The 57,671-nt window shown below is 58.6% G+C and carries 51 protein-coding genes (1 of these 51 running past the window's edge); 27 read left to right on the top strand and 24 right to left on the bottom strand.

Annotation, left to right across the window (positions count from 1 at the left end; genetic code table 11):
- Positions 1–131 precede the first annotated feature (131 nt).
- The 7 genes from AXW11_RS09805 to AXW11_RS09835 all read left to right on the top strand — a co-directional run bounded on the left by AXW11_RS09805 (position 132) and on the right by AXW11_RS09835 (position 9,857).
- Complete coding sequence (locus tag AXW11_RS09805) at positions 132–1,487, top strand: CmpA/NrtA family ABC transporter substrate-binding protein (protein ID WP_036201974.1); 1,356 nt, start codon at positions 132–134, stop codon at positions 1,485–1,487.
- A 24-nt stretch (positions 1,488–1,511) separates the two neighbouring features.
- The gene (locus AXW11_RS09810) at positions 1,512–2,507 is read left to right on the top strand and encodes an ABC transporter permease (RefSeq protein ID WP_091642568.1); all 996 of its coding nucleotides are present in this window, start codon (positions 1,512–1,514) and stop codon (positions 2,505–2,507) included.
- A 180-nt stretch (positions 2,508–2,687) separates the two neighbouring features.
- Complete coding sequence (locus AXW11_RS09815) at positions 2,688–3,557, top strand: ABC transporter ATP-binding protein (RefSeq protein ID WP_227662383.1); 870 nt, start codon at positions 2,688–2,690, stop codon at positions 3,555–3,557.
- A 295-nt stretch (positions 3,558–3,852) separates the two neighbouring features.
- Positions 3,853–5,082 (top strand): NAD(P)/FAD-dependent oxidoreductase, encoded by a 1,230-nt coding sequence (locus tag AXW11_RS09820; protein WP_041336451.1) that lies wholly within the window; start codon positions 3,853–3,855, stop codon positions 5,080–5,082.
- A 29-nt stretch (positions 5,083–5,111) separates the two neighbouring features.
- Positions 5,112–7,625 (top strand): nitrite reductase large subunit NirB, encoded by a 2,514-nt coding sequence (nirB, locus tag AXW11_RS09825; RefSeq protein WP_091642570.1) that lies wholly within the window; start codon positions 5,112–5,114, stop codon positions 7,623–7,625.
- Positions 7,626–7,855: 230 nt separating this feature from the next.
- Complete coding sequence (gene nirD / locus AXW11_RS09830; protein WP_041336449.1) at positions 7,856–8,224, top strand: nitrite reductase small subunit NirD; 369 nt, start codon at positions 7,856–7,858, stop codon at positions 8,222–8,224.
- Between the two features lie 265 nt (positions 8,225–8,489).
- Positions 8,490–9,857, top strand: coding sequence for a WS/DGAT/MGAT family O-acyltransferase (locus AXW11_RS09835; RefSeq protein WP_091642573.1), 1,368 nt, complete (start codon positions 8,490–8,492; stop codon positions 9,855–9,857).
- A gap of 3 nt (positions 9,858–9,860) precedes the next feature.
- Here the strand turns inward: AXW11_RS09835 and AXW11_RS09840 are convergent, their stop codons facing one another.
- From AXW11_RS09840 to AXW11_RS09875, 8 genes are all read right to left on the bottom strand, one after another.
- Positions 9,861–10,268: an NINE protein gene (locus tag AXW11_RS09840; protein ID WP_041332848.1), complete on the bottom strand. Its 408-nt coding sequence runs from the start codon at positions 10,266–10,268 to the stop codon at positions 9,861–9,863.
- Positions 10,269–10,328: 60 nt separating this feature from the next.
- Positions 10,329–11,474 carry an iron-containing alcohol dehydrogenase gene (locus AXW11_RS09845; protein WP_091642575.1) on the bottom strand — a complete coding sequence of 382 codons (1,146 nt, stop codon included), beginning with the start codon at positions 11,472–11,474 and terminating at the stop codon, positions 10,329–10,331.
- Between the two features lie 45 nt (positions 11,475–11,519).
- On the bottom strand, positions 11,520–12,905 hold the full coding sequence (locus AXW11_RS09850; protein WP_041332845.1) for an aldehyde dehydrogenase family protein: 1,386 nt from the start codon (positions 12,903–12,905) through the stop codon (positions 11,520–11,522).
- A gap of 9 nt (positions 12,906–12,914) precedes the next feature.
- Positions 12,915–14,282 (bottom strand): glutamine synthetase family protein, encoded by a 1,368-nt coding sequence (locus tag AXW11_RS09855; protein WP_091642578.1) that lies wholly within the window; start codon positions 14,280–14,282, stop codon positions 12,915–12,917.
- Positions 14,283–14,384: 102 nt separating this feature from the next.
- Positions 14,385–15,431 (bottom strand): TRAP transporter substrate-binding protein, encoded by a 1,047-nt coding sequence (locus tag AXW11_RS09860; RefSeq protein ID WP_036201943.1) that lies wholly within the window; start codon positions 15,429–15,431, stop codon positions 14,385–14,387.
- Between the two features lie 90 nt (positions 15,432–15,521).
- The gene (locus tag AXW11_RS09865; protein ID WP_041332842.1) at positions 15,522–16,844 is read right to left on the bottom strand and encodes a TRAP transporter large permease; all 1,323 of its coding nucleotides are present in this window, start codon (positions 16,842–16,844) and stop codon (positions 15,522–15,524) included.
- Positions 16,844–17,350, bottom strand: a complete 507-nt coding sequence (locus AXW11_RS09870; RefSeq protein WP_041332840.1) for a TRAP transporter small permease subunit — start codon at positions 17,348–17,350, stop codon at positions 16,844–16,846. The genes AXW11_RS09865 and AXW11_RS09870 overlap by 1 nt, the downstream gene beginning before the upstream one ends.
- Before the next feature lie 129 nt (positions 17,351–17,479).
- Entirely contained in the window at positions 17,480–18,586 is a 1,107-nt protein-coding gene (locus AXW11_RS09875; protein ID WP_041332839.1) for a helix-turn-helix domain-containing protein, read from the bottom strand.
- A 244-nt stretch (positions 18,587–18,830) separates the two neighbouring features.
- On the opposite strand from AXW11_RS09875, the gene AXW11_RS09880 reads away from it, so the two are divergent.
- Positions 18,831–19,721, top strand: a complete 891-nt coding sequence (locus tag AXW11_RS09880) for a metal-dependent hydrolase (protein ID WP_041332837.1) — start codon at positions 18,831–18,833, stop codon at positions 19,719–19,721.
- A 29-nt stretch (positions 19,722–19,750) separates the two neighbouring features.
- Here the strand turns inward: AXW11_RS09880 and AXW11_RS09885 are convergent, their stop codons facing one another.
- On the bottom strand, positions 19,751–20,848 hold the full coding sequence (locus tag AXW11_RS09885) for a GGDEF domain-containing protein (protein WP_036201928.1): 1,098 nt from the start codon (positions 20,846–20,848) through the stop codon (positions 19,751–19,753).
- A 139-nt stretch (positions 20,849–20,987) separates the two neighbouring features.
- Positions 20,988–21,803 carry an SDR family NAD(P)-dependent oxidoreductase gene (locus AXW11_RS09890; RefSeq protein WP_041332835.1) on the bottom strand — a complete coding sequence of 272 codons (816 nt, stop codon included), beginning with the start codon at positions 21,801–21,803 and terminating at the stop codon, positions 20,988–20,990.
- Positions 21,804–22,041: 238 nt separating this feature from the next.
- On the opposite strand from AXW11_RS09890, the gene AXW11_RS09895 reads away from it, so the two are divergent.
- Positions 22,042–22,500, top strand: a complete 459-nt coding sequence (locus AXW11_RS09895) for an NfeD family protein (RefSeq protein WP_041332833.1) — start codon at positions 22,042–22,044, stop codon at positions 22,498–22,500.
- 2 nt (positions 22,501–22,502) lie between these two features.
- Entirely contained in the window at positions 22,503–23,537 is a 1,035-nt protein-coding gene (locus tag AXW11_RS09900; RefSeq protein WP_091642581.1) for an SPFH domain-containing protein, read from the top strand.
- A gap of 32 nt (positions 23,538–23,569) precedes the next feature.
- On the opposite strand, the gene yfbR is transcribed toward AXW11_RS09900, so the two are convergent.
- A complete protein-coding gene (gene yfbR / locus AXW11_RS09905; protein ID WP_041332831.1) occupies positions 23,570–24,163 on the bottom strand; it encodes a 5'-deoxynucleotidase in 594 nt (197 codons plus the stop codon).
- Between the two features lie 110 nt (positions 24,164–24,273).
- On the opposite strand from yfbR, the gene AXW11_RS09910 reads away from it, so the two are divergent.
- A complete protein-coding gene (locus AXW11_RS09910) occupies positions 24,274–25,113 on the top strand; it encodes a transporter substrate-binding domain-containing protein (protein WP_228301411.1) in 840 nt (279 codons plus the stop codon).
- A 12-nt stretch (positions 25,114–25,125) separates the two neighbouring features.
- On the opposite strand, the gene AXW11_RS09915 is transcribed toward AXW11_RS09910, so the two are convergent.
- Complete coding sequence (locus AXW11_RS09915) at positions 25,126–28,038, bottom strand: DUF748 domain-containing protein (protein ID WP_258955199.1); 2,913 nt, start codon at positions 28,036–28,038, stop codon at positions 25,126–25,128.
- Positions 28,039–28,262: 224 nt separating this feature from the next.
- On the opposite strand from AXW11_RS09915, the gene pdxH reads away from it, so the two are divergent.
- The 3 genes from pdxH to AXW11_RS09930 all read left to right on the top strand — a co-directional run bounded on the left by pdxH (position 28,263) and on the right by AXW11_RS09930 (position 30,198).
- Positions 28,263–28,898, top strand: coding sequence for a pyridoxamine 5'-phosphate oxidase (pdxH, locus tag AXW11_RS09920; protein WP_091642588.1), 636 nt, complete (start codon positions 28,263–28,265; stop codon positions 28,896–28,898).
- A gap of 40 nt (positions 28,899–28,938) precedes the next feature.
- A complete protein-coding gene (locus AXW11_RS09925) occupies positions 28,939–29,526 on the top strand; it encodes a DNA-3-methyladenine glycosylase I (protein WP_085678077.1) in 588 nt (195 codons plus the stop codon).
- 219 nt (positions 29,527–29,745) lie between these two features.
- Positions 29,746–30,198 (top strand): DUF3429 domain-containing protein, encoded by a 453-nt coding sequence (locus AXW11_RS09930; protein ID WP_041332826.1) that lies wholly within the window; start codon positions 29,746–29,748, stop codon positions 30,196–30,198.
- 24 nt (positions 30,199–30,222) lie between these two features.
- Here the strand turns inward: AXW11_RS09930 and AXW11_RS09935 are convergent, their stop codons facing one another.
- From AXW11_RS09935 to AXW11_RS09970, 8 genes are all read right to left on the bottom strand, one after another.
- On the bottom strand, positions 30,223–31,221 hold the full coding sequence (locus tag AXW11_RS09935) for a sigma-70 family RNA polymerase sigma factor (protein ID WP_091642590.1): 999 nt from the start codon (positions 31,219–31,221) through the stop codon (positions 30,223–30,225).
- A 119-nt stretch (positions 31,222–31,340) separates the two neighbouring features.
- The gene (locus tag AXW11_RS09940) at positions 31,341–32,783 is read right to left on the bottom strand and encodes an aspartate kinase (RefSeq protein WP_075196330.1); all 1,443 of its coding nucleotides are present in this window, start codon (positions 32,781–32,783) and stop codon (positions 31,341–31,343) included.
- Between the two features lie 51 nt (positions 32,784–32,834).
- A complete protein-coding gene (gene ectB / locus AXW11_RS09945) occupies positions 32,835–34,103 on the bottom strand; it encodes a diaminobutyrate--2-oxoglutarate transaminase (protein WP_041332825.1) in 1,269 nt (422 codons plus the stop codon).
- 131 nt (positions 34,104–34,234) lie between these two features.
- The gene (ectA, locus tag AXW11_RS09950; RefSeq protein WP_036201897.1) at positions 34,235–34,750 is read right to left on the bottom strand and encodes a diaminobutyrate acetyltransferase; all 516 of its coding nucleotides are present in this window, start codon (positions 34,748–34,750) and stop codon (positions 34,235–34,237) included.
- A gap of 149 nt (positions 34,751–34,899) precedes the next feature.
- Positions 34,900–35,862, bottom strand: coding sequence for a metallophosphoesterase family protein (locus AXW11_RS09955; protein WP_041332823.1), 963 nt, complete (start codon positions 35,860–35,862; stop codon positions 34,900–34,902).
- An 11-nt stretch (positions 35,863–35,873) separates the two neighbouring features.
- Entirely contained in the window at positions 35,874–37,277 is a 1,404-nt protein-coding gene (locus tag AXW11_RS09960; protein WP_007154860.1) for a sodium:solute symporter family transporter, read from the bottom strand.
- A 186-nt stretch (positions 37,278–37,463) separates the two neighbouring features.
- The gene (locus AXW11_RS09965; RefSeq protein WP_041332820.1) at positions 37,464–38,426 is read right to left on the bottom strand and encodes a radical SAM protein; all 963 of its coding nucleotides are present in this window, start codon (positions 38,424–38,426) and stop codon (positions 37,464–37,466) included.
- Positions 38,427–38,502: 76 nt separating this feature from the next.
- Positions 38,503–40,692 (bottom strand): dihydrolipoyl dehydrogenase family protein, encoded by a 2,190-nt coding sequence (locus tag AXW11_RS09970; protein ID WP_091642593.1) that lies wholly within the window; start codon positions 40,690–40,692, stop codon positions 38,503–38,505.
- Between the two features lie 219 nt (positions 40,693–40,911).
- On the opposite strand from AXW11_RS09970, the gene AXW11_RS09975 reads away from it, so the two are divergent.
- The 9 genes from AXW11_RS09975 to AXW11_RS10015 all read left to right on the top strand — a co-directional run bounded on the left by AXW11_RS09975 (position 40,912) and on the right by AXW11_RS10015 (position 47,461).
- On the top strand, positions 40,912–41,532 hold the full coding sequence (locus AXW11_RS09975; protein ID WP_007154863.1) for an RNA polymerase sigma factor: 621 nt from the start codon (positions 40,912–40,914) through the stop codon (positions 41,530–41,532).
- A complete protein-coding gene (locus tag AXW11_RS09980) occupies positions 41,526–41,789 on the top strand; it encodes a zf-HC2 domain-containing protein (protein WP_041332818.1) in 264 nt (87 codons plus the stop codon). Before AXW11_RS09975 ends, AXW11_RS09980 begins: the two co-directional genes overlap by 7 nt.
- 147 nt (positions 41,790–41,936) lie before the next feature.
- Positions 41,937–42,347 carry a hypothetical protein gene (locus AXW11_RS09985; RefSeq protein WP_041332816.1) on the top strand — a complete coding sequence of 137 codons (411 nt, stop codon included), beginning with the start codon at positions 41,937–41,939 and terminating at the stop codon, positions 42,345–42,347.
- Between the two features lie 81 nt (positions 42,348–42,428).
- Entirely contained in the window at positions 42,429–43,181 is a 753-nt protein-coding gene (locus AXW11_RS09990) for a YiiX/YebB-like N1pC/P60 family cysteine hydrolase (RefSeq protein ID WP_041332814.1), read from the top strand.
- Complete coding sequence (locus tag AXW11_RS09995; protein WP_041332810.1) at positions 43,178–43,849, top strand: TVP38/TMEM64 family protein; 672 nt, start codon at positions 43,178–43,180, stop codon at positions 43,847–43,849. The genes AXW11_RS09990 and AXW11_RS09995 overlap by 4 nt, the downstream gene beginning before the upstream one ends.
- Positions 43,850–43,867: 18 nt before the next feature.
- On the top strand, positions 43,868–45,202 hold the full coding sequence (locus tag AXW11_RS10000; RefSeq protein WP_041332809.1) for a DsbA family protein: 1,335 nt from the start codon (positions 43,868–43,870) through the stop codon (positions 45,200–45,202).
- A 59-nt stretch (positions 45,203–45,261) separates the two neighbouring features.
- Positions 45,262–46,017, top strand: coding sequence for an amino acid ABC transporter substrate-binding protein (locus AXW11_RS10005; RefSeq protein ID WP_041332806.1), 756 nt, complete (start codon positions 45,262–45,264; stop codon positions 46,015–46,017).
- Positions 46,018–46,043: 26 nt separating this feature from the next.
- Positions 46,044–46,718 carry an amino acid ABC transporter permease gene (locus AXW11_RS10010; protein WP_091642596.1) on the top strand — a complete coding sequence of 225 codons (675 nt, stop codon included), beginning with the start codon at positions 46,044–46,046 and terminating at the stop codon, positions 46,716–46,718.
- Complete coding sequence (locus AXW11_RS10015) at positions 46,715–47,461, top strand: amino acid ABC transporter ATP-binding protein (RefSeq protein ID WP_036201846.1); 747 nt, start codon at positions 46,715–46,717, stop codon at positions 47,459–47,461. The genes AXW11_RS10010 and AXW11_RS10015 overlap by 4 nt, the downstream gene beginning before the upstream one ends.
- A gap of 29 nt (positions 47,462–47,490) precedes the next feature.
- Here AXW11_RS10015 and AXW11_RS10020 read toward each other — a convergent pair whose 3' ends face one another.
- The gene (locus AXW11_RS10020; protein WP_258955200.1) at positions 47,491–48,333 is read right to left on the bottom strand and encodes a DUF547 domain-containing protein; all 843 of its coding nucleotides are present in this window, start codon (positions 48,331–48,333) and stop codon (positions 47,491–47,493) included.
- A 170-nt stretch (positions 48,334–48,503) separates the two neighbouring features.
- On the opposite strand from AXW11_RS10020, the gene AXW11_RS10025 reads away from it, so the two are divergent.
- Entirely contained in the window at positions 48,504–50,591 is a 2,088-nt protein-coding gene (locus AXW11_RS10025; protein WP_091642599.1) for a TonB-dependent receptor, read from the top strand.
- A 34-nt stretch (positions 50,592–50,625) separates the two neighbouring features.
- Here the strand turns inward: AXW11_RS10025 and AXW11_RS10030 are convergent, their stop codons facing one another.
- A complete protein-coding gene (locus tag AXW11_RS10030; protein WP_091642602.1) occupies positions 50,626–51,543 on the bottom strand; it encodes a ferredoxin family protein in 918 nt (305 codons plus the stop codon).
- Positions 51,540–52,406 carry an ABC transporter ATP-binding protein gene (locus AXW11_RS10035; protein WP_091642605.1) on the bottom strand — a complete coding sequence of 289 codons (867 nt, stop codon included), beginning with the start codon at positions 52,404–52,406 and terminating at the stop codon, positions 51,540–51,542. Before AXW11_RS10035 ends, AXW11_RS10030 begins: the two co-directional genes overlap by 4 nt.
- Positions 52,407–52,517: 111 nt before the next feature.
- Here AXW11_RS10035 and AXW11_RS10040 point away from each other — a divergent pair, with 111 nt between their 5' ends.
- From AXW11_RS10040 to AXW11_RS10050, 3 genes are read left to right on the top strand one after another with little or no spacing between them, the layout of a single operon-like run.
- Entirely contained in the window at positions 52,518–53,474 is a 957-nt protein-coding gene (locus tag AXW11_RS10040; protein WP_041332803.1) for an ABC transporter substrate-binding protein, read from the top strand.
- On the top strand, positions 53,468–54,472 hold the full coding sequence (locus tag AXW11_RS10045; RefSeq protein WP_091642608.1) for a FecCD family ABC transporter permease: 1,005 nt from the start codon (positions 53,468–53,470) through the stop codon (positions 54,470–54,472). Before AXW11_RS10040 ends, AXW11_RS10045 begins: the two co-directional genes overlap by 7 nt.
- Entirely contained in the window at positions 54,469–55,515 is a 1,047-nt protein-coding gene (locus AXW11_RS10050) for a FecCD family ABC transporter permease (protein WP_091642611.1), read from the top strand. Before AXW11_RS10045 ends, AXW11_RS10050 begins: the two co-directional genes overlap by 4 nt.
- A 49-nt stretch (positions 55,516–55,564) precedes the next feature.
- On the opposite strand, the gene AXW11_RS10055 is transcribed toward AXW11_RS10050, so the two are convergent.
- On the bottom strand, positions 55,565–57,671 hold the 3' portion of the coding sequence (locus AXW11_RS10055) for a TonB-dependent receptor (RefSeq protein WP_091642613.1). Its footprint extends 23 nt past the window's final position; 2,107 of the gene's 2,130 nt are visible here — the last part of the coding sequence; its start codon lies off the right edge, out of view; its stop codon occupies positions 55,565–55,567.

A 57,671-nucleotide genomic window follows, 5' to 3' on the forward strand; every position in this document is an offset into this window, starting at 1 on the left:
ATTAAGGTCATCAAACGGATGGCCTATGGCTACCGGGACAACGACTACTTCTTCCTTAAGATAAAAGCAGCGTTTCCCGGTAAAGTGCGATGAACCTTTTTTTTGTCTGAATAATACTCCGGGAGAGCACCATGCAACTGAGAACACTGGCAGCGACATTCTTGATCTTGACGGCGGCGGGCTCAGCACACGCCGACATCGGCCCGGCCGAAAAGCCGGACCTGAAGCTCGGCTTCATCAAACTGACGGACATGGCGCCACTGGCCATTGCCTGGGAACAGGGATTTTTCCTGGATGAAGGCCTGTTCGTGGAACTCGAAGCCCAGGCCAACTGGAAAGTCCTGCTCGACGGCGTGGTGACCGGCACCCTTGATGGCGCCCACATGCTGGCAGGCCAGCCACTTGGTGCGACCATTGGTTACGGCACCCAGGCGGACATCATCACCGCGTTCAGCATGGACCTGAACGGCAACGGCATTACCGTATCGAACGATGTCTGGGAGCAAATGCGCCCACACATTGAAGACGGCAGCGACGGCAATCCCGCTCATCCGATCAGCGCCACTGCTCTGAAACCGGTCATCGACCAGTACCGTGACAAGGGCGAGCGTTTTCGCATGGGCATGGTTTTCCCGGTGTCCACCCACAACTACGAGCTTCGTTACTGGCTCGCTGCAGGCGGCCTGAACCCGGGCTATTACGCTCCCCAGCGTGGCGACACCAGCGGCAACATAGACGCCGACGTTCACCTGTCGGTCACGCCGCCACCGCAAATGCCGGCCACCATGGAAGCGGGCACCATTCAGGGCTATTGCGTGGGTGAGCCCTGGAACCAGCAAGCGGTGTTCAAAGGCATCGGCGTGCCGGTCATCACCGACTACGAAATCTGGCCCAACAACCCCGAGAAAGTGTTTGGCGTGACCGAAGCCTGGGCTGAACAGTATCCCAACACCCATCTTCGACTGCTTCGTGCGCTGATCCGTGCTGCTCACTGGCTGGACGAAAACGACAACGCCAACCGTGAAGAAGCTGTCAAAATCCTGTCCCGCTCAAGCTACGTGGGCGCCGACGAGGAAGTGATCGCTAACTCCATGACCGGCACCTTCGAGTACGAAAAAGGCGATGTCCGTAAGGTGCCGGACTTCAACGTGTTCTTTCGCTACTACGCCACCTACCCCTATCCCTCCGATGCCATCTGGTATCTGAGCCAGATGCGCCGCTGGGGGCAGATTGCCGAGCCGAAGTCCGACGACTGGTATATGGAAACCGCAGCCAAGGTCTATCGCGCGGATATCTACAAGGAAGCGGCCCGAACCCTGATCGAGGACGGCACGCTCAAGGCAGAGGATTTCCCGGACCTGGATGCGGAAAACTTTGCGCGCCCGCACCAGGGCGAGCTGATCGACGGCGTGGCCTTCACTCCGAGGGAACCGAACGCCTACATCGACAGCTTTGAGATTGGCCTGAAAGGCTCGCAAACCCCTTAAGACTTGAGTGTCAGGAGACATCACATGACCACGCTCAGCCAGACCGACTCGTTATCATCAGGCCAACGCTGGCTCCGTGCGTTGACGGAAAAGCTGTCCGGCCAGAACCTGGCCGAAACCTTCCGCCAGTTGCTGCTGCCAGCTATCGGTATCGCGCTGTTCCTCGGCTTCTGGCATCTGGCCGCGCCCCAGGTGCAAACATCGCTGGGGGCCTTCCCGGGCCCCGCCGATGTGCTGGAGCAGTCTGGGCAGTTGTGGCAGGAGCACAGCAACCAGCGGGACCGGGCGGCGCAGTTTGTCATCATGCAGGAGGAGCGCAACGAACGCATCCTGGCAGAGACCCCAGACGCGGAGGTGAAAATCCGCGACTATCCCGGCGCACCCACGTTCATTGACCAGATCTTTACCAGCCTGGGTACGGTGTTGGCCGGCTTTGTACTGGCAACCCTTATTGCTGTGCCGCTGGGCATCATTATCGGCCTGAACCGCCACTTCTCGGCGGCCATCAATCCTCTGATCCAGATCTTCAAACCGGTATCGCCACTGGCCTGGCTGCCGCTGGTCACGATGGTGGTCTCCGCCACGTATGTCAGTGATGACCCGATGTTCGAGAAGTCGTTCCTGACATCGATGATCACCGTCACTTTGTGCAGCCTCTGGCCGACGTTGATCAACACCAGTGTGGGGGTGTCAGCGGTGAATCCGGATTTGTTAAACGTTTCAAAAGTACTGCAGCTTTCTTTCTGGACCCACGTTCGCAAAGTGGTGCTGCCATCATCCGTTCCGATGATCTTTACCGGCCTTAGAGTGTCCCTGGGCATTGCCTGGATGGTCCTCATCGCCGCCGAAATGCTCGCCCAGAGCCCCGGCCTTGGCAAGTTTGTCTGGGACGAATTCCAGAATGGCAGCAGTGAATCCCTGAGCCGAATAATGGTGGCGGTACTGGCCATCGGTTTTATCGGCTTCCTTCTTGATCGAATCATGCTACTGATTCAGAAAAAAGTAGCCTGGAACGAATAAAACTCGGCATAGGGCTGGCAGGGAGGGTGGTCCGGGGACGTCAAAAACATGGATGTTTTTGTCGAGCGTACAGGGACGTATTCACAGCGTGCCCCGGACCACCCTCCCTGCCAGCTCGTACTCCGAAACCAGAGGAGAAAGAACATGAGTAAGTCGCATCTTGAATTGACCAATGTGCAGATGGCCTTTGATACAAAAGATGGGCCATTCGTAGCACTGGAAAACGTCGACCTGAAGATCCGAAAAGGGGAATTCGTTTCCCTGATTGGCCACTCCGGTTGCGGCAAGTCCACTGTGCTGAATATTGTGGCCGGCCTGCTCCAGGCTACCCGCGGTGGCTGCGTACTGGACGGGCATGAGGTGAACACACCGGGGCCGGAACGGGCGGTGGTGTTTCAGAATCACTCGTTAATGCCCTGGCTGACGGTTTACGAGAACGTTGAACTGGCTGTGCAGCAGGTATTCCGCAAATCCATGAGCAGAGCTGAGCGAAAGGAATGGATTCTTCACAACCTCAAGCTGGTCAACATGGACCACGCCTTGGATAAACGCCCCGGAGAGATCTCTGGGGGTATGGCCCAGCGGGTGGGGATTGCCCGGGCACTGTCGATGAAGCCCAGCGTACTGTTGATGGACGAGCCTTTTGGCGCGCTGGACGCGCTGACGCGTGCCCACCTGCAGGATTCGCTGATGAAAATTCAGCAGGACCTGAACAGCACGGTGATCATGATTACCCACGATGTGGACGAGGCCGTGCTGCTGTCGGACCGCATTGTGATGATGACCAACGGGCCGGCTGCCACCATCGGGGAAGAGTTGCGCATTGAGCTGGAGCGCCCCCGCAACCGGGTCACCCTGGCCGACCATCCAGAATATGTGCGCTACCGTCAGGCGGTATTGTCCTTCCTGTATGAAAAACAGCGCTTCCCCGGCAAAGGCGAGGATGAACAGGATAAGCCCACCGCTGAAGCCGAAGCGGCGTCGCAGGAAGACAGCTCACCGGATGTCGATAACGAGCATTCTGAGAGCCCCGTTCGCCGCATTGCATGAAATCAAACGGAGAAGCTCGCGCCCTTCAGAAGCACTCATCCGGTGCACGTCGCCCTGTCAGAGCGCACAGTTTTCGGGCCAAGCTCAAAGCGACATCTTTCAACTTACTGTAAATAAAGGACTAATAATTTTGGCACGGCGTTCGCTACTGTAGATACAGGGAAGAATGTCCCGGCTAAGGATCGGCCGGACCATCAGATCATTGTTGTTGGCATTGGCGCCGGACCATCGAGTTCCTTCGGGAATCAGATGCTCCGGCTTTTTTCGTTTTGGACACAAGAAGGGCATCACCATCATGAGCGCAAAGGCAGAACAGACTCTCGTTATCTGCGGACACGGCATGGTGGCCCAGCGTCTGCTCGAAAAACTGGTTGCTCAACCGCATCGGCCTTTTGCACGCATTGTGGTGTTCAATGGCGAGGCAAGCCCTGCCTACAACCGCATCCAGCTTTCGGCCCTGTTGGCCGGCGATGCCAACGAAGACAGTCTGCAATTGCAGCAACCGGACTGGTATCAGCACAACAACATCACCTTGCATCAGGGAGATCCCGTTACCGCCATTAACCGGGAAGAGCGCACGGTTACCACTGCCAGCGGGCGGACTCAACACTACACCAGCCTGGTTCTGGCCACCGGTTCCCGCTCCGCCAGTCTTGGCCTGAAGGGTGAGGAGTTGGACGGTGTGATGGGCTTCCGCGACCTGCAGGATACCCGCCGTCTGATCAACATCAGCCAACGCCATCGCCGCGCAGTGGTCATCGGTGGTGGTTTCCTGGGTCTGGAGGCGGCTGAAGGCCTGCGCAGCCGGGGTATGGCGGTTACCGTTCTGCACCGCGGCAGTCATCTGCTGAACCGACAACTGGACGAGACCGGCGGCGCGTTGTTGAAACAGGCCCTGACCGAACGCGGCCTGGCAATTCGCACTCAAACGTCCCCAGTGGCCCTTCTCGGTCGCAACCTGGTGAGGGCTGTGCAACTGGATGATGAAACCCTGATCAGCACCGACCTGGTGGTGATCGCCGCCGGAATTACACCAAACACTGAACTGGCACGGGAGGCAGGTCTGGATTGCGAACGCGCCATCTGCGTGAACCCGCAACTGCAAACCAGCGACCCGTACATCTATGCCCTGGGGGAATGCTGCCAGCTGGAAAACCAGACCTTCGGGCTGGTAGAGCCGGGCTACCAACAGGCCGATGTGCTGGCACAGGTGTTGTGTCACTCCGACAGCGAAGCTGCCTTCGAGCCATCCACCATCCCGACGCGCCTGAAAATCAGCGGCATCCCGATATTTTCCTGCGGCCAGACCGAGGCAGGCCCCGACACCGAATCCGTGGTCTGGCAGGACTACGACACCAATCGCTACTGCCGCCTGCTGATTCGCGACCAAAGACTCACAGGCGCCGTGCTCTTCGGTGAAACCAGCGACGGCCCCTGGTACAGCGAACGCATTCAACAGGCCGATGACATCAGCCCTTACCGGGCCCATCTGGCCTTTGGCAAGCACTACTGCGAAGCCGCGTAAAGCGGCCGGGAACAGAGAGAGGAATTACCATGAGCAAGAAAACCCTGATCGTGATTGGCAACGGCATGGTCGGCCACCACTTCCTGGAACAGTTGGTGGAAACCCCGGCAGCGGCCGACTTCGACATCAAGGTGTTTGGTGAAGAGAAACTGCTGGCGTATGACCGGGTTCACCTGTCCGAGTACTTTGGTGGTTCCACCCATGCCGACCTGGCCATGGGCACCGCCGACTGGTACGCCGAGAACCACATCGACCTCCGTCTGGGCGAACAGGTAACCGGCATCGACCGCGCCAATCAAACCATTACCACACCGATGGGCGATTACGCCTACGACGAACTGGTGCTGGCCACCGGTTCCTATCCGTTCGTGCCGCCCATCAAGGGCAACGAGCACCCCCATTGCCTGGTGTATCGCACCCTGGAAGACCTCGACAGCATCCGTGCCAGCGCCGACGGTGTTAAAACCGGCGTAGTGGTGGGCGGTGGCCTGCTGGGTCTGGAAGCAGCGAATGCGCTCAAGAGCCTTGGCCTGGACGCCCACGTGGTGGAATTTGCACCCCGGCTGATGCCGGTACAGCTCGACAGCGACGGCGGTGCCCTGCTCAAACGCAAAATTGAGGAGTTGGGTGTGCAGGTGCACACTGAGAAAGCCACCACTGAAATCGTCGAAGGCGAAGAAGCCCGCCTGCGGATGAATTTCAGCGACGATACCCATTTGGAAACCGACCTGATCGTATTCTCCGCCGGCATCCGCCCCCAGGATGCCCTGGCCCGTTCCAGTGAACTGGCTATGGGTGAACGGGGCGGCATTGTCATCAACGACCAGTGCACCACCTCCGACCCCCACATCCACGCCATTGGCGAGTGCGCGCTGTGGAGTGAAAAGATTTTTGGCCTGGTGGCACCGGGCTACACCATGGCCCGCACCCTGGCCTCGGTGCTGAACGGTGACACCGAAGCGGCCTTTACCGGCGCCGACATGAGCACCAAACTCAAGCTGCTGGGTGTGGATGTGGGTTCGATCGGCGATGCCCATGCCCAGACGCCGGGCGCGCGCAACATCCGCTTTAACGATGAGCAGGCCGGCCACTACCGCCGCATGGTGATCAGCGAAGATGGCAAGGCCCTGCTGGGCGCCATCCTGGTGGGCGACAACAGCCACTACGACACCTTGCTGCAATACGCGTTGAACGGCATTGAGCTGCCGGAGAACCCGGAAACCCTGATTCTGCCGGAAAGCCAGGGCGGTGCTCCCGCGCTGGGCCCGGATGCCCTGCCGGAAACCGCCTCGATCTGCTCCTGCCACAACGTGTCCAAGGGCGATATCTGCGGCGTGATCGATGCCGGCTGTACCGACCTTGCCGGTGTTAAGGCAGAAACCAAGGCCAGCACCGGCTGTGGCGGCTGCGCAGCGCTGCTGAAAAACGTGGTGGACAGCGAACTGGAAAAACGCGGCGTGGAAGTCAGCAAGGACATCTGTGAGCACTTCCCGTACAGCCGCCAGGACCTGTTCAATATCGTGAAGGTCAATGGCATCCGCACCTTCCGGACATTGATCCGTGATCACGGCAAGGGCCATGGCTGCGATATCTGCAAACCGGCCGTCGCGTCCATCCTTGCCACCTGCTGGAACGAGCACATTCTGGCCACCGACCACGTGCCCCTGCAGGACACCAACGATACCTTCATGGCCAATATGCAGAAGAACGGTACCTACTCCATCGTGCCCCGGGTGCCGGGCGGCGAAATCACCCCGGACAAGCTGATTGTGCTGGGTGAAGTGGCCAAGGAATACAACCTGTACACCAAGATCACGGGCGGACAACGGGTGGACCTGTTCGGCGCCACCCTGAGCGAACTGCCCGAAATCTGGGAAAAACTCATCGCCGCCGGCTTCGAAACCGGCCACGCCTACGGCAAGTCCCTGCGTACGGTGAAGTCCTGCGTCGGCAGCACCTGGTGCCGCTACGGCGTGCAGGACAGTGTGGGCATGGCGATTTTTCTGGAGAACCGCTACAAGGGCCTGCGTTCCCCCCATAAGCTCAAGATGGCGGTGTCCGGCTGCACCCGCGAATGTGCGGAAGCCCAGAGTAAGGACATCGGCGTGATCGCCACCGAGAACGGCTGGAACCTGTACGTATGCGGCAACGGCGGCATGCGTCCGCGCCACGCGGATTTGTTTGCCACGGATTTGTCCGACGAGGAACTGATCAGCGCTATCGACCGGGTGTTGATGTTCTACGTGCGCACCGCGGACCGTCTGCAACGCACCAGTGTGTGGATGGAGAACCTGGAAGGTGGCCTGGACTATCTGAAGCAGGTGGTCCTGGAGGACAGCCTGGGTATTGGTCAGGAGCTGGAGCATCACATGGCGGATCTGGTGGATACCTATCAGTGCGAGTGGAAGACGGCGGTTGAGGATCCTGAGAAGCGGAAGCGGTTCCGGGAGTTTGTGAATGCTCCTGAGAAGAAGGATCCGGTTCAGGAGTGGACTACCGAACGGGAGCAGCGTCGGCCTCTGCTTGAGGGGGAGCCTGCTTAGGAATGGTGGCTTGGGGTGGAGCCCGCTTAGGACTGATGGCTTGGGGTGGAGCGCGGGGGTCGATATTTTTTCCCTTGGTAAAAAGAACTCGCTGCGCTCGGACACCTTTTTCCTGGCGGGAAAAAATATCGACCCCCACGCTCATCTGGGCACCAGTTGTCGCTGTTTAAATACTTATCCCGTCACGAGTTGGCGCCATGGATACACCTGAAACGAAATTGGAGAACGTTATGAAAGCACGCACTTCCTGGGACGTTGTTTGTACCGTTGATGATCTTGTGCCGGAGTCCGGCGTTGCGGTCTGGACGGAAGACGGGCCGGTGGCGGTGTTTTATCTGCCGCATCGGTTGCCGGCGTTGTTTGCGATCAGTCATACCGATCCGTTTACCGGTAAGAACGTGCTGGGGCGGGGGATTACCGGGGATCTGAAAGGGCAGCCGGTAGTGGCTTCGCCGTTGTATAAACAGCACTTTAACCTGCTGACCGGTCAATGCCTCGAGGATGATGCGGTCGCCGTTAAAACCTACCCGGTCTTGTTGGACGGCAACAACGTCCGAATCGAAATCCCGGCGTCCAACAAAGAATCAGCCGTAGCATAGACTAAGAGTCAGCTCCCCGGCAGGCCGCACCAAGGTGCGAAAAGCCGATTTGGGGGGTGGGTGTATTTTTTCTGCCAGGAAAAAGGTGTCTGAGCGAAGCGAGTTCTTTTTCCCAAAGAAAAAATAATCCCACCCCCCGAAGCGGCGACTCCCCCCAAGACCAACAAAACAGGCCTGTTCAGCACAAACCCGAAACTTCCCCCAAACCAGAAATGCTGCAACACTGACTCCCAGACAATAATCACAACAAGGCGAGATCTGTTTCGTGAAAGCACTAAGCCCGGTAGACCAGGTATTCCTGTGGCTGGAAAAACGCCAGCAGCCCATGCACGTTGGCGGCCTGCAGCTGTTCTCATTCCCCGAGGATGCTCCGGATGACTATGTCGCCCAACTTGCGGACCAGTTGCGGGAGGAAACCATCGTCACACCTCCCTTCGACAGGCGCCTGGGCAGTCGGTTCGGTCAACCGGTCTGGGTAGAAGACGAACAGCTGGACCTGGAGCATCATTTCCGCTTTGAGGCTCTGCCCACGCCAGGCCGGGTCCGGGAGTTGTTGTCGTTTGTCTCCGCCGAACACAGCCACCTGATGGACCGGGAACGGCCCATGTGGGAGTTCCACCTGATTGAAGGCCTGAAAGACCGGCAGTTCGCCGTTTACACCAAGGTACACCATTCTCTGGTCGATGGTGTGTCTGCCATGCGCCTGTTCCAGCGCATGCTGTCACAGGACCCGGAGCAGCGAAACATGCCGCCGATCTGGTCGCTGCCGCGCCGCAGCCGCAGCGGTGACGACGATGAGGGCCCATCAATGTGGCGCAACGTTGCCCATCTGCTCGGGGAATCGGGTAAACAGCTGGGCACCATTCCGGCGGTCACCAAGGCGCTGCTGAACACCGTGAACCGGGCCCGCAAGGACCCCGCCTACGATTCCATTTTTCACGCGCCGCGCTGCGTCCTGAATGGCAAGATCACCGGCTCCCGCCGTTTTGCGGCCCAGTCCTATGATCTGAAACGCATCCGTGCCGTATGCACCGCCTTCGGTACAACGGTTAACGACGTGGTCATGACCATGTGTGCCACGGCCCTGCGGACCTACCTGATGAATCAGGACGCGTTGCCAGAAAAACCGCTGGTCGCCATGGTACCGGTTTCCCTGCGCACGGATGACAGCTCCGGTGGCAACCAGGTGGGTATTATCCTCGCTTCCCTGGGCACCCACCTGAACGACGCGGCTGAGCGGCTGCGCTATATCCACGAAGACGTGAAAGCCTCCAAACAGCGCTACGCGGCCATGTCCCCGGAAGAAATCCTGAATTACACGGCGCTGCTGCTGGCCCCGGCGAGCTTCAACCTGCTAACGGGGCTGGCGCCGAAGTGGCAGACCTTTAACGTGGTCATTTCCAACGTACCAGGGCCGAAGGAGCCCAGCTACTGGAACGGCGCGAGGCTTGAGGGCATGTATCCGGTGTCCATCGCCATGGACCGGATTGCCCTGAACATGACCTTGACCAGCTACTGCGACCAGGTGGAGTTCGGGCTGATTGGCTGCCGTCGCACCCTACCCAGCCTGCAGCGCATGCTGGATTATCTTGAAGACGGCCTGAGCGAGCTGGAGCAGGCGGCTGGGCTGTAACGCCTAGCCGAACTTCACTTCCTGATTCCGCTCCGAGATCTGGCTGTTCAGTGTCCAGAAATCATAAAGCACACCCACCAGGAACAGACCGCCCGTCAGCAAGTAAATGATTCCGGTGATCCACTTGCCCATGTACATCCGGTGGATACCAAATACGCCAAGGAAGGTCAGTAGAATCCAACCGATGTTGAAACTGACCTCGCCCTCACGGAACCGGTGATCCGCCTCCCGGTCCATGGCCGGTATCAGGAACAGGTCGATGATCCAGCCAATGAACAGCAACCCCAGGGTGAAAAACCAGATGGTGCCGGTGATGGGCTTGCCGTAGTAGAAGCGGTGCGACCCCAGGAACCCGAAGATCCAGAGCAGGTAGCCGATGAGTTTGCTGTGGGTGTCCTGATTGTCTGCCATTTGCGTTCCTTTTGGCTCGGGTTTTGGCGTGAGACTTGGCCAAAACCGACAATAGATCAATCAGATGCAGGCTTCAAACAAAGCTCGCGTGTTTTCCGCTGTCATCTTCACCGGGTTGCCACCGGCACTTGGGTCTTCAAGCGCCATTCTGGTCATTTCCTCAATGCGATCCGTCCCCACACCCATGTCCCTCAAACGCTCCGGCACGCCAAGGGATTCCCGCAACGTCATGATGAACTGGGTGAACCCGTCAAAGCCATTGGCAATGCCCAGGTAGCGGGTAATGTCGTCGACCCGGTTTTCGATCGCTGGTCGGTTCATGGTGATGACCGACGGCAGCACCACGGCGTTGGTCATGCCATGGTGGGTGTTATAGATCGCGCCGACCGAATGGGAGACCGCGTGGGTCGCCCCCAGCCCCTTCTGGAAAGCTACAGCGCCCATGGCGGCGGCGACCAGCATCTGCCCGCGAGCCTCGATATCGGCAGCATCCGCATACACCCGGGGCAGGTTTTCTTTCACCAGCCGCATGCCCTCCAGTGCAATACCCTGGCTCATGGGGTGGAAGTTGGGGGAGCAGAAGGCTTCAAAACAGTGGATAAACGCATCCATGCCGGTTCCTGCGGTGATAAATGGCGGCATACCGACCGTCAGTTCGGGGTCGGAGATCACAATCGACGGCAGTATCCGGGGATGAAAAATGATCTTTTTGACGTGGCTCTGACTGTTGACGATGACACTGGCTCGACCGACCTCCGACCCCGTGCCAGCGGTCGTTGGTACGGCAATGATGGGGGCAATCGCATCGGCATCCGCGCGTTTCCACCAGTCACCAATATCCTCGAAGTCCCACACCGGCCGGGTCTGACCGGCCATGAAGGCCAGCAATTTACCCAGGTCCAGCCCGGACCCTCCGCCGAAGGCGATCACGCCGTCGTGGTTGCCATCGAGGAAGACCTTCCGGCCCGCTTCCATGTTGATTTCCGTGGGGTTGGGATCAACCTCTGAAAACATGGCTCGTCCAAGGCCAGCCTTCTCCATTAAATCGAGCGTGTCCTGGGTAATGGGAAGGCTTGCCAACCCTCGGTCGGTCACCAGTAACGGCCGGGTTATACCTGCCTCCTTACAGCATTCGCCGAGTTCGGCAATACGGCCGGCGCCAAAACGAATATCCGTGGGATAGGACCAGTTTGCGGAGAGTGTCATTGTCAGCCCCTCGTCAGAGAATCGGGTTGTCTGTTGATCCGGATATCAGTTCACCGGTTTTTTCAGGTAATACGATTTCGGGCGCGTCAGGTTGTGGTAGCCGATGATCGAAAGCCCTCCACCGCGACCGGTGTTCTTGCAGCCGGTCCAGCAAAGCGCCGGGTCCAGATAATCACAACGGTTCATGAACACCGTGCCGGTTTCAATCTGATCGGCCACCCGCGTGGCGCGGTCAATATCTCTGGTCCACAGGGACGCGGTCAGGCCGAACTCGCTGTCGTTCATCAGTGCGACCGCTTCAGCGTCATCTTTGACTTTCATGATGCCAACCACCGGGCCAAAGGACTCCTCCCGCATGACCCGCATGGAATGGTCCACGTCGATAAGGATCTGCGGCATCAGATAGGCGCCGCCCTGTTCAGGGAAGAGTTCGGGGTCGATCAGTCCCCTGGCACCGCTGGCAACGGCCTCTGCCGTCTGCTCCCGGACATGGTCGGCAAAGCGGACATGCGCCATCGGGCCGAGCGTTGTGTCTCTGTCCAGCGGATTGCCAAGCCGGTAGCCGCTGACGATGGCAACAGCTTTCTCAACAAACGCCTCAAACAGGTTTTCGGCGACGTAAATGCGCTCAATGCCACAACAACACTGGCCGGCGTTGAACATGGCGCCGTCGATCAGTGTCTCCACGGCGGCATCCAGATCCGCATCGTCCATCACATAACCGGGGTCCTTACCACCAAGCTCCAACCCTACGCCGGTAAACGTGCCGGCGGCGGCCCGTTCTATGGCCTGCCCCCCATTCACCGAGCCGGTAAAGTTGACGAAACCGAAGGCCTTTTCCGCGATCAGCGCGGAAGTGGTGTCGTGGGACAGGAACACATTCTGGAAGATCTCGCTGGGGACACCGGCGGCATGGAACGCCTCCGCCATGTGCTCACCGACCAGGGGCGTTTGTGACGCGTGTTTGAGAAACACTGCGTTACCGGCAATCAGGGCGGGAACGACCGTGTTCACCGCCGTCATGTAGGGATAGTTCCAGGGCGCGACAACCAACACAGCGCCGTGAGGTTCGCGCTGAATGTAGCGATGAAAGGAGGCGCTGTTTTCAATCTCGATGGGGGCAAGTCCTTCTTCCGCCAGATCGGCCATCATCCCGGCACGCTCATCCACGCCGCCGAACTCGCCGCCGTAGCGCACGGGCCGCCCCATCTGCCACGCCAGTTTTTCCACGATGTCGTCGTTCATGTCACCGAGTCGGGCGATGCCGTCGCGAACCCGCTGAACCCGCTCTGACAGTGGCAGGGCGGCCCAGTCCGGCTGCGCGTTTTTTGCCCTGGCAACGGCCTCCCGCGCGGCTTCCAGGGAAAGCGTTGTGCGCTCCACGTACACGGAACCATCGATGGGCGATATGCATTGAATGGGTGTGCTCATAGCTGTGTCCTACGCCTGCTCAAATCCACGTTTGACTTCGTAATCGGTAACCACACGATCAAAATCTTCCTGCTCCCACTCCGCACAGCGCACGTAGTGATCAATGACGTCGTTACCCATGGCTTCCCGCAGCATGGTCGAGCCGCGTAACGATTCCGTGGCTGCCCTCAATGTGGCTGGGATACTGCGCGCAGACTCGGCGCCATAGGCATTGCCGGAGAACTCCGGCTCCAGTTCGAGTTTGCCTTCGATACCGGCGATGGTGGCGGCAATCTGCGATGCCAACGCCAGGTACGGGTTCAGGTCCGACCCGCCGATGCGACACTCCACTCGCACGGCGTCCGTGTTCGGTGCGACAACGCGGTAACCGGCCGTACGGTTGTCGATGGACCAGACAGTGCTGGTCGGGGCAAAGGTGCCGGCGGCAAATCGCTTGTACGAGTTAACGTAAGGCGCGAGAAAGAAAGTGGTGTCGTTGGCGTATTCCAGTAGCCCCGCCAGCGCATGCTCCATGGTTCTGGACATACCATGGGCACCATTGGGGTCATAGAACACTGATTTTCCGGCACTGTCCGAGAGGGCCTGATGAATATGGCTGGATGACCCGGCGGCGTTGTGGTTCCACTTGGCCATGAAACTCACGCTGCGCCCGTGCTGCCAGGCGATTTCCTTGACGGCATTTTTCACCAGAACGTGAGTGTCGGCCATGGCGAGCGGGTCGGAGTAGTGAATGTTGAGCTCGGCCTGACCAGCGTCGGCCTCACCCTTGCTGCTCTCGACCGTGATCCCCGCCTGGTAGAGCCCATTGCGGATGGGCCGCATCACATCTTCCTCACGGGTGGTCTGGAAGATGTGGTAGTCCTCGTTATAGGGGCTGATGGGCGTCATATGGTGATACTGACGCTTCTGCATCTCCTCAAAGGTCTCCCGGAAAATGAAAAACTCCAGTTCGGTGGCCGTGGTCATCTGCAGCCCCATGGCTGACAACCGTTCCAGCTGTTTTTTCAGCACCGCCCGGGGCGAGTGAGGTACCGGCTCATGGGTGGCGTGATCAATCAGATCACACAGAATAAAGGCGGTACCCTCGAGCCATGGCAGGCGGCGCAGGGTGGTCAGGTCCGGCTTCATCACATAGTCGCCATAGCCGGCCGCCCAACTGGTCGAGGCGTAGTTCTCCACCGTTGTCATTTCCAGATCGGTCGCCACCAGGTACTTGCAACAGTGGCTCTCTTCCCAGGCGGTGTCGATAAAGTACTGGGCCTGGAAGCGCTTGCCCATGAGACGCCCCTGCATGTCCGGAATCGCCGCCACGACCGTATCAATGGTGCCGTCCTCGACACACGTTTTCAGTTCCTTAAAAGACAGTTGAGCTGCCATCTCACCGCTCCGCAATATCAGTTAGGCTAAAAGGCGCCGCGCTCAGTGACGAGTAAATCCGGTAGTGATCGCCACTGAACGCAGTGTTTCTCTGCGATCCCATCAGGTGTATCGATAGGGCCGCCCCGCCTTCTCCATTTTCTCGTTGTATTCCTTGAGGATCTTGACCACCCGGGCCTTGGTTTCGGATTCCTGGGCAACCTCGTCCCAGAACACGCGCGCGGCCTTTTCAACTTCTGCCCACTCCTTGTCTGGAATGGTGGTCAACTTCATCTTCGTGCCGTCTGTACGCAGTTTGGCCTCGCCTCCCCAATACCACCACTGACGGTAGTAGTGGGAGCTGTCCATGGTCAGTTTGAGCAGTTCCTTGAGATGATCCGGAAGCTCGTTGTAGCGGTCCATGTTGGCGAAGAAGGATCCCGCCCAAGCACCGGAGATGTTGTTGGTCAGGAAGTAGTTGGTCACATCCGCCCAGCCCACCGTGTAGTCCTCGGTAATACCCGACCAGGCGATCCCGTCCAGCTCACCCGTCTGCACCGCGACTTCGATGTCTTCCCAGGGCAGTTGAACCGGTACCACGCCGAACTGGCTCATGAAACGGCCGGCAGTGGGGAAGGTGAACACACGCTTGCCCTTGAGATCCTCGAGGCTGTGGATCGGCTCTTTGGTGGCAAAGTGGCAGGGGTCCCAGGCACCGGCGGACAGGTGTTTCACGCCCACCTTGGAATACTCTTCATCCCAGATTTCATTCAGGCCGTACTGATTGAACAGCACGGGTACGTCCAGCGAATAGCGGCTGGCGAACGGGAAGTAGCCACCGAAAACAGTAACCTCGGTGGGAGAGGCCATGGAATCGTCATCGGACTGAACCGCGTCAATGGTGCCTTTCTGCATGGCGCGGAACAGTTCCCCCGTGGGCACAAGCTGATCGGCAAAATAGAGCTCGATCTGCATCTCTTTGCCGGCAATACGGTTGAAACTGTCGATCGCCGGCTTGACCACATGCTCTGCCAGGGCCGGCCCGGCGTAGGTTTGCAGCCGCCATCGTATTTTTGGCTCCTGCGCGTAAAGTCTGGGTGGCGTTAGGGCGGCGGCCCCGGCCAGTGCTGCTACGGATGCTGATGCGAGAAATTTACGTCTTGTGGTCATGTCGACCTCCTTGACTGACGCTTGTTATGGAAGCCGGCCGGCCTCCGGGGTGTTACTCGACATTCGTATTCATCCAAAAACGTTGACGGTTCACCTGTTGTAAACGTACTCCGGCAGCCAGAGCGCAATCTGTGGAAAGGCCATGATCAGCGACAGTGCCACCAGCATCACGCAGACAAACGGGAGAATTGAACTGTAGATATCGCGCAGGGAAATCTCAGGCGGCGCCATGGCCCGCATCAGGAACAGGTTGTAACCGAAAGGCGGCGTCATATAGGCAATCTGGGTGGTAATCGTGTAGAGAACGCCATACCAGATAAGATCAAAGCCAAGAGCTGCCACCAACGGCACGTACAGGGGCGCCACAATCACCAGCATTGCGGTATCGTCCAGGAAGGTACCCATCAACAGAAACGACAACTGCATCATGATCAGGATCATCCAGGGGTTCAGCCCCAACTGCTCGGTAAACAGGCTGTCGATGGCCTTTACCGCGCCCAGCCCATCAAACACGGCACCGAAACCCAGGGCGGCGAGGATGATCCACATGAACATGCAGGAAATGGCCAGCGTCTGGCGTACGGAGGCTTCAAACACGGCCCGGGTCATCCGGCGTTTGAGGATCGCTGCGACGAATGCCGCCATGGCACCGATGGCGGAACTCTCCACCAGGCTGGTCCAGCCTTTGACGAACGGCACCATCATGGAGGCGAAAATAACCACCGGCAGAACTCCTGCACGCAGCAGGCGTAACTTCTCGCCCAGGCTGACCTGGCGCTCCTCTTTTGGCAGCACAGGCCCGAGCTCGGGCTGGAGACGACACCGCACCGCAATGTAGACGATAAACATCACCGCCATGATCAGCCCCGGCACAACGCCCGCAAGCCATAGCTGCCCCACCGGCTGGCGGGCAATCATGGCGTACAGCACCAGCACCACCGAGGGCGGCACCAGAATGCCCAACGATGAACCCGCCTGAACCACGCCCGTGACCATACGCTTGTCATAACCCCGCCGGAGCAATTCGGGCAGGGCGATGGTGGCTCCAATGGCCATACCGGCAACCGACAAACCGTTCATGGCTGACACCAGCACCATCAGGCCAATGGTGCCAATGGCAAGCCCGCCATGAATCGGCCCCATCCAGACATGGAACATCCGGTAGAGATCGTCGGCGATTTTCGATTCCGAGAGCACGTAGCCCATGAAGATAAACATCGGCAGCGTCAGCAGCGGATACCAGTTCATCAGCTTCATGGCGGATGAGAAGGGGATATCGGAACCACCGGTCCCCCACAGCGCTAGTGCTGAGGCCGCGGCAACGGCACCAATGGCACCAAACACGCGCTGGCCGGTCATCAGCATCAGCATCATCGAGGCAAACATGAAAATGGCGATGAGATCGTAAGACATCAGATGTCTTCTCCCCGAATGCGGGCGATGTCTTTGAAAAGCTCCGATATCGCCTGCAACAACATGAGTGAGAAGCCGATGCACATCACCACCTTGATCGGCCACATGTAGGGTCGCCACGCGGATGCGCTGCGTTCGCCGTATTGAATCGCATAGCTCGTGCTGTCGTAGGCGCCGCACAGGAGCACGCCCAGAAAGAAAATCAGGAAGAAAATGGTGAAGACATCGAACCAGGCTTTTCTACGGACGGACCAACCGCCGTAAAACAGGTCCATGCGTACATTGGCGTCCAGCTGGATGGAATAGGGACCGCCCAGTATGTAATACGCCACCATGGCGAACTGCGCGGCTTCAAGCGTCCATAACGAGGGAAGGAAGAACGCTTTGGAAATGGACGACCACAGCAGAATAGCGACCATGACAAAGATGCCGTACATCACCGCTCGACCAACACGGTAATTCACGGCATCCACGAAACGGATGTATCCGTTGACGAACGGTGGCATCCACAGCCCCCACTCAATGCGTTAGTGAGCCAGTCAGACAGCCGAGTGGCCATGGACTGCTGTTTTTCTGTAGCAAACTTTTAAGCTAGCACAGCATTTTTAATCTGTCGCATGACCGGAAGATCGTTGTCAGGGACCAACCTCGGGTGCCGGGTCCGGACCGCCCTCGCGGAACTCGCTGGCCGACTTTCCGGTCCACTTGCGGAAGGCACGGCTGAAGTTGGACAGGTCCGCGTAGCCCAGCTCATAGGCGATCTCGCTGACGGACTGATTGGTATAACGCAGCAACTGGATGGCGCGGTCTTTCAGTACCGCTTCGACAATTTCCCGGTAGGTGGTGTCCTTCTCCGCCAGCCGTCGCTTCAGGGTGCGGGACGACACGCAGAAGCGCTCCGCCATGGCCTCCAGGGATGGCAGCGGCCCGGGCATCATGTGGAGCATGTTGCGGATGGCATAGGTGATGTCGCCCTGGTCTTTCAGGGCTTTTTGCAGTTCGAACTCGCACTGGTCCCGTGCCATCCGGGATGCTTCCGCATCCGCCAGGCGCATGCGGGTGTCCAGCAGGCCCTTGGGAAACACCATGGTTTCCTCGGGCTGGCCATACTCGAAAGGTACCGGTAGCTGGGGCGCAAACCTGGGGTAATAGGCCGGCTCCGGAGAAGTCAGTTGTACCTTCACGCCAGGGAGCTTGCCATCCACCAGCGGGAATCCTCGTTTTTCCGCATCCTCCCGGTCGATCAGTTGTTCCGCCAGCATCATCAGCGTGGCACTGACGGTTTCCGCCAGAAAACGGTACTGGGTGGGCACGTCGAACTCGGAGCGCAACCGCACCAACACATGGTCGCCGGTGTCGGTCAGGGTCATAGTGAGGAAGGGCACACGCAACTGCAGGTAGCGCCTTACCGAATCCAGGGCGCCAGCGAGTGTGGGGCTGGTCAGGGCGGCGAAGCCGAGGGTGCCATGGATGGTGACCCGCAGTTCCCGCGCCAGCATGAAGCTCAAGCCGTCTTTGCTGGCCAGGTTCAGAGCCCGATCCACCATTACAATCGCATCGGTGACAAACACCCGGCTGTCATTGGATTTCAGATCCTGGGGCGTGAATGCCATGCCTTCGTACAGAGCACGGTCGTTGTGGCCCAACTGCCGCACCACATCCGCCAGCACCCGGAGGTACACACCGGGAACCAGGAACAGTCCCAACATCTGCCGTTCTTTTTCCGGGCCCGGGTTCGCCATGCAGGTTCCTTTTCGTTGTGTGAGATTTGTTGTGGGAAGACTCACTGCCACCGATGCTATCAGAAGCCCGGCGCAGCCACACTGTGACTGGAGGCACCGGCAACCACGTCAGCATAGTCAATTGAGGCCGCCCCTGGCCCCTAATCCACGATGGCCGTCCCCTTTTCGCATTCAAAGCCCGCGTTGACTCACACACACTGGTCCCATCACATCAGCCATAGCGCCCAAGCGCAGGAGTAACGATATGCTGAGAACGAAAACCACTGAGTCAAAGCCGGTTGCACGCACCCCGGACAACGTTGCCATCAAGCCACAGCGCATGGGGTTTGAATTCGGGGAGAAGGTTCCCCATTACTGGCTGGACAACAGCTATATCCTGAGCCACACCATGAACGCCCTGTCTGTGCTGTTCCCGCAGGGCGAGCAGTTTTTCGTGGATTCGGTCCGCTACTATCAGGATCAGATCAACGATCCCAAGCTGAAAAAAGAAGTCAGAGGCTTTATCGGCCAGGAAGCCATGCACTCGCTGGAACACAAGTCCATGAACCAGCACGTGCGGGATCAGGGCATGCCAGTGGAGGAACTGGAAGAACACCTGGAAGTGGTTTTGGGCATTGCCAAGAAGCTTCCAAAACGGCACCAACTGGCCATCACCTGCGCCCTGGAACATATGACCGCGATGATGGCGGACATGCTGCTGGAGCGCAGCGACGTTCGCGAAGACATGCATGAAACCATGCGCCCGCTGTGGGTGTGGCACGCCATTGAGGAAACCGAGCACAAAGCGGTGACCTACGACGTGTTCAACCAGGTCGGCGGCACCTATGCCGAGCGCACGTTTTACCTGGCATTCAGTACAGCCGCATTGGGCGTGATGGCCAGTTACTTCACCACCCGGATGATGCTGAACGATCCGAAGAACTTCTCACTGAAAGACTCTGCCCGCGGCTTGTGGCGGATGTGGGGCAAAAACGGCACCTTCTCCAGCCTGATCCCCACCTGGCTGGAATACTTCAAGCCGGGATTCCACCCTTGGGACCACGACAACAGCGAACTGATTGCCCGCTTCAAGGAGCAGATCAACGAGTACATTGCCCCGCAGTATCAGAAGGGAAATCGCCGGACTATTCAGTAACCCTGTATGTCAGTAACCCTGGATGATCACTAAGTCCTTGCTGTCGCAAGCGGGCCTTTGACCGGCGAAAGGCCCGCCCTGGCGACCCGATTGCGCCCGGCCCGCTTGCTGCTGAACAGGCAGCGGTCGGCAATCCGGAACAAGGACTCGGCTTCGATGGCATGATCGGGATAATGCGCAATTCCGAACGATGCGGTCACCCGGATCAGGGCATCACCATAAGGAAGTTCGCTGTCGGCAATACGCTGGCGCAACTCGTCCATTAACTGGAACGAATCCTCGAGTTTCACATCCCGCAGAATCAACCCGAATTCCTCTCCGCCCAATCGTCCCACTGCGTCGGTGGTCCGCAGACGTTCGGTGAGCTGCTTGCCAATGTTTTGCAGAACGTGGTCTCCGGCGTCATGGCCCATGGTGTCATTCACTACCTTGAAGTGGTCGATGTCCATAATCACCAGGGCAAATCCCGAGCCACTGCGGGCACACTCTGCGATGGTGCGGGCCAGGGTGCTCTGGAAGTTCGCACGATTGGCCAGCCCTGTGAGTGCATCAGTCTGTGCAAGAGTGAACAATTTTTGCTCGGCTTCCTCACGACGGGCTTCATAAAGATGGATAAAACTCAGCATCAGGATGGCGCAGAGCACCATGTTTAGCAGGTCGATCACGCCGCCGGCATCAGCGACGAACTCCAGGTGGAAGTAGTAAGTGACGCAGCCCGCCACCACGAACGGCGCGCTGAGCAGGAAACCTTCTTTCTTTCCCAGCAGCAAATACGCCAGAACCGGTATCATCAGCACCCACACGAAGGCAGACACCGAGGCTTCGGGTACCAGCATGATCATCAAGGCGAAGGAAAATCCCGTCACCAGATAACTGTAGATCCAGACCTGGAGACGAGGTGTGCGATTGATTCGGGTAACCCCAAAGAAAAGGATAAGGCTCGCAATGAGCTCCCCCGTCGCGAGCCAGATATAGCCGTTCAGAATCTGCAGGCAGCCAAAAACCACCAGTGCAGAGGCGGTCACGAGAAACAGTGCTCGCATCAACGAACGACGGTGGGTGTCCCGGAGGCCTGAGCGGCTTTGTTCAAGCGACGCACCAAGGTCCGGGTGCTGGGGAGTGTTCATGCTGCCTCTTTCCCTGAAATACAGCGAGATTGGAATATCGGTGGCTGTATGCAAAATATACAGCGGCAGTCACTGGGCTTCAATCATCCCGGCGAACTGCCGCGAAACCACCGAAATACGGCAAGCATGAAAAAGGGTTTCAGACGTAAAGATTTTTCCGCGAAAAACGCTCAACCAGAGGCTGGTAGGCGGACCCCAGAACCCGGTTCAGGGCATCGATACCCCAGGCATCGGGCCCGACCAGAATTCGGGATTCATCTTTCAGAATGCCACGGACGATAATATTCGCCGCCTTTTCCGGAGTGGTCATGGCGATCTTGTCGAAGCCCTTGCGCTGGGCTTCGGCGTTCTCCGATTTACCCATACGCGCCGCATTCGCAATGTTGGTGCGGATGCCACCGGGATGAACGCAGCTCACCGCGACCGACTGCTTTTCCAGCTTCATTTCCTGGCGCAGTGACTCGGTAAAGCCACGAACTGCGAATTTAGCCGCGTTATAAGCGCTTTGCTTGGGTACGCCAATAAGTCCGAACACGCTGGAAATATTCACCACGTGACCATCCCCGGAGGCGATCAGGTGCGGCAGGAAGGCCCGGGTACCATGGGCCACGCCCCAGAAATCGATGTCCATGATCCACTTGAAGTCATCGTCGGTCATCTCCCGCACAGATGCGGACAGGGCAACGCCGGCGTTGTTAATCACCAGGTTCACCTGGCCGAAATCCCTGGCGACCTGCTCAGCATGAGCGTAGATGGCATCCCGGTCTGAGACATCCAGGGTATAGGTGCGAACTTCCGCCCCGCTACAGCCAGCTGCGGTTTCCGCAAGGCCTGTCTCGTTGACATCGGAAAGCGCCAGGCGACAGCCCTTTTCCGCCAGTGCCACGGCCAGCGCCCGGCCTATGCCGGAACCCGCGCCGGTAACCACGGCTACCCTGTTGTTCAGATCTTTCATGGACGATGACCTCTTGTTGTGCGATGTGTTGCTTACTCTAACAGGTGTCGGGCCGCTGGATATGGCAAAAGCGCGCCTATGACCGGGGCATTCGGGCCACCCGATACCCGGGGTTCAGCAACACCACGAATATCGTGACTCCGTCCCCACGAATGTGCACAATCCGGGACGACGTTGGCCGGGTTTGGTTACAATCTCCTGGCCAACCCTTTTTCCTGTCACTAGTGGATGTTGCTGTATGGAATGGAGTCTCACGCATTTCTGGCTGATACTCGCCCTCGTATTGAGTCTCGCAGAACTGACGTCTGGTGTGCTGGTGCTACTGGCACTGGGGATCGCAGCTGCTTTAACGGCGCTGTTGACCGCTCTCGGCGCGCCTTTCGAATGGCAACTGGTCGGTATGGGCGTGTTTTCGGGCATTCTGGTACCCATTGCCATTCGCTGGATCAAACCGAGGTTTTCCCCCAAGGGTGTCGCTTACGGGACAACCGGCACCGGCGTCGAGCAGGGCAAGCAGTATCGCACGCTGAAGCGCGATTTTGACGGCGCCAGTGGCATCAAGGTCAACGGCGACTTCTATCGCCTGCGTACCAGCGATACCGGCATGACCGAACTGCCCGCAGGCACCGAGGTTACTTTCGAACGTTTTGACGGCACCACTGCCGTTGTTCACACGATCACTAAAAAGGAGCAGTAAACATGGAAAACGTGGTTTCCCCGGGGCTGGTGATCAGCCTTATTTTCGTCGTCATTGGCATTTTCATCATCGCCAAGGGCCTGGTGATTGTGCGCCAGTCCGAAGTGATGGTGATCGAGCGGCTAGGGTCATTCAATCGCATACTGGAGAGTGGTGTTAACATCATCATCCCCTTCATTGAGCGCCCGCGCGCCATCACCATGACCCGCTACGTGCGCATCGGCGACGAGTATCATCCAAGCAGCAGTTTCGAAACCCGCATTGACCGCCGCGAAACCGTCATGGACTTCCCCGGACAGCCGGTGGTAACCACCGACAACGTCACCGTAAACATCAACGGCGCGCTTTACTACCAGATTATCGACCCACGCCGTGCGGTTTACGAAGTGGCCAACATGAGCCAGGCGGTCGAGGTTTTGGCCAAAACCACCCTGCGCTCCGTGGTGGGTAAGATGGAGCTGGACAAGCTGTTTGAATCCCGTAGCGAAGTGAACAACGCCATCCAGGCCGAAATGGAAGAAGCGGCGTCAAAGTGGGGTGTGAAGCTGACTCGCGTTGAAGTTCAGGACATCAGCATGCCGGAAGAGGTGGAAGAAGCCATGCGCCTGCAGATGGCCGCCGAGCGTAAGCGTCGCGCCACGGTGACCGAGGCCGAAGGTGAGAAGTCCGCCGCTATTGCCATGGCCCAGGGCCAGCGGGAATCCGCCATTCTCAACGCTCAGGGCGACAAGGAATCTGCCATCCTGCGTGCCCAGGGTGAGCAGGAATCCATTCGCCTGGTCTTGAGTGCCATGGGTGACACCGAAGAGAACAAGCAGACCGTTATCGGCTATTTGCTGGGGCAAAGCTACATCAAGGTACTGCCGAACATGGCCAAGGAAGGGGAACGGGTCTTCGTGCCCTACGAGTCATCCGCCCTGCTGGGTTCCATGGGCATGTTCCGGGAACTGGCAGGCAGCCCCGAAGACATCGTGTGCCAGAGCGTGAAACAGGATGGCCTGCGCGGTGGCATGGTGGCGTCAGCCGGCAACAGCTAGAACATCCGGACACTCAGCGGCTTCGGCAACCTCTATTCCAGGAGGTTGTCGAGGGGCCGCTGATAACCCGGCGCAAACACTTCCAGGAAATACATCACTTCCGGCAGGGCGTCATCCTCCAGCTTTTTCAGGATGTGACCCGCCGCAGGCTCAAACTCCTTGTTGCCCGCCTGTATCTCAGCCTGGCATTTCAACAACGCCGAGAGCCGGTCGGCCGCCTTGATCAATTCCTTCTCCTCCTGCTCCCATCCGGATTCGCGAACATAGGGCGCAAAATCCTCCTGCAGGTCCGCCGGTAGCAGCGCCAGTAGCTCGGCCTCCGCCTTGTGCTCGATGTCTCCGAACGCTTCCCGCATAACCTGCGAATGGTATTTGACCGGTGTCGGCATATCGCCTGTAATAACCTCTGTGGCATCATGGTAGAGCGCTGCGGCAGCGATCCGGTCAGCGTTGACCTGCCCGCCAAAATGCCGGTTACGGATAATCGCAAGCGCATGGGCCAGGGTAGCCACCTCCCAGGAATGAGTGGCGACATTTTCCTCAATCGCGTTGCGCATCAGCCCCCATCGCTTGATCCACCGCAGGCGAGACACATAGGCAAAAAAATGACTGAGAGGGCGTTTCATAATGGGCGCTTCACGTTTTGCATGAGTTTATTGTTGGCCTCTTCTGACTAAGATTAAATAGTGGTAATGTGAATGGACGTTCAAACCTTGATGCCGGGAAGCACTCTACCTTGAAACTCCAACTCGGATTAAAGCGCAGACATCCGCTGAAAGTCACCCTTCTGATACTGGGCTTAACACTGACTCTCGGTGTTACAACCACTGTTTCGGCCCAGACCAACATCGCTGTCGGCGTTTATAATTTCCCTCCGGTGGCCAGTGTGAACAGTGAAAACAAGGTGGAGGGCTTACTCGGTGACCTGTTAAGAGAGCTGGATTCAACTAACGACAAGGTCACGTTCCGGATTGTCTACACTTCCCCAAAACGCAGACACCTGGATTTCCACGCCGGATTGTACGACGTTATTTTCTTTGAGAACCCGAGCTGGGGCTGGGAAAACCTGCCTGTTAACGCTACCCGACCAATTCTGATGGACGAAGACGTCTATGTCGCCCTCAACAAACCCGGCCGTGACCAAAGCTTCTTTGACAACGTCACCGAGCGACAGCTCGTTGCTATCTCGGGCTATCACTATGGCTTCGCCGGCCTGTCTACGGATAACGCCGAGCTTGAGAAACGATTCAATATCGAGTTCTCCCATAGCCACAGCCGTAATCTTGACCTGATCAAGGCGGACCGTCCGTCACTGGCCGAAGTGGCTGTGGTCAGTCGCTCCTATCTTCAGAGCCACCTGAACGACAACCCCGAGGACAGTGACAGGTTCCTGGTGTCCGATACCCCCGATCAGACCTATCTCCTCCATATCATGGCACGGGACAACGGCCCCATCGACGCAACCACATTGGAGCAACTGCTGTCGCCGCTGTTCAAAGACGGGCGGTACCAGCAATTTGTCTATAAACGCGACCTCCAGTTGCCGCCGGGCATCCCCGAGCCAGCAGCGCCTTGATCCCAGCCGCTGTCACCGCACATCCAGCTCAAAGCTGACGGTGACAGTGCCGGCCTCATCGGCCGTCGCATCGCGCACAGGGTCAAGCAGGTATACCTGATTTTCTGATGCTCCATGCTCCTGCAGCATTTGCTCCCGGAGCCATACGCCCCGGGATGTTGCCAGGTTGCCCAAAGCCTCCGGTGGCAGTTCCACATCGGCTATCAGTCGCTTCACCAGCGCCTGCTCCCATTCCTGTTCGCCGGGTTCTGCGTTCCCGCCGGCAACGTCGTTTCGGAAAGCTTCCACCGACGCCACGTAATCCGAATCCGCGTACGCCTGCTCAAGCCGGGCGATACGTGTAGACGTGGAAGCTCCATCCGCTATGTCCAGTTGCTCGAACAGTTTCTGCCGCCGTAACGCGTCTCCGTCTGCCTCTGGTGCGACCGCTCCACGAACATTGAGCGCCAGACCAGGGCGTTCATTCAAGGCCTTGCCCAGTGCCTCCAGTTTGACGCCTTCCCCATCGGCAAGCTCGGTGCGCCCCGCTTCAAAACGCACATTGCCCAGTTCTTCTCCCGACAAGCCCGCAAAATCCGCAATCGAACCCAGCATGCTGAATGGCGACGTGGCGGCTTTGGCAACGAGGTTTACGAATGTCCTCATAACAACCTGACCGATACTGAAGTCCGGGCTTTCCAGATCTCCGCTGATGGGCAGGTTGATATCGATGACACCCTGCCGGTCACGCAGCAACGCCAGACCAAGCTTGACCGGTGCACTGACGGCCTCGTCACTCGGAACGGGGCCTCCAAGCTCCAGCCGATCCAGGATGACGCTGTTGGCAGCATCCAGACGGCTGCCGGAAAACTCATAATCCAGATCAAGCTTGAGCTTGCCACTGTCCACGCTGTATCCCAGGTAACGGCCAAAATACGGTGACAGCATGGGCAGAGAGACGTTCTCCATGGTCAGCTTCAGATCGCTGGTATCATCGGTGCCCAGGGCGCCCACGGAACCATCCAGCGTCATGGTTGCCACATCGCCAACCCGCCCCTGGATCGAGATCTGGCCCTGTTGCGGCGCCACGTTGCTAAGCCCGGTTACTGAGCCGCGCAACTGGTCGAACCGGGTTGCGAATGTCGGGTCCAGGGTCCGATCGGTGTAGGAGATGGCACCTTCTTCCAGCATCAGTTGGCCAATGCGGAAGATGAAGCCGGGTTCGCCGTCGCTACTGGTTGTTTCTCCAGCTGGCGCGGATTCGTCCGACGGCGAGGACCTGACAATCCGTTCAACATTATGAGTGCCGTTGCTGTCACGGACCACGTTCACCGCAGGACCCACCAGGGTAATGGTGCCAATCTGCAGCCGTGCCGGCGCGACGTTGTACTCCAATGGTTCCAGGCGCACGCTCTGCCAGCGGATCAGGGGCTGATCGCTGTCGCCAAGACGCATATCCAGGGAGGCCACCTCGCCAGTGCCGCTAAAGGTACCCGTCAGCGGGTCTTGCTGTTGATCCAGATCCAGATTGCCATCGACAGACAACAGGCCATCCCTGACATCCAGGTTCGCCGCCTGGTTGATATAGGCGCCAAACTGCGACAGGGCAATCCCGCTGCCAGACAGCCCGGCTTCCAGCGTGAAAGGTGCCAACGTGGCCTGACCATTGATCGACAGTTTCCCACCACCGTTCAGCGCACCACTGGCGTTGTAATTGACCGGTTCCTCCAGGCGATGGGAGATCTCATCGATGCTGATCGACAGGTCCTCAAGGGCCAGTTCGGCGGGCAGTTGCGGCTGCTCGTCCCGCCAACTGACGGCGCTGTTGGCCAGTTCCACGCCGGCCACCGTCCAGCGGAAAGGCGCTCCTGTGCCAGTGTCGTCACCACCTGATTCGTCCGCACTATTCTGAAGTGGCGCCAGAAGATTGAGCTGGCCGTTCGCATCACGGAGCAGTGACAGGCTGACACCATCGATGTTCACGGTGCCAGTGGACAGCTCCTGTTCGCTAAGCCCGAAACGGATATCACCTACGCTCAGACGATCCGCACTCAGCAGCCCATCATCGGCATCAGCCTCAACGCCGAGATCGACATCGTCGATCGTGAGCTGGCCCTCCGAGGTGGTCAGATACAGTTCACCGGCAGAACGCAGTTCGTACTGCGAGCTAAGGGTCACACTGCCGTTACGAAGCTGATAGGGAAGATAGGGCTTGAGAAAATGCTGCAGGGTTTCATGGGACACGTCACCCAGTTTGAGGAACCCTTTTGAATAGAGAGGGGCGATGCTCAGGTCGCCTTCCCACTCAATGGTCTGGCTGCCGACCGCCGCCAGCAGGTAATAGCTGCTGTCGGCGTCCTCGCGGGGCCAGGTGGCCAGGTCGTTCAAAGCCAGATCCAGGGGCGTAACCCGAAATTCTTCCTGGCCTTGCTGACTGAAATCCCGGAACAGCAGTTCGCCACCCGAGACCCTGATCCGGTCAAAATAGATTCTGGGCGGTTCTCCGGAATCCGCGTCCTCGGGCGCCGGTTGTTCGCCACCCGGATTATGGGCCTGCCAATCCCGGGCGAAGTTGACACTGTAGTCCTCCAGCAAATCCAGGCGAACGTAAGGGTCTTCCAGTTCGATGTCCTGCAGCGCGACAATTCCGGTGAGCAATCGCCAGACCCCGAGGTTGGCATAAAGGCTGTCAAAGGCAACCACCGGTTCGCCTTCAGCGTCCCTGGCCTCCAGGCCAACGGCTTCAACGCTCATGGCGAAGGGATTCACCTGGACCTCTTCAATCTCGGCCTGCCACCCCATGTGTTGTTCCAGCCGCTCCGGCAGCGTTCGCTCCAGCCACCACGGCAATAGCGCAAACCCGGCGATGGCATAGATCACCACCAGAACCAGTACCACTATCGAGATATTTCTGGCAGACAATCGTCGTTTGCGGTTCGCAGGCACCGGGCTCTCCTTGTTGTCCATTGCTGACAGGCGCGATCTGTCGCCAATCTATCCACCAAGGATAGCCCGCCGGTGACCGGTTTGTCAGCCGGATGGGTTGATGAGGAGGGTGATGAGGAAGGTGATGGGGGGTTATAGAGGGTGATGGACTGACATGGGGCAACGAACCCGATATTCTGTTTTCACTGACTCAGGCAACGAAATCCCTCATTCAGGAAACCCGGATGGATATTAGCGATATGCGCCGCGACTTCGAAAGCGAAGGCCTTGAGCGCGATGCCCTTGATGACAACCCCGTCAGACAATTCCAGGTCTGGTTCGAGGATGCCCGTGAGGCCGGCATTCTCGAGCCCAATGCCATGTCACTGGCCACCTCAGGCGGAGACGGCATGCCCGACATACGGACCGTCCTGTTGAAATACTTCGACGACGCCGGTTTCGTGTTCTATACCAACTACGGCAGCCGCAAGGCCCACGAAATGGCAGAAAATCCAAAAGCCGCCCTGCTGTTCCCCTGGATCGGGCTGAACCGCCAGGTGCGGATTCAGGGCCATGTGGAAAAGGTCAGCAAATCCGAATCCCTGAGGTACTTCACCTCTCGCCCCCGGGGCAGCCAGATTGGTGCCTGGGTATCGGAACAGAGCAGGGCGATCAACTCCCGCGGTTTGCTGGAACAGAAAGTGGCCGAGATGAAACGCCGATTCAAGGACGGGGCGATCCCGCTACCCGATTTCTGGGGCGGTTACCGCGTGGTGCCGGAACGAATCGAGTTCTGGCAGGGGCGGCCAAGCCGCCTGCATGACCGCTTTGAATACGTCAGGCAGGACGATGGCTGGCACATCGACCGTCTACAGCCGTAACCCGCACGGCTCCACCAACCTCAGGCGAGAAGGCAGGACTATGGACAATCAACAACGCTGTCCCTGGTGTGGCGATGACCCACTCTACGTTTACTACCACGACACCGTATGGGGCCGCCCCGAATACGACGACCTGGCGCTGTTTGAGAAGCTGTGCCTGGACGGCCAGCAGGCGGGCCTGAGCTGGATCACCATACTCAAGAAACAGGACAACTACCGCGCCGCCTACGACCATTTCGACCCTGAAAAAATCGTCCGTTATGACGAGGCCAAAGTCGACGCCTTGATGCAGGACACCGGCATCGTCCGTAACCGCCTGAAAGTCGAGTCCATCATTCGCAACGCCCGGGGCTACCTGGAGCTACGGGATCAGGGCCACTCGTTCAGAGACTTCCTGTGGTCGTTTGTCGGTGGAGAGCCTATCCAGAATCACTGGCAGCGCTTTGCCGACGTGCCGGTTTACACGCCCGAGGCCGAAGCCATGTCCAAGGCACTGAAAAAACGCGGCTTCAACTTTGTGGGGCCCACCATTGTATATGCCTTCATGCAGGCCACGGGCATGGTCAATGACCACCTCGTTCAGTGCCCTCAACACGCCGCCTGCCGTGAGCTCGCGGACAATGTCTGACTATTATTTCCTCGGCGTTACACGACCGGAATGATCCCAAACGATCCGTTGCTCGTAAGTCCGTGGGTAGCACATCATCCCCGCGTTTTACGGTGAGAGTCATACGGTGAGAATAACCCTGGAAGAACTCAGGCAGTCGACCAACCCGGCCATTGAGTTGGTGGGTACGGAGCCCGCCGCTATCGGACCAATGAGGATTCGGGTTCAGGGGAAGCACTCGTGATTGCCGTCGCCAGACTGGCGATCGTGGTGGGCATTGGCGGGCTGCTACCGTTCCTTGCCGCCATTTTCGGACTCTTTGCGCTGCCTGAACAAAGCCTGGCCATCTCCCGCTATTTCTACCTGTACAGCGCGGGCATTCTGGCCTTTATGGCGGGCATCTACTGGCCACTGGCCATGCAGCTTGAGAATCGCTGCTACCCGATTTCCCCCCTGGTAACCATGTTGTTGAGCCAAGTGTTCTTCATCACCGCCGGCATTGGTCTGCTGCTGCCCATTGCCGGCCAGATCCTGGTTTACACGCTGGCCTATGTCGCGCTGTATGTGGTCGACGCTCGCTGGATGAGGGGTTATTGGCCGGACTGGTATCTGAAGTTGCGGCTGGGACTGACAGCTGTTGTCCTGGCGTGCCAGGTAGCGGCGGGCGCCTGGTTCATTCTGGCCCAGGGCTAAGCCGGTCGATACCGGCCCTGAATACTAGCCCCGGAGCTCGTCGTTAGGGTCGATAAAACGGCCCCGTAACTTTTTCAGGGCGCATTTCTCTATCTGCCGCACCCGCTCCCGGCTTATTCCCAGGTCATCGGAGATCACCTGCAAGGTTTCCGGTTCTGGGAGACCCAGGCCGTAACGCCTGGCCAGGACATCCTTTTCCCGCGTACTCAGTTCCGCCAAGAGAGCGGTCAGTGTCCGTTTGCGGTCACGCTGGGCCATGTCGTGGTCCGGCGCGGACTGATCGTCTGCGCTGAGGCTGTCACCCAGCGTAATGCTACCCTCCGTGCCCACCGGCAGATCCACCGACACTTCCATGCTAGCCAGCGCCCGCAGCTCACCAATGCGGGAAGGCGACACCTCAATCTCCCGTGCCAGTTCGGTCTGCGACGGCGTGCGGCCCAATGTCTGGTGCAGTACCAGGGATTTTTTCTGCAACAGGCGGATTTCATCGACCACGTTTTCAGGGGTATGCACAAGCCGGGTTCCACGCTTCATGCACCGCTTCACCTCTTCGCTGATCCACCAGTAGGCATAGGTCGAGAAACGAAAGCCCTTGGTAGGATCAAACCGCTCCACGGCCTTGATCAGACCGACATTGGCATCCTGAATGACATCCGACATAGGAATGCCGCGGTTGGCGTAGCGCCGTGCGATGTGCACCGCGAGCCGGAGATTGCTGCGAATCAGCCGCTGACGACTTGCGGTGGCGAGATGGTAGGCACGACGACACCGCCTCGAAAAAGCACAGGCGTCGCCCAGGCTTCCAACCACTTCGCGGAATGTCTGAGGGGTGCCTTCCGGCAAGGCCAGCTCGGCAGATATGATCCGATAGCAGAAGGTCAGGCGCCGTGAAAGTCGGCGCTCGCCATCATTGGTGAGCAATTCGTAACGGGACGCATCCCTGAAGTACAGCCCTACCAGGGATTCCGTTTCGCCGGAATGGGCTATGGTCGGAGACGGCCCCGGGCTCTGAACGTCAGTCATGGCACAGGTTCCGATCGCGAATTTCCAGAGAATACGCGCGGAACAGCGTCATGGATCCCCCGTTGCCGGGGGCACAGACTGTCCGTTGTGGCAATTACCGACGTAGAGAAACCAGCAGGTTACGCTGCAACGATCGCGTACTCGTGGTTGTGAGGCTCAATCAGCGCGCCATGAAGCGCCACAATGGTCTTCTCATAGGCGTCTTCGTCCACTACGAACTGGATGTCCACCTGCCGCATGCACTGGTGCAGGGCCAGAACGCTGATATCCTCGTCCGCCAGGGCCTTGACTGACCGAGCCAGGATGCCCGACACCTTGATATCGCTGCCAATGGCAGACACGATCGCCACCTTGCGAGTGCTGATTTCGGCGTTGGGAAATTCGTCTTTCAGCGCCCTGACCACCCGTTTGACGTGTTTGAGCGTACTGTCCACGTAGTGGGTAATGGTGTTGGCGTTGGTGTCCTTGGATACGAAACGCACCTTGAAGCGACCCAGCACTTCCAGAATGCGACGGTCGGAACCGGGCTCACCCTGCATGTCCTGATCGAACACCTCAATGGCAAACACGCCTTTGTTACCCGCGATGATCTCTACCTGAGGCTTCTCACTGACGTAGTCGCCGGTGATCAGGGTACCGGTGTGCTCCGGCTCGAAGGTGTTCATCACCCGCAGCGGAATCTCGTTCTGACGCATGCCCTTGCCAGCGCGCGGGTGGATCGCTTCCATACCGAGGTTCGCCAACTGGTCAGCAACGTCATAGTTGGTGCGCCCCAGGGGGACGACCTTATCCGCACCGACAATGTTGGGGTCCGCGGAACTGAGGTGGTATTCCTTGTGGATGATCGCTTCGCGGGCGTTGGTAATCACCGCGACCCGGCTGAAGGTCATCTCGCTGTAGCCCCGGTCGAAGGTACGCATCAGGCCTTCCTTGCACTGGGCATACCCCGTCACGATCGGCAGCTCACGGCTCAGGTCCACCGCGTCGAATGCCTGCTTGAGCTTTTCATCCAGCGGCAGCAGTTCATTGTCGCGCCACCCGGTCAGGTCCACGAACCGCGCATTGATGCCTTCCTGCTGAAGCTTCAGGGCAGTGTTGAAGGCACTGTGGGCCTCACCGATACCGGCCAGCATTTCACGAACCGTCAGCAGATGCTCCTCAAGCTGGAACTGCCCGTAGGAACACAGACGTTGCAGATCAATCAGGCAGCCGCGAACGCCTTCGATGCGGTCGGTGATGAACTGGTCCGCCTGCTGCTTGAGCATGGGGTCCGGGAACAGCTCGCCATTGATGTCGGTCAGGAACTGAATCAGTTTGGTGAGGTCGTCGCCCCAGGCCCAGTCCGACTCGGCATCGGCGAACAGGGCATAGACACCCGGTTCTCCGGTTTTCTTGTGCTCCAGCAATTCGTCGGTGACACCGCCATAGGCGGAGACCACGAAGATGCGCTGGTACAGGTCGTCCTTGGAGCGCCCGCCGAGAATGATGTTGTCGCGCACCGCCTCATAATTGCTCATGGAGGTGCCGCCGATTTTCTCTACGGTATGTTGTTCGCTAGTCATAATGTTACCGTCGTTATCCTGCAGAATGAGTGTCGGGAGATGGCAGGCGTCTCAGGACGCCTTGCTCATTCCCTCCTGCATGATTTCGTCCACGCTTTGACCTAGAAGTTTAGCACCTTTGCGCAGATCGTCCTCGCTGGTGGTCAGCGGCATCAGGCATTTGATCACTTCGTCATTGGGGCCGCTGGTTTCAATAATCAGGCCCTTCTCAAAGGCACGACCGGTGATCTTGTCCGTCACTTCAGCGTCGGTGGCTTCAATGCCACGCATCATGCCCCGGCCTTTCATCTTGAACTCGCCCGGGTACTTGTCACAGATTGCCTGCAGCCCTTCAGCCAGAACCTCGGTCTTGGCTTTCACTTCATTGGCAAAGGCATCGTCTTTCCAGTAGGTCTCGACCGCTGCGCGGGCGGTTACAAAGGCCATGTTGTTGCCCCGGAAGGTGCCGTTGTGCTCGCCCGGCCCCCAGACATCAAGCTCCGGCTTGAACAGCACCAGGGCCATCGGCAGGCCGTAACCGCTCAACGACTTGGATACCGTTACGATATCCGGCTTGATGCCGGCAAATTCGAAACTGAAGAACTCGCCGGTACGGCCGTTCCCTGCCTGGATATCGTCGACGATCAACAGAATGTCGTACTTTTTGCACAGCTTCTCGAGGCCCTGCAGCCATTCAGCGCGGGCGGCGTTCAATCCGCCTTCGCCCTGGACTGCTTCAACGATGACCGCTGCCGGCAGTTCAAAACCGGAGGAGCCGTCGGACAACACCTTGTCCATGATTTCCAGGGTATCTACGTTCTCACCCAGGTAGCCGTCATAGAACATGAAGTCCACATTCCCCAGCGGGGTGCCAACGCCACCACGGTGGTGCTTGTTACCTGTGGCCGCGACCGCGCCCATGGTGACGCCATGGAAGCCATTGGTGAAGGACACGATGCCATTGCGGCCTTTCACCTTGCGAGCCAGTTTCAGGGCCGCTTCCACGCAGTTGGTGCCGGTAGGACCGGTAAACTGCATTTTGTAGTCCAGGCCACGGGGGTCCAGGATGTGCTTCTTGTACGACTCAATGAAATCGTGCTTGGCGGTGGTAAACATATCCAGGCCCTGGCTGACACCATCGCTTTCAATGTACTCGAGCAGCGCTTTCTTGAGAATGTCGTTGTTGTGGCCATAGTTCAGTGACCCGGCGCCGGCCAGGAAGTCCAGGTATTCCTTGCCATCTTCGGTGTACAGGTGCGCGTTCTTGGCACGGTTAAAGATCACCGGAAAGGCACGGGAATAAACGCGTACTTCGGATTCGGTCGACTTGAAAAGTTCCATTGTCTTGCCTCTTAGCATGTCAGGTTCGAGGTAACTGTGCGGTAGCACGTTGGTTGAAGCCGTTGTGACAGATTCACCTCAGCAATCTGCCGGCTAGTCCAAACAGGGGGATCGGTCGTTCGGGAAGGCTGCTACGCCGTCTTTGTGAAAGGCCCGATGCGGAGCAGGAACTCGGAGTCGTGCTTGCCGCCAAAGTGGGTGTCTTTCTCAAAGTGCTCGTGGTAAGTCAGTTCAGCACCCATGTCACGGGCAAAGGACCGGAACAGCGCCCAGGAAGCCTCATTGTCTTCAGTGATGGTGGTTTCCATGTGGGTCACGTCTTTACACGCGTCCCTGGCCACAATCGCCTTCAACATCCGCTTGGCAAGACCTTGCCCACGACCTTTCTCGTGAACGGCCACCTGCCAGACAAAAACGGTTTCGGGCTGTTGGGGGGGAATATATCCGGAAATAAAGCCGACCAGATCGCCGTCTATCTCCGCGGCCACGCCGGTTTCGGCAAAATGGCTGCACTGCAGGAGGTTGCAGTAGATCGAGTTAGGGTCCAGCGGGGGACATTGTGCCACCAACTGGTGAAGCCTGTAGCCATCATCCTTGACCGGCGTGCGGAGGGTGATGGCGGTGGTATTCGAGCCTTCTGATGTCATAACGTGATCGATTCGCCTCAAAAAGTTAGCGTTAAATTATATAGACCACAAAATATATTTCAAGTCGGCGCTCCGGGGCCGCCAGCCCCGATGGCTACCTCTCACCTTCAGAATAGACATTATTACACCAACCGCCAGTGACAAATTCGTTACCCTATAGGGGCCCTTCCAGGGGGAAACGTAATATCGTCTGCGGTTATCGAAGTCCCTCCAACGATCCGGTCCCGGTACGACACAGCGGCGGCCGAACCCGCCGGCCAGAGCCGGTCAAACTGCGTTAACCAGGCGTCGACGTCATAGTCCACGGGCAACAGTGAGACATTCAGGCCCTGCCGCTCAAGACCGGCAACCGGCTCAGCCACGGGGCTCGCCAGACCGATCCGGGTGATCAACCCACGGGGGTCCTGCCGCAGATTCCCCATTCCGGCTGCCCCGTTGTTGGCAACCACACAACGTCGCTCGTTCACCATTCCCGACCACAGTACTGGCAGGCAGGTGTGGGTGGAGACAATTACATCAGCACCGCTGGCCAGGAACCACTCCGTCAGCTTCGCCTCGTTACCAGCTACAAAGGATTCATGGGCCAACCCCCAACCGGCGAGGGACTCCGGATCGCCGTGAATCACCAAAACCTTTAGGCCTCCAAATATCAGGCAACGGTAGCGGGGTAAGAGGGATAACCGCGCCTGAATATCGGAATGCTCCCCGGCCACCCCCTGCAGCCGCTCCATAATGGCGTTGGAACGTGCCACGACGCCCTCATCCACGAAATCCGGATAGGCACAACCGCAGCCGGCGCCATCATTGGGGTTGGCCAGTTCATAATCCACGTTGCCCAGGCTGACGGTGTGCTCCAGCACCCGATTGTTGATCTCCCGGAACAGCCCGTCGGTGGCGTTAAACCAGTTAAAATCCCCGTTAAACACCAACGTCACCCGGCGGCCCTGTCGCTCCTCCGCCCGTGCCAATTGCTCGATTTCATCCAGGGCAAGGGGATTTCCGTACAGGCCACCGATAACATACAGCACGTCCCCGGCCACCTGTTGCGGCTCAGCACACAGCGACGCCGGATCGTAGCGATACGCCAGCGGACAACTCCGGCCCTCGGTCACGACACCACCTCCTAAACCTCCCCGGCCGCCAGAGAGCGCCCGGCAAGTCGGCGGACGACCAGCGGCACAAAGAAACCGGCGGTGCAGATCAGGAAGCCGTAGGCGTTTACACCCAGCAGCATGGCGTATTTGCCGTCACCGATGGCCCAGCTGGCGGGAATCAGCCCCGTTGCCAGCAGCACACCCAGGCCCAGGCCGGTCCAGAAACTGAGATGAAAGCTCCAGGGCGACCAGCGGGTAAACCCGTAGAACAGGAACACCGGTGCCAGCCCCATCACCATGGTGCCGGAAATGGTGGTGGCCTTGAGAATGTCGGTGCCGGCAAACATCGGCAGGTTACCCAGCAGTGCGAACACAATCATGATGACCGCGCCCACGCGAACGCTCGGCAACCGGTCTTTGGCACGTTTCGCCAGCCGTGGCAGATCCACCGCCAGGGACTTGGCCAGTGAACTGAATGTGGAATCCAGCGTGGAGCCGGCGGAGGTCATCATCACCACACTCATGAAGAAGAGCGCCGCCAACCCAAGCGATTGTCCGACAGCCGCGGGCGCATTACCCATGGCCTCAATGCCATTGAGCCGTGCGTGAACACCGACGAGGCTGAAGATGAACACCGCCACAAAGCCCAGCAGTCCTGCCACCACGAAGCTCTTCAGCATCGTTTTTTCCTTGTTCACAAAGCCGCGGTCGGTTAGCACCGGATCGTGGAAGGGGTAGCTGAACATCTGCAACAGCGCGACGAGCAACAGGTCAAAGCCGGCATTGAGCTTGAACTCACCGTCGGTGAGCAGGGCACTGGTGTCATTGGCCGGCACAATCAGGAACAGCACCGCGCCGACAAAGAACACAAACACGAACGCCTGAATCACATCCGTGAATATCGACGACCGCAGGCCACCTTTCAGGCTGTAGGCGAGAGTAAAGACGGTAAACAGCATCGCCGCGGAGTAGTACTCCCACTCACCCGGCAGCCCGAAATAGCCGCCCACCACAGCGGTGTTACTCCAGACTTCGTTATACAGACGGATCAGGATGGCCGCCGCAAACGCCAGACTGGCCAGCCGGCCAAAGCGCGACGTGAGGAAATCCTGCAGGCTGCGGGCACCGGTCTGGGTCCGAATCAAATATATGATGTAGCCGGCCACGGGAATCGACAGCCAGTAACTGGCGTACGCCAGACCGCCGGTGACACCATAAGCAGCCCCCAGGTTGGCCGCGTTGGTCACCGACTTGGCAAAGATCCAACTGATGAAAATACTCGCCGTCAGCGACCACTGACTTACCGGGTTACCCTGATCATCCGCACCTTTATAGAACGAATTGGCGTTCTTGCTCTTGGGCGACAACACATACATCACCACCCCATAAACCACCAAAAACCCCCAAAACAGGGTCGCTTCCGTGAAATTCATCGTCTGTCTTTTCCTCGTCCGTTCTTTGTTCTAATCCAGCGAATTGCAGTCATTCAACCGCGGTCTGGGGGTGGTGTTTTATTTCCGCCAGGAAAAAGGTGTCTGAGCAAAGCGAGTTCTTTTTCTCAAGGAAATAAAACACCACCCCCAGACCGCCAACTCCCAGCAACCAGTCCTAAAAAAGAATCACCCAGGCGCCGAACAACTAGCCCCAAACCGATAACAGGCAAAACACCGGTGATGCCGCAACATAATCCGCTCATCCATGCTCTCCGCCAGCGTCCCGCCAAGGTCATACTGCGGATCGTCATCCACCAACGTACAGGCATACACCCGCACCCGGTCATCCCGCTTCACCAGCATGCGCGTATAAGTGCACATGAAGTGCGACCGCGCCTCTTTGGTGGGGTATTTCTCCATGCAGGTTTCGGTAATCTCCGGGCTGCCGTCTTCTGAGCCGGGCGTCCCCAGATCAGGGAACGCGGTGAATGCCAGCGTTTCAGGAATGCCCCAGTCCCTCAAAATCTCGCGGAAAGCCGCTTCCACATCTGCCGGAATCTCCTCCGGATCGGTCTGGCGAGCAATCGATACCTGAAAACCCTGGTCGACCAGCCAGCGAATACCCTCCAATGCCTTATCGAAACTGCCTTCACCCCGGTCCACGTCATGCCGGGCCCGGTCAGGGAAGTCCAGGCTGACGCGAAAATGGATCGGGTAGGCGTTGTCCAGTAACGGCAGCACCTGGTGGCGGCGTTTGAGCAGCGGGTCGGTAGCATTGGTCAGGACAAAGCAGGGCCGGTGCTGGCTGGCGTAATCGAGGATATTGATAAAATCCTTGATCACGAATGGCTCACCGCCGGTGAAGGAGAACTGCTCCACGCCCATATCCAGGGCTTCGTGGATAAAGGGCTTCACGTCACTCAACTTCATGCCCGGAATACGGCCATCGCCGGGGTGTGACCCTTCCAGGCAAAACGGGCAGGCCAGGTTGCAGGCGGTGCCGGTATGAATCCACAGTTCCTTGAGCTTGTCGGAATCAATGTAGCCGCGCGGGTCGCCGTTGCGGGTGTGAGTCCAGCTGTCGCGGGCCCTCGGTTCCAGCACTTCCACGGCGGGAATACGTCTTTCGGCGGTTTGGGTCAGGGGCATAGCTGCTCCGTGTTGACGATGAATCTATGAGTGCCAAAAAAGGTGCAGGCCCTGTAACACCTGCACTTATTCTGTTTTACGTTGTTACTTCCCGGCCGGCCTTGTCGCCGGTCTGTTTGCCACGGCGCCAGCCGTGAAGTTTCTCAAGCAGTTTGAGAATACCCTGGGGTGCGTGTTCGCGCTTCCACTCTCCAGCGGCATACTTGGCTGATTCGTTCCAGGTCGGGTAAGGGTGGATAGTGCCCAGAATTTTGTTCAGGCCCAGGCCGTGCTTCATGGCCAGGGTGAACTCGGCCAGTATCTCGCCGGCGTGCACACCGACCACGACGGCACCCAGAATCTTGTCCTTCCCTGGCGGCGTGAGCACCTTGATAAAACCGTAATCCTCACTCTCAGCAATGGCACGATCCAGGTCGTCCAGGCCATAGCGGGTGACTTCGTAAGCCACACCTTTTTCCTTGGCTTCGGCCTCGCTAAGGCCGACCCTGGCCACCTCCGGCGAGGTAAAGGTCACCCAAGGCATCACCCGGTAATCCACCTGGAAACGCTTGAACTCGCCAAACAGACCGTTCACTGCCGCGTACCAGGCCTGGTGAGCCGCCGCGTGGGTGAACTGATAGGGCCCGGCCACATCGCCACAGGCGAAGACGTTGGGGAAGCGCATGCTCATGTCTTCTGCCACTGGCACAGTGCCATTGGGCAGGGTTTCCACCCCAATCTTTTCCAGCCCCAGGCCGTCAGTTCGAGCGGCACGACCAACAGCAACCAGAACCTGGTCAAACACGATCCTCACGCGCTCGCCGTTGAACTCGCAGTAGGCCACCTTTTCTCCGTCCTCGACAGCGAACTCCTTGGCGGCGTGGTTAAGCCGCAGATCAATGCCATCCTGTTCAAACTGTTTCCGGATGACCTCGGAGACATCGGCGTCTTCCTTGGCCAGCAAACGCTCGCCCATTTCCACCTGGATCACCTTGCTGCCAAGCCTCGCAAAGGCATGGGCCAGTTCCGAGCCAATGGGGCCGCCACCAAGTACCAGCAAGCGCTCAGGCTGGGTCTGCAGGGACCATAGATTGTCCGATGTCAGCGGCTCCATGTCCGCCAAACCGGGAATGGGCGGCACTGCCGGCTTGCCCCCAGTGGCCACCACAATACTGCGCGCGGTCAGGCGCTCGGTGTGACCGTCGCTATGGACCACTTCCAGCTCCCAGGGCGATACGAAGCTGGCGGTACCGGAGATGCAGTCAACACCCAGTTTGCGGAAGCGCTCGGGCGAGTCGTGGGGTTCCACCTTGGCGATGACTTCTTTCACCCTCGCCATGATATTGGCAAAGGAGCCTTTTACCGGTACCGACTCCAGGCCATAACGATTCGCCTGGCGCAGGGTGTCGGCCGCCTTGGCACTGCGAATCAGCGCCTTGGACGGCACGCAACCGGTGTTGAGGCAGTCTCCGCCCATTTTGTCTTTCTCGATCAGCGCCACCTTGGCCTTAACCGCTGCGGCAATGTACGCCGACACCAGGCCCGCCGAGCCACCGCCAATCACCAGCAGGTTGTAATCAAACGACTCTGGTTTCTGCCAGCCGGCGTACACCCGGCGCTTGCGAATGAAACCGACAACAAACTTGGCGATCAGCGGGAACACCCCCAACAGCGCGAAAGACAGCAGAATATTGGCCGACACAATGTCGCTGGTGGTTTCAATCGTCGACAGCTGGGTGCCGGCGTTTACATACACAAAGGTACCCGGCAGCATCGCCGCCCAGCTCACCAGAGCGTAGGTCTTCAGCTTCATGGCGGTCAGGCCCATCGCCAGGTTAATCAGGAAGAACGGAAATACCGGTACCAGACGCAGGGTGGCAAGATAGAACGCACCGTCTTTCTTGATGCCACGGTCCATCTTTGCGACGGTTTCCGCGTACTTCTCCCGCAAGGTATCCCGCATCAGAAACCTGGCCACCAGGAACGCAAGTGAGGCACCGATGGTCGATGCAATGGATACTGCAACCAGACCATAGACATTACCGAAAAAGGCACCGCCGGCCAGCGTCATGATCGCGGCACCGGGCAGCGACAGCGCCGTTACCACCACATACACTCCAGCAAACCCAAGCACCGCCGCCAGCATATTCTGACTGATCCACTGTTCAATGGCAGACTGGTGTTTCTGCAGGTTTTCCAGCGTGAGTATCTCGTGACCGCCAAAACTGACAAACAGTGCAACCACGACACCGATAACCAGCAGCAAAACGAGCTTTTTGGAGTTCATAGCTAAATCCATAAATTAAAAGTGAAAACGGTTGCTCTGAGAGACACGCCAAAGCGCTGGATGTTACAGCAGCCAGGGTCTAAAATTTTTTTGAGCAGTGACTCATCATTACTGGAACTAATGGCTGCGACTATAGACATACCATTGTCCAGGCCGCTCTGGATGTCCAATAACATGTTTATAACAACGCTCTAACGCGGGTGTCCTGGGGTATACGGAATGGAAACCACAACGCACCAATCTGACGACGACATCCTCATCACCGGCCTGAAGTCGGGGAACCAGGGCGCCTTTCGCGAGGCTGTGCGTTTATACACCCCTGGCATGATGGCCGTCGCCCGCTTTTACCTTGATCACGCCTCGGCAGAGGAAATTGTCCAGGATTGCTGGGTGACGGTTATCGACGCCGTTCAGACATTTGAGGGCCGTTCCGGCCTGAAGACATGGTTGCACCGTATCGTGGCAAACCGGGCCAAGAATCATCTCCGAAAGACGAAGCGGGAAGTGAACGCGGATTTTTCGGAAGCGCTGGACCCGGACCTCGCCGCCCGCTTTGCGCCCAATGGTCGCTGGGCCACACCGCCGAGCCTGAAAACCAATGAGTCCGCCCAGGCACTGATGGAGAACGGTGCACTGAGCGACTGCCTTGATCGACACCTGTCCGCACTGCCGGAAACGCAGCGATCAGCATTGATGTTGTACGAAGCGCATCAGCACAAATCCGACGACGTGTGTAACATTCTGGATGTCAGCGCCTCTAACCTGCGCGTGCTCCTGCATCGGGCACGGCAGAAAATCTTTCTGATGGTTGAGACATTTCAGGAGACAGGCGAATGTTAATGTGCCGGGATCTGGCTCGCATCGCCAGTGATTACATTGACGGTGAGTTGGGCACCGGGAAAGTAATGTCTGTGAAAATGCACCTGCTGATGTGCGGTCGATGTCGTAGCTTCATTGGCAGCCTGCGGGCCAGCATAGAGCTTATGAACGCCCACTCGAGCCAGCAGCTGGACGAAGATCTGGTACGCCGGATTGACGAACGTGTCAGTGAGTCGCTCAACGCTCGGCACTCCGGAAACGACACGTCGGACCCGTGATGCTCTTCGCTTTCGTTTAACGACACCCGCCCCTTCCGGACGTTACACCAGGCTCTGACAGAACCACTCTTTTCGCTTGCCAATGGAACTCCCACACCGCCGCTCTGTCTCTGGAACGATCATTCAAAATTCGAAAGGAGATATGGAATGCCCAAGCAGTTACCCCTTGCCCTGCTGTTACTTCGACTTGGTGTTTTCGTTGTTTTTCTGGTCTGGACCCTGGATAAACTGGTTCAGCCCGAGCACGCTATCAAGGTTTTCGATTCATTCTACGGGCTCGATGGCCTTGGCGAGACAGCCGTCTACCTCATCGGCATCGCACAACTTGTGCTGATACTGATGTTTGTTGCTGGCCTTCTGAAAACCTGGACTTACGGCGCACTCCTGATCTTCCACGGTGCTTCCACCCTGTCCTCATTCGCGAAATACCTGCAGCCTTTCGATAACCTCCTGTTCTTTGCGGCCTGGCCCATGCTCGCCGCATGCGCGGCGCTGTATCTGCTTCGTGATTACGATACGCTTACGCTTTCGAGGCAACCGGCTCCCAATGCTGCGTAAAACGGCGCCAGGGCGTTGTAACAGTCAGTCCGGTTGTTTGTCCTTGTTGCTATCAACCTACCGCCAACAACCGGAGTACCGATGCTACTGAACTGGCTGTCACGGCGCCTGACCACCTATCTTTCAAAACAGGTCACCCAACACTCGGTGCGCACCTCCGCCTGGGAGGCCCTGGAAAAAACTCTTCAGCCCGGCGACGTTTTACTGGTGGAGGGAAATACGCGAATCAGTGTGGCCATCAAGTACCTGACTCAGTCAACCTGGTCGCACGCCGCCCTTTACCTGGGACCGAACGCGGGCCTTGGCGCCGCCGGCAATGGCGAGCCACATGTACTGATCGAGGCGGATCTTGAGGAAGGTATTCGCCCGCTTTCGTTGTCGGCATACCGCAACACCCATACCCGCATCTGTCGCCCGGTCGGACTCACTGACAATGATATCGACAAGCTTGTGGATTACTCGAAAAGCCGGCTCGGCCACCAGTACGATCTGAAAAACGTCTGGGATCTGGCACGCTACCTGTGCCCGACGCCACCGGTACCGTCCCGTTACCGACGTTCGCTTCTGGCCCTTGGCAGCGGTGATCCCACGCGGGCGATCTGCTCCACATTCATCGCCGAGGGATTCCAGGCCCTCCGTTACCCGATACTGCCCGTAAGCCTGTCCGAATCAGAAGGTGATCCGGCTTGCGACGCGCAAAAACGCGAGTACTTCCGGATTCGCCACCATTCTCTATTTGCGCCCCGGGATTTCGACGCCTCCCCGTATTTCGACGTCGTTAAACCCACACTGGAACAAGGGTTTGATTACCGGGGGTTCCGGTGGGCGGAATGACACTGAGAATCGCCATCGTTGTTGTGGTAATGGCTGCCCTGGCAGGTGCCTGGTGGCTGCTGCAGATATTGGGAATACCCGCGGACCTGTCTCCAGATGCCCTTGCACAATGGCTGAAAAGCCAGGGGGCTGCCGGCCCACTGTTGCTGATGCTGCTGATGACGATGGCGGTTGTGATAGGCCCGATTCCCACCCTTCCGGTCAGTGCAACCGCAGGTCTGGCGTTTGGTGTGCTTGAGGGAACCGCCATTGCAGCAACCGGTGCCCTGCTGGGCGCCATGGCGGCGTTCTGGGTTGCCCGTTGCCTCGGACGCGAGGTGATCTGCAAACGTTTTCCGGACAACCCTGTGCTTGCACGGGATGGCTCGCAACGCTTTCTCACCATTGCCATCCTGCTGACCCGGCTGATACCCGTTTTCTCGTTCGCCCTGATCAGTTACGCCGCCGGCGTCACTGCCATACGCGCCTGGCGCTTTGCGATTGCCACCTTCGTTGGCATGCTGCCAATGACGGTGGTGTTTGCAGGCCTGGGGAACACGTTCACGTTGAATCCGGTACTTACCGTCGCCGCAGGCGCGATTATCCTGGCAGTGATGGTATGGTTGCCGTGGTCCATCAGCCGAAACCCCGGCTCGCAGCTGGCGCGCTGGCTTCAACTTAACCAATAACAACAAAGAGACGACCTTATGCGCCGTCCGGTCAAAGCCGATGTTATGCCCTGGCTCGCCCGTGCCCTTTCCAGTGCGCCCCGATACGCTCTGCAACGATCCCTTCACAACCTACGGGCAAAGACGCGGGGTGAGAGCGATCTTGTCCAGGTGTTCGTAAACCCCCGTGACCCATTTGGGCTGCCCCTGTTGCAGGCGCTTATCCAGCTACAGGAACGTTTTTATGTGCGTTTCCGGGTCCATACTGTCTGGCAACTGGACGACAACATGTACCCCGAGCCGGCTCTCTGGCGCACCTGGGCGCAACAGGACGCTACAAGGCTCGCACAACTATACGGCTTCACGCCTCCAGACCGGCCAACGGCGCCCTCCGAGACCGAACTGACGACAGCCACGGCCCGTCTGCTCAATGCAGAAAAAACCGGTGAAGGGCTGATAACCGCCGTGCGTGTGCTGGAAGATCTATGGCATTCACATTCCGGCTCGCCACCGGACACAGCGCCCGCAAGGTATGACCACGCACAGCTGTCCGAGAATGAACGGTTGCTCCGGAGGCTAGGGCACTATCAAGGCAGCATGACGAGGTACCTGGGTGAATGGTTCTGGGGTGTGGACCGCCTGGATCATCTTGAGCGGCGTCTAAACGAACAGGGACTGAACCGGGACGTCCCCGATGCGGTCCTTTTCACGCGCACATGGTCCGATTTGATGAGTAGCAGCCCCAGCCCGGCTGACGGCCATCGAGCGACCACCACCCTTGAGGTCTTCTTTTCCATCCGCAGCCCATACTCCTATCTGAGCCTGGAGCGAGCAGTCCAGTTGGCCAAGGCGTGGAATATTCCTCTTCAATTGAGACCGGTTCTGCCCATGTTGATGCGCGGGCAGTCGGTACCGGATGCCAAAAAGTGGTACATCTTCCACGACACCAAAAGGGAGGCCAACAAACTGGGCATTCCGTATGGTTTCGTCGCCGATCCTTTGGGGCCGGGCGTGGAAAGATGCTATGCCTTGTTCGAATACGCCCGCTCACTCGGTCGCGAGACCGACTACATGCTGGCCTACGCCAGGGCCGTCAATGCCGAAGGCATCCGCTCCGAAACCGATGCCGGTCTTAAAATGATCGTCGAACGAGCCGGCCTGGACTGGCAGAAAGCCAAGGCTTTATTGAACGATCAAAGCTGGCGTGAGTGGGCGGAGAACAACCGCAAAGCCATGTATGACTGCGGGCTATGGGGCGTTCCCAGCTTCCGTTACGGGGAGGTCAGCTGTTGGGGGCAGGATCGGTTGTGGGTGATCGAAAAGAGCATCGTCGCGGCTACCGCGACTCTCAATAAACGCCAAGGGCGCGTATGATAACTCCATGCTCGTCCCAACGTGGGCCGTGAAGGCGACAAACTCTGGAAGGAGGTTCTATGAAAACACTATTGATTCATTCGTTGATCATCGTATCCATGATGGTAAGTGCTCCGGCTCTTGCCCAGGGAGACCCCTTGAGAGTCGGAATGTCCGGCCAGTATTTCCCGTTTACCTTTGTGGAGCAGGATACCCTCAAAGGGTTTGAAGTTGATGTGATGAACGCAATTGGCAAGGAAATGGGGCGTGAAATCCAGTACCAGACCGCCAACTTCTCAGGCCTGTTTGGCATGTTGGAATCCGGGCGCATCGACACCGTTGCCAACCAGATCACCATCACCGAGGAGCGCCAGAAGGCCTACATTTTCAGCGAACCGTATGTCTATGACGGTGCTCAGGTAGTGACCAAGGAAGGCAACACCGAGGTCGAGGGTGTGGAAGATCTGAAGGGTAAAACCGTCGCGGTGAATCTGGGCTCCAACTTCGAGGCCCTGTTGCGGGAACTGCCCTATGCAGACCAAATCAACATCAAAACCTATGAGAGCAATCTGGAGCGTGATACCGCTCTGGGTCGCGTGGACGCCTTCGTTATGGACCGGGTCAGTGCCAGCCAGATCATCAAGGAGAAGCCACTGCCGCTGGAGCTCGCCGGCCCAACGTTCTCCCAGATCACCAACGCCTACCCGTTTCGCGACACGGACGCCGGACGAGCGTTGCGTGATGAAGTAAACGCGGCCCTGGCAGCCCTGCGTGACAACGGAACCCTGGCCTCCATTTCAGAGAAGTGGTTCGGCACCGACATCACCCAGCCCTGAGGGGCGCCACCAAGGCCTGACTCGCTATGGACGTGTTGAACGTCGAATACATGCTTGGGCTGGTACCTGTGTTGCTCGGGTACCTGCCCCTCACCCTGCAACTGGCCGGCGTCGGGATGGTGCTGGCGCTGATCCTTGCCTGCCTGTTCGCCATCGTCCGGGTGCTGCGCATCCCGGTACTCAATCAGCTGACCATCGTGTTCATTTCCTTTTTCCGGGGCACTCCGCTGCTGGTGCAGTTGTTCCTGTTCTATTACGGGCTGCCGCAACTGGTCAGTGCATTGACGGTCATAGACGGCGTTACGGCGACCATCATGGGCCTGACCATGCATTTTTCGGCGTACATGGCGGAATCGATACGTGCCGCCATCGTGGGTGTGGACCGCAGCCAGACCGAAGCCGCCCTGTCGATCGGCATGACCAACGGCCAGCTGATGCGACGGATAGTGTTGCCCCAGGCCACACGTGTGGCACTGCCCACGCTGATGAACTACTTCATCGACATGATCAAGGCCACCTCCCTGGCATTTACCCTGGGGGTTACCGAGCTGATGGGTGCCACCCAGAAAGAGGCCGCCGGCAGTTTCCTGTACTTCGAGGCCTTCATTGTTGCCGCCATCATGTACTGGATCGTCGTTGAGATGCTCTCCAAGCTTCAGCACTACCTGGAAATCCGTCTGAACAAGGCCTACAGCCGATGATCAAACTGGAATCACTGAGCAAACATTTTGGCAAGGCCGTGGTTCTCGACGGCATCGATCTCGCCATCGAAGAAGGTGAGATCGTGGTGATCATCGGTCCCTCAGGGACCGGAAAATCCACCCTGTTGCGCTGCGTCAACTTTCTGGAACAACCCACCAAAGGCACCATGACCGTGGGTGATCTGACCGTGGACGTGAACCGCGCCAGCCGCGCGGACATTCTCTCCATGCGCCGGCGAACCGCGTTCGTTTTCCAGAACTATGCCCTGTTCTCCAACAAGACCGCGTTGCAGAACATCGCGGAACGGTTGCTCGTGGTGGATCGCTGGCCGAAAGAAAAAGCCTACCAGCGCGCACGGGAGATACTTGATCGGATCGGCCTCGCCGACAAGGCAGATGCCTATCCGGCGTCCATGTCCGGCGGACAGCAACAGCGGGTCGGTATCGGCCGTGCCATGGCGACGGGCGCGGAAGTCATCCTGTTTGACGAGCCCACCTCTTCACTCGACCCCGAGTGGGTGGAAGAAGTGCTGGGGCTGATGAAACAGTTGGCCTCGGAACGCCAGACCATGATGGTGGTTACCCACGAAATGTCCTTCGCGCGGGACGTGGCCGACCGTGTGATCTTTATCGACGGAGGTCGAATCGTGGAGCAGGGGCCTCCCAGTGAGATTTTCCATAATCCCAAGGACCCACGAACCAAGGACTTTCTGAAGAAAATCCTGGCCACCAATCCGGTATGAACGGCAGTCGTCGGGCCGACCAACACCGATTATCGGAATTCAGAAAAATTGTCGGGCTTGTTAAGCGCCCAGTCGTAATCGATGTACTCCATCGCAGACGTTTGCGCGACGCGACTCGCCACTGACGCATCCGCCCAGGCCCTGATAAACGCCTTTGGTGTTCCCGATGCCTCTTCGAAATCCGTCGCGTACCACTTGAACAGTTCGGTGACATACGCTGTATCAGTATCTATCCTCAGATGCCGATCCGTATTGAACGCACGCCGGGTATTCTCTGCCAGCAGGTTTTCCAGATTGTCAGCCGTGTAGACAGTCTCCCGCAATGGCGGGCAGCCAACGGACGCACAATTCACCGCGAAGTGTACCCGCGCGTCTTTCCACCCTTTATCTGCGTATTCCTCCCCAAGAAGGATATCTTTCTCCATCTGGTTCAGGCTGTATTCCTGTCCGCCTATCTCAAATTTTTCCCGGTCAAAAACACTGTCCACAAAGGGATTGACGCGACCGCCGTAGTCCCAGACCGAGTCGACGAGTTCTCCGTCCGGTCGCTCAGTCAGGATCTGGTCGATCATGAAGAAATTATAGGCGTTGAGCCAGAAGGCGACGGATTCAGCCTCGCCATCGAGGGTGCCGGGATCGAAATCTGCAAGACGGTCACGCTGATCCGCCAGCAGGCCGTCGGTCTGCGATGAGGCCAGGGCCGCCTCATAGTCAAATGCGGAAACCAGGCCACCCTCGGTCGTTGTCGACTCTGTCAGGTACTGTGTTAGCAGACGCTGAAACGGGTCAAACGTTGCTTCAGCGGCGGCAGCGGTCACCGGCATGATGACGGCGAACATCATCAGGCCTATCAATCGTCCAGGTTTGTTCACATCACTCTCCAAAGATCTACAGGTTCCACAGGTCTACAGGTTCATCGACTTTGCTCTTTCACCGACACGAAAAGCCGGCCATTGTTACAATGCAATTAGTATTGATAATCGATTACATTTAGTTTAGTTTCCGCATCGTGACGAAAAACAACCATCAGGTGCCGAGAACCATGTTCAAACAACCCAACCCTCTTCGCTATTCCCTGATCTTCGCGCTTGGATGCGCCACAACCGCAACTGCTCAGGAAGGCACCGATCAGGCACCGAAATCTCTTGATACACTTGAAGTAACCGCCACTCGCGGTCTCGACTCCCTCAACGTCAACCCCGGTGCGGTCACCGTGGTTGACCGCGACGCCATCGACAAACAGTCCTCATTGGGTGGCAACGTGGGCGATATTCTGGCCAAAACCGTTCCAGGCCTGTCGCCCTCTACCCACGGTTTAACCAGTGTGGCGCAGACGCTGCGTGGCCGAAACCTGTTCGTACTGATTGACGGCATCCCCCAGACCATCAGCCTGCGCGACGGGCTTCACTCCCTGAACTCCATTGACCCGTCATCGATCGAGCGCATCGAAGTAATCCGGGGCTCCAATGGTGTGTACGGCTTTGGCGGTACCGGCGGCATCATCAACATCATCACCCGCAAGAATGAGAAAGGCGCCCCCTTATACCGCACCGAACTGAATGGTGGTTTCTCGACCGAGCACATCAAGGACAGCGAACAATTCGGGCTATCCCAGAGCGTGACCGGTGGCTCAGGAGCCTTTGACTACCAGCTCCGAGGCTCCTACGAAAAACGCGCTAATGTCTTCGATGCCGATGGCGACCGCATCCCGCCGGACCCGAACGGCCAGGGTGGCATTGCCGACTCCCGCGAGTTCGACGTGCTGGCAAAGCTCGGCTTCGACCTGGACGCCGACAAGCGCCTGGAACTGACCACCAGCTACTACGACATCAAGCAGGACACCAATTACGTCCTTGAAGCGGGCGTGTACGGCGAGCAGAAAACCCGCGCCGTCAAAGGCGACCCGGGTGGCGAGGATCAGGGCACTGAAAACCTGAACGTGAACCTGACCTACAGCGACCAGCAACTGTTCGGCGACACATCCCTGGGTGCGCAGCTGTATTATCGCGACTACATGACCCGCTTCGGGTACTTCGCCACCTTCTATCCCGGCGGTGGACAGTCGCTGACCGAATCGGAGCGCATCGGCTCCCGTCTGGACTTCGAGACGCCGTTTGACGTCATGTCTGGCGCCAAGTTGCTCTGGGGCCTGGACACACTGATGGAAACCACGGCCCAGCCCCTGGAAGACGGGCGGACGTTCGTACCTGAAATGGACCAGAACAGTGTGGCGCCGTTCCTGCAGGCGGAACTTCGGCTGAATCCGAAGTGGACCGTTAATGCCGGCGTCCGCTACGAAAAATTCTGGTTCGAGGTGGACGACTACACCACGGTGTTTGGTGCAGACGTCGAAGGCGGTGAGCTGGAGTACAGCGAAACGGTCTTCAATACCGGTGCCCGATACCAGGTGAACGATGTCTGGGCAGCAACCGCCAGCTTCTCTCAGGGCTTCACGGTGCCGGAGATTGGCCGCACCCTGCGCCAGCCCCAGCAGGGCACATCGCTGGATCAGATCCGCCCTGAGCCACAGGTGGTCGACAACTACGAGGTTGGCACCGAGGCCGTCTGGGACCGCGCCGATCTTGCACTGACGCTGTTCTACAGTGAGTCGGAACTGGGAACCAGCCTCGCGGCAGCCAACGCCGACGAGCCCATTCCCGTGCTGCGCAGTCCTGAACGTATCTACGGTTTCGAGGCAGAGCTCAACACCTATCCCACCCGCGACCTGAGTGCCGGCGGCACCTTTACCTGGATGGAAGGCAAAGTCGATTCTGACGATGATGGCAGCTACGACACCTATCTTGCCGGTAACCGGATTTCGCCACTCAAGCTCACCGGCTATGTGGAACACGATACCACTGCGCGCTGGAGCAATCGCCTGCAGGCCATGGTCGTAGGTGATCGCGACCGCTTTAGCGGTAGCGGTTTTGGCCAGGGCGAGGTGGAGTCCTTCACGGTTCTGGATCTGACCAGCACCTGGCGGACCGGAAACGGGGATATCACCCTGGCCATCAACAATCTGCTGAATGAAGACTACTTCCCGGTGATCTCGCAGATCTATAATTTCGACACCCAGTACACCGCTGCACCGGGCCGCTCGGTCATGGTGACTTATGGGGTCGACTGGTAAACGTTGGACAGGTAAACACCACACATAAGGCCGCTCACAGCGGCCTTATGTTTTTTACCACCCAGCAAAGCGACGCCGTAGGGCCCTCGTCCAGGTCCGCACAGGTATCGACGCGCACGACCTCCATGGTGCCGCATCGGGCTGTCAGTGCCCCGGAATCATCATTCGACGCCCAGTCCACTTGCACCGCAACCTCCTTGCTGTCATCACAGGAAGCTTCCGGACCAACTGACAGTGCCGCACGGATGTTTCTATCTGAAAGCCACTCCAGGGCGGAGATTTCAGCGCACTGCTGGGCAGGCGTCAGCAGCGACTGGCCACGATAACAGGGCAGGTAGGGAAGGCCATCGGCCTCATGCTGCAGAAAAGGCAGCACCTGTTCCGGCGCAACGCGGCCATATTTGCGCATGGACGGGAACACCATGATGCTCGCCGCAAGCCGGCATCCGCCCAGATGGGAACTTTCCCAGACCTCAAACGGCAGGTCCCGGTCTGCGACTGTACGGGCGAGCTCCTGATAGGTCGCATATCCAAACTTGGCACAACACTTGTCCTTGCGGCCATGGGTGCAACACAGCACCAGGGAGGCCGTCATCGCTGTGCCAGCCCACCCACTCAGGTCGTTGCCGGACTCCAGGGCCTCCAGAAACGCCGGCAGGTCACGCCGCTCAACGTCAAAGCTGCGGCCTTCCGGCAATAGGTAAAGTCGGTGCCTGAGCGCCGGCCGACCACGCTGGTGAATCAGGTTCACCCGCCGACCACTGGCCGCAAGACGGTTGACCCGTGATGCCAGGTCGTCATCCATATCACGGGCAATTCGCAGGCTTCGCGACCACTTCGGCCGCGGCCAACTGATCAGAAGATTACTCTCGGCATGGGTTGCTGTGCCGGCAAGAGGATCGCCGGCCTCAATACCGTCGACAGCACAGAACCGATGGGCGGAGGCACTCATGTCGTTGCCACCGAAGAGTTGAAGGAGGCGGTCTCTGCCACGGTTCGTTTTACCGGCACACAAACCGGCCGGCCCGCCAAAGGTTCACGGATGACCTGGGCATCAAGATCAAACACCTGCTTGAGGTTGTCGGCGGTAAACACGGTCTCCGGTGGGCCGTCGTGCAGAATCCGGCCCGCCTTCATCATTACCAGCCGGTCGGCGTAGGCTGCCGCCAGGTTGAGATCGTGGAGCACTACCAACAGCGTCCGCCCCTGTGTGTGCGCCAGGGATACCAGCAGTTCCAGCAGGTCCACCTGTACCTTCAGGTCCAGAAACGTGGTGGGTTCATCAAGCAGAAGCAGATCGGTTTCCTGGGCCAGCACCATGGCAATCCAGCAGCGCTGACGCTGCCCGCCACTGAGCGCATCCACCGGCCGGTCAGCAAACGTCGCAACGTCCGCCACGGCCATGGCCTCCTCAACGGCGGCTTCGTCGTGCCGGGACCACTGGCGCATCAGGCTCTGATAGGGGAAACGTCCAAGCCCTACCAACTCCCTGACGGTCAGCCCATCCGGGGCGGTGGGGCTCTGTGGCAGTATTCCGAGCTGTTGCGCGACGGTGCGGGTGGGCTGACGATGGATGTCGTTGCCGTCAAGAAGCACCTTGCCAGCGCTGGGGGCCAGCGTTCGGGCCAGGGTTTTGAGCAGGGTGGATTTGCCCGAGCCGTTCGGCCCCAGCAGGACAGTGACACTGCCCTCATGCACCGTGAAATCCACGTTCGTCAGCACCTGCCGGCCGTTGTATCCCGCACACACTGAGTCACCCCGCAGTCGCGGCTGGCGATCGTAGTCCGGGGATGGGGAATGTCGATTCAGGGGCATATTGGCGTCGCTTTCGAGTGAAGTCAGATGATATTATCTCCCATTCTCATTATCAAATTGACCCCATCAAATCAGCCCATAGTTGCTGTCCGCCAAACAACCGGATTTATCATGCACCGCTACGCCAGCTTCCTGCTGATCGTTACCTGTCTCCTTCAATCCCCCGCAGCCATCGCTGCCATCACAACTACCCCGGTAACCACCGTGGAGCATGCCCTTGGTGAAGCAACCATCGCGGGCCGGCCTGATCGCGTGGTATCCCTGTATCAGGGCGCCACCGATACCGCTGTGGCGCTGGGGATCAAACCCATTGGCGTGGTGGAGTCCTGGACCGAAAAGCCGATGTATCAGTATCTGCGTGAAGACCTTCAGGGCGTGACCTATCTGGGACTTGAAACCCAGCCTGACCTGGAGCGCATCGCCTGGCTGTCGCCGGACCTGATTGTTGGCGCCAGGAACCGGCATCGCACCGTCTACCCCTTGCTGGAACGCATCGCGCCCACGGTGATACCGGGCAATGTCTACGACTTCAAGGCACTGCTTACGATGATGGCAAAGGCCACTGGCCGCACAGCTCGTGGTGAGGCATTGCTGACGCGCTGGCAGGAGCGGGTTGAGGATTTCAGAACCCGAATCCGCCAAAAGCTGGGTGAACAGTGGCCCCAGGAGGTGGCAATCCTGAGTTTTCGGGCCGACCATGCCCGCATCTACTACGGCGGCTTCGCCCGCTCCGTGCTGGACGAGCTTGGCTTCACCGCCCCAGCCTCCCATCGCCAGGAAAGCTGGGGCATAAAACTCACCAGCCAGGAAAGCATCCCGGCCATGGACGCCGAGGCCGTCTTCATCTTCATGGAGGACGATCCCGCCGTTCAGCGCACGTTCAACACCTGGTCCAGCCACCCCCTTTGGAATAACCTGAAGGCCGTGCGGCAAAACGACGTCTATCAGGTGGACCCGGTCACTTGGAACATGGGCGCTGGCATTATTGCCGCCAATCGGATGCTGGACGAACTCTACCAGCACTACGACCTCCACCAACCTGAACATCAGGGGTGCCCACGATGCTGACCACCCCACCGGCAAAAATGCTGGGAACCCTGCTCTGCCTGGGCCTGCTGCTGGCCGCCACGGTATCCAGCCTGATATTCGGTCACATTCCTGTATCGCTGGCAATGCTGATCAACAGCCTGACGGACTACGACCCCGGCTCACTCGAGCATCTGGTCATTCACTCGGAACGCTTTTCGCGAACCGTGACCTCCGTGGTCGTGGGTGCCGGCCTGGCCATTGCCGGAGCGCTGATGCAGACACTGACCCGCAATCCACTGGCGTCACCCGGCATTCTCGGCATCAATGCCGGCGCCATGTTTTTCGTGGTTGTCGGCGCCACGCTGTTTTCGCTGACCTCGCCATCGCAACTGGTATGGGCGGCCTTTATCGGCGCCGCCACGGCCGCCGTGCTGGTGTATTTCCTGGGGCAGGAAGCCGGGCGCGGTGTTTCGCCCGTGCGCACGGTGCTCGCCGGCGTCGCGGTGACAGCGCTGTTTGTCTCCTTTGCCCAGGGGTTGCTGATCCTCAACCAGGACCGTTTCGAAAGTATCCTGTTCTGGCTGGCGGGTTCCGTTTCAGGGCGCGACCTGGATGCGATAGCGCCATTGTTGCCGCTGTTCGGCGGCGCCCTGATCCTCGCGTTGCTATTGTCCCGACAACTGAACCTGCTCGGGCTGGACGATGAGGTCATCCGCGGCCTGGGGCTCAGAGTAGGGCAGGTGCGATTGTTGATCGGTCTGGTGGTGATTGTCCTGGCAGGCACTTCGGTGGCCATGGCGGGGCTGATCGGCTTTGTCGGCCTGATCGTGCCACACATGGCCCGCGGCCTCTTTGGCACGGATCATCGCTGGCTGCTGCCCCTGTCGGCCATTATTGGCGCCACGCTGCTGCTGGCTGCCGACACCCTCGCCAGGCTGGTGATACCACCCCAGGAGATTCCCGTGGGAGTCATGACAGCGCTGCTGGGCACACCGCTGTTCCTCCATCTCGCCCGACACGTGAGGAAAGTATCATGAGCCGAACCCTGATACTTCGCTCCCGTAACGACCGCTGGTCGATCAAACTCAATACCAGAGTTCTGGTGGTCACCGGTGTGCTCGCAGTGTTACTGGCTGTCAGCAGTGTTCTCGCGCTTACATCCGGCAGCCATCCCACCTCGGTTACAGACGTACTCGCCACGCTGGTCGCCCCGGATCAGTCAGAGCTGGCACTGATTATTCTGGAAATTCGCCTGCCCAGAATATTCATGGCCATACTGGTGGGCGCCGCTCTGGGCTCAGCCGGTCTCATCCTGCAAGGTCTGGTGAGAAACCCGCTGGCGTCACCGGATGTCATTGGCATCACCAGTGGGGCGTCGGCCGCCGCGGTGCTGTTCCTCTGGCTCGGGGGTGTCACCGGAACCTCGCTGCTACTGGCGCCCGTCGCCATGGGGGGCGCCTTTGTCGTGGCCCTGGGCATTACGGCCCTGGCCTGGCAGAAGGGGATCAGCCCCGCCAGGCTGGTGCTGGTGGGCGTCGGGCTGGCAGCCGGGCTGACCGCAGTGACCACCCTGCTGTTGGTCCTGAGCCCCGATGCCACCGCAATGAACGCCTATATCTGGCTCACTGGCAGCCTCTACGCCTCGCAGTGGCACGACGTCACCGCCCTGACTCCCTGGCTGATGGCGTGCTGGCCCCTGGCGCTGATCAAGCTCAGACACCTCGATGCACAATCCATGGGGGAAGATATGGCGCTGGGCCTGGGTAGCGCCCTACAGGGCCATCGTTTGCTGTTTCTGATGCTGGCAGTGGCCCTCGCTGGCTCTGCCGTGGCCTATGCCGGGGCGGTCGGGTTCATCGGCCTGATTGCGCCACACATGGCGCGACGACTGGTCAACAGTGGCCACACGGGGCTGTTGCCCATCGCGGCACTGATCGGCGCATTGATTCTTCTCTATGCGGACTGGGTGGGTCGGGTAGCGTTCATACCCAGGGATCTACCGGCCGGCATTTTCGTTGCGGGCATCGGTGCGCCCTTCTTCGTGTACCTGCTGTACCGACTCAGGCGGGAACTGGGGTGACAGTAAAAACCCGGAGCACTGAGACCCCGGGCTTTGGGATGCCGACTGCTCAGAAGTCGAGCTGATAACCAAGGGTGACGGTGCGGCCACGGCCCTGGAAATAGTACTCGTCACTCACCCGGGCAGACTGGGAGTAGTACGTGAAGTAGTCCTTATCCAGCAGGTTCTCGATGCCCAGGGAGAACTTCCCGGCACGGGTCCGGTAGGCCATAGAGCCATCCACCAACCCGTATCCGTCGAAGTCCAGGTCATCTCCTTCGATGTCCCGGTCCAGGAACTGGGTGAACTGAAGGTGGCTCGACAGCCTCTTCGTCCAGGCAGCTGACCAGCTCAGTTTCAGGGTTTCCGGCGCAATATTGATGCCGCTCAGCTCAGTGTCTACATCGCCATCACCGTCGGTGTCGGACTCACCATCCGCATAGGTGTAGGAGAACGCCAGGTTATGCGCGTCGTTCAGGTCCGCATCGGCGGTGATTTCCACACCCTGGATCTCGGTTTTTTCCCGGTTGCCGACCCAGGTGCCGTTCACTTCCGTCAGGCGCTCACCAAAGTCGGAATCCGACTCGTAGTAACTCACCTCAAAGTGATAGCGGTCCCAGTCGAAACGGCCACCAATCTCACGGTTATCAGTGATGATCGGCTCCAGTACCAACAGATTATCAACGTCCTGCCCCGCGTCGCTGATTCCCCTCAGTACACGGCCAACATCTGGCATGCCGAAGCCCTCGGAATAGTTCGCAAACAGCTGCAACTGGTCCGTCGCCTGATAGACAACACCCGCATTGAACAGGGTTTCATTGAAGTCCGGATTGCCACCCTGGACGGTGACGTTATCCTGGGTGACATTGCTACGGTCGATGGTGTTGTAGGTGTCGACCTTAAGCTCCGCATGTTCATAGCGGACACCGGTGTGCAGGGTCAAACGGTTGGTGACCGCAACATCGCCCTGCAGGAAGGCTGCGTAGTTGCGGAACTGCGATTTGGGTACGTAGGTACGCCCGGTTTCCACCAGCGTCTGGCGGGTTTCATCCTGAAGAACATCCAGCCCCGTTGTCAGGGTCAGGTAATCGTTCAGCAGGCCGTCGCGGGTGAGGGTGAACTTGGCGCCCACCTTGTCGGATTCATTACGGGTCTGGTCGAGCTGATCGTTGCCGTTGGCGTCCACATAGGGGAAGAACGGCGTGGTGGCAAACCGGGCCCGGAAGGTCTGGCTGTATAGCTGGGTATCCACCTGGTTGCCCAGCCAATCGCCGTGCGAGTAAGAAAGGCGAGCGGTGGTGACTTCGTTCTCTCCCGGTTCACCATCAATGATGCCTGGACGTGCTGTTGTGGGTACTCCGTTGTCGCGGTCGCCGGGTACCGGTACGTAACCGCCTTTGCCTTCCAGTTGGAAGCGGTTGATGAAAAACTCCACGTTCTGGTCGTCATCCAGCCAGTAACCCAGCTTGGCCAATACGTCATAGCTTTCGGTGTTCTGGAGTTCACCGGGATAGGCCACCCCGATCAGGCGGTCCTCGCCATCGTAGAACACGCCGCGCTCCTGAATGTTCCCGCCCAGAAGATAGTCCCAGCGGCCCTGCTGACCGCTGATCCGGTAGCCCACTTTGTAACCCTGGCCATCGGAGTCCACGTTGTCGTCACTGGTCACGCTGGCCGACACAGACTGGGAAACCTCACCGCTGTCGGGCCTGCGAGTTACAAAATTGATGATGCCACCCGTCGCACCCAGGCCGTGCTCCGCACTGGCACCGTGGATTACTTCGATACGCTCGACCATATCCAGATCGATGGTGTATCTGTCCCGCGCGCTGTCCCGCAGTGGATTGCTCTGCGGCACACCGTCCACCAGGAACAGGGGTGACCGGCCCCGGAAGGTTTCACCGGCGTTGGACAGTTTCTGACGGCCCGGAGAGTAGGAAGGAATCAGGTTGCTCAGCACCTGGCCGGGGTCATTGGAAATCGCCTGCTGTTGTTCGATCTGCTCGCGGGTAATGATGGTTGTCTTCTGCGGAGTCTCTCCCGCTGTGCTTTTGTTGCGGGTGGCCGTGATAACCAGGTCCGGTAACGCTTTGGCGTTGTCGCCGGATTGGGTATTGGACGAAGATTGCGCCAGTGCAGAACCGTGAACAGCCGCTATGGCCAGCGCCAGCAGCAGG

Origin of the sequence: Marinobacter sp. Hex_13 (assembly GCF_001566815.1) — a bacterium.
Taxonomy (GTDB): Bacteria; Pseudomonadota; Gammaproteobacteria; order Pseudomonadales; family Oleiphilaceae; genus Marinobacter; species Marinobacter salarius.

What these genes read in the sequence shown, in the direction of transcription:
- AXW11_RS09805 (WP_036201974.1), top strand. Translation starts at nt 132, where the DNA reads ATGCAACTGAGAACACTGGCAGCGACATTCTTGATCTTGACGGCGGCG.
- AXW11_RS09810 (WP_091642568.1), top strand. Translation starts at nt 1,512, where the DNA reads ATGACCACGCTCAGCCAGACCGACTCGTTATCATCAGGCCAACGCTGG.
- AXW11_RS09815 (WP_227662383.1), top strand. Translation starts at nt 2,688, where the DNA reads ATGGCCTTTGATACAAAAGATGGGCCATTCGTAGCACTGGAAAACGTC.
- AXW11_RS09820 (WP_041336451.1), top strand. Translation starts at nt 3,853, where the DNA reads ATGAGCGCAAAGGCAGAACAGACTCTCGTTATCTGCGGACACGGCATG.
- nirB (WP_091642570.1), top strand. Translation starts at nt 5,112, where the DNA reads ATGAGCAAGAAAACCCTGATCGTGATTGGCAACGGCATGGTCGGCCAC.
- nirD (WP_041336449.1), top strand. Translation starts at nt 7,856, where the DNA reads ATGAAAGCACGCACTTCCTGGGACGTTGTTTGTACCGTTGATGATCTT.
- AXW11_RS09840 (WP_041332848.1), bottom strand. Translation starts at nt 10,268, where the DNA reads ATGGCAGACAATCAGGACACCCACAGCAAACTCATCGGCTACCTGCTC.
- AXW11_RS09845 (WP_091642575.1), bottom strand. Translation starts at nt 11,474, where the DNA reads ATGACACTCTCCGCAAACTGGTCCTATCCCACGGATATTCGTTTTGGC.
- AXW11_RS09850 (WP_041332845.1), bottom strand. Translation starts at nt 12,905, where the DNA reads ATGAGCACACCCATTCAATGCATATCGCCCATCGATGGTTCCGTGTAC.
- AXW11_RS09855 (WP_091642578.1), bottom strand. Translation starts at nt 14,282, where the DNA reads ATGGCAGCTCAACTGTCTTTTAAGGAACTGAAAACGTGTGTCGAGGAC.
- AXW11_RS09860 (WP_036201943.1), bottom strand. Translation starts at nt 15,431, where the DNA reads ATGACCACAAGACGTAAATTTCTCGCATCAGCATCCGTAGCAGCACTG.
- AXW11_RS09865 (WP_041332842.1), bottom strand. Translation starts at nt 16,844, where the DNA reads ATGTCTTACGATCTCATCGCCATTTTCATGTTTGCCTCGATGATGCTG.
- AXW11_RS09870 (WP_041332840.1), bottom strand. Translation starts at nt 17,350, where the DNA reads ATGCCACCGTTCGTCAACGGATACATCCGTTTCGTGGATGCCGTGAAT.
- AXW11_RS09875 (WP_041332839.1), bottom strand. Translation starts at nt 18,586, where the DNA reads ATGGCGAACCCGGGCCCGGAAAAAGAACGGCAGATGTTGGGACTGTTC.
- AXW11_RS09880 (WP_041332837.1), top strand. Translation starts at nt 18,831, where the DNA reads ATGCTGAGAACGAAAACCACTGAGTCAAAGCCGGTTGCACGCACCCCG.
- AXW11_RS09885 (WP_036201928.1), bottom strand. Translation starts at nt 20,848, where the DNA reads ATGAACACTCCCCAGCACCCGGACCTTGGTGCGTCGCTTGAACAAAGC.
- AXW11_RS09890 (WP_041332835.1), bottom strand. Translation starts at nt 21,803, where the DNA reads ATGAAAGATCTGAACAACAGGGTAGCCGTGGTTACCGGCGCGGGTTCC.
- AXW11_RS09895 (WP_041332833.1), top strand. Translation starts at nt 22,042, where the DNA reads ATGGAATGGAGTCTCACGCATTTCTGGCTGATACTCGCCCTCGTATTG.
- AXW11_RS09900 (WP_091642581.1), top strand. Translation starts at nt 22,503, where the DNA reads ATGGAAAACGTGGTTTCCCCGGGGCTGGTGATCAGCCTTATTTTCGTC.
- yfbR (WP_041332831.1), bottom strand. Translation starts at nt 24,163, where the DNA reads ATGAAACGCCCTCTCAGTCATTTTTTTGCCTATGTGTCTCGCCTGCGG.
- pdxH (WP_091642588.1), top strand. Translation starts at nt 28,263, where the DNA reads ATGGATATTAGCGATATGCGCCGCGACTTCGAAAGCGAAGGCCTTGAG.
- AXW11_RS09925 (WP_085678077.1), top strand. Translation starts at nt 28,939, where the DNA reads ATGGACAATCAACAACGCTGTCCCTGGTGTGGCGATGACCCACTCTAC.
- AXW11_RS09935 (WP_091642590.1), bottom strand. Translation starts at nt 31,221, where the DNA reads ATGACTGACGTTCAGAGCCCGGGGCCGTCTCCGACCATAGCCCATTCC.
- AXW11_RS09940 (WP_075196330.1), bottom strand. Translation starts at nt 32,783, where the DNA reads ATGACTAGCGAACAACATACCGTAGAGAAAATCGGCGGCACCTCCATG.
- ectB (WP_041332825.1), bottom strand. Translation starts at nt 34,103, where the DNA reads ATGGAACTTTTCAAGTCGACCGAATCCGAAGTACGCGTTTATTCCCGT.
- ectA (WP_036201897.1), bottom strand. Translation starts at nt 34,750, where the DNA reads ATGACATCAGAAGGCTCGAATACCACCGCCATCACCCTCCGCACGCCG.
- AXW11_RS09960 (WP_007154860.1), bottom strand. Translation starts at nt 37,277, where the DNA reads ATGAATTTCACGGAAGCGACCCTGTTTTGGGGGTTTTTGGTGGTTTAT.
- AXW11_RS09965 (WP_041332820.1), bottom strand. Translation starts at nt 38,426, where the DNA reads ATGCCCCTGACCCAAACCGCCGAAAGACGTATTCCCGCCGTGGAAGTG.
- AXW11_RS09970 (WP_091642593.1), bottom strand. Translation starts at nt 40,692, where the DNA reads ATGAACTCCAAAAAGCTCGTTTTGCTGCTGGTTATCGGTGTCGTGGTT.
- AXW11_RS09975 (WP_007154863.1), top strand. Translation starts at nt 40,912, where the DNA reads ATGGAAACCACAACGCACCAATCTGACGACGACATCCTCATCACCGGC.
- AXW11_RS09980 (WP_041332818.1), top strand. Translation starts at nt 41,526, where the DNA reads ATGTTAATGTGCCGGGATCTGGCTCGCATCGCCAGTGATTACATTGAC.
- AXW11_RS09985 (WP_041332816.1), top strand. Translation starts at nt 41,937, where the DNA reads ATGCCCAAGCAGTTACCCCTTGCCCTGCTGTTACTTCGACTTGGTGTT.
- AXW11_RS09990 (WP_041332814.1), top strand. Translation starts at nt 42,429, where the DNA reads ATGCTACTGAACTGGCTGTCACGGCGCCTGACCACCTATCTTTCAAAA.
- AXW11_RS09995 (WP_041332810.1), top strand. Translation starts at nt 43,178, where the DNA reads ATGACACTGAGAATCGCCATCGTTGTTGTGGTAATGGCTGCCCTGGCA.
- AXW11_RS10000 (WP_041332809.1), top strand. Translation starts at nt 43,868, where the DNA reads ATGCGCCGTCCGGTCAAAGCCGATGTTATGCCCTGGCTCGCCCGTGCC.
- AXW11_RS10005 (WP_041332806.1), top strand. Translation starts at nt 45,262, where the DNA reads ATGAAAACACTATTGATTCATTCGTTGATCATCGTATCCATGATGGTA.
- AXW11_RS10010 (WP_091642596.1), top strand. Translation starts at nt 46,044, where the DNA reads ATGGACGTGTTGAACGTCGAATACATGCTTGGGCTGGTACCTGTGTTG.
- AXW11_RS10015 (WP_036201846.1), top strand. Translation starts at nt 46,715, where the DNA reads ATGATCAAACTGGAATCACTGAGCAAACATTTTGGCAAGGCCGTGGTT.
- AXW11_RS10025 (WP_091642599.1), top strand. Translation starts at nt 48,504, where the DNA reads ATGTTCAAACAACCCAACCCTCTTCGCTATTCCCTGATCTTCGCGCTT.
- AXW11_RS10030 (WP_091642602.1), bottom strand. Translation starts at nt 51,543, where the DNA reads ATGAGTGCCTCCGCCCATCGGTTCTGTGCTGTCGACGGTATTGAGGCC.
- AXW11_RS10035 (WP_091642605.1), bottom strand. Translation starts at nt 52,406, where the DNA reads ATGCCCCTGAATCGACATTCCCCATCCCCGGACTACGATCGCCAGCCG.
- AXW11_RS10040 (WP_041332803.1), top strand. Translation starts at nt 52,518, where the DNA reads ATGCACCGCTACGCCAGCTTCCTGCTGATCGTTACCTGTCTCCTTCAA.
- AXW11_RS10045 (WP_091642608.1), top strand. Translation starts at nt 53,468, where the DNA reads ATGCTGACCACCCCACCGGCAAAAATGCTGGGAACCCTGCTCTGCCTG.
- AXW11_RS10050 (WP_091642611.1), top strand. Translation starts at nt 54,469, where the DNA reads ATGAGCCGAACCCTGATACTTCGCTCCCGTAACGACCGCTGGTCGATC.